The 41,533-nt window shown below is 69.4% G+C and carries 27 protein-coding genes and 2 pseudogenes; 19 read left to right on the forward strand and 10 right to left on the reverse strand.

Translation table 11 applies throughout. From position 1 onward, the window contains the following. Positions 1-132: 132 nt before the first annotated feature. Positions 133-1,503 (forward strand): annotated as a pseudogene (locus tag AC5P1C_RS39345) (ISAzo13 family transposase); the annotation flags it as partial. Positions 1,504-1,687: 184 nt separating this feature from the next. Here AC5P1C_RS39345 and AC5P1C_RS39350 read toward each other — a convergent pair. The 4 genes and pseudogenes from AC5P1C_RS39350 to AC5P1C_RS39365 all read right to left on the reverse strand — a co-directional run. Next, a pseudogene (locus AC5P1C_RS39350) lies at positions 1,688-2,178 on the reverse strand (transposase); the annotation flags it as partial. A gap of 552 nt (positions 2,179-2,730) precedes the next feature. After that, a complete protein-coding gene (locus AC5P1C_RS39355) occupies positions 2,731-3,237 on the reverse strand; it encodes a hypothetical protein (protein WP_493870788.1) in 507 nt (168 codons plus the stop codon). 486 nt (positions 3,238-3,723) lie between these two features. Continuing rightward, positions 3,724-3,882 carry a hypothetical protein gene (locus AC5P1C_RS39360; protein WP_493870789.1) on the reverse strand — a complete coding sequence of 53 codons (159 nt, stop codon included), beginning with the start codon at positions 3,880-3,882 and terminating at the stop codon, positions 3,724-3,726. A 685-nt stretch (positions 3,883-4,567) separates the two neighbouring features. Next, on the reverse strand, positions 4,568-5,383 hold the full coding sequence (locus tag AC5P1C_RS39365; RefSeq protein WP_493870790.1) for a hypothetical protein: 816 nt from the start codon (positions 5,381-5,383) through the stop codon (positions 4,568-4,570). 130 nt (positions 5,384-5,513) lie between these two features. Between AC5P1C_RS39365 and AC5P1C_RS39370 the strand changes: the two genes are divergently transcribed. Then, a complete protein-coding gene (locus AC5P1C_RS39370; RefSeq protein WP_493870791.1) occupies positions 5,514-6,260 on the forward strand; it encodes a hypothetical protein in 747 nt (248 codons plus the stop codon). Here AC5P1C_RS39370 and AC5P1C_RS39375 read toward each other — a convergent pair. Then, a complete protein-coding gene (locus AC5P1C_RS39375; protein WP_493870792.1) occupies positions 6,228-6,524 on the reverse strand; it encodes a hypothetical protein in 297 nt (98 codons plus the stop codon). The genes AC5P1C_RS39370 and AC5P1C_RS39375 overlap by 33 nt on opposite strands. Before the next feature lie 252 nt (positions 6,525-6,776). Here AC5P1C_RS39375 and AC5P1C_RS39380 point away from each other — a divergent pair, with 252 nt between their 5' ends. Further along, a complete protein-coding gene (locus AC5P1C_RS39380) occupies positions 6,777-8,855 on the forward strand; it encodes a trypsin-like serine peptidase (protein ID WP_493870793.1) in 2,079 nt (692 codons plus the stop codon). 60 nt (positions 8,856-8,915) lie between these two features. Next, positions 8,916-9,431, forward strand: coding sequence for a DUF6023 family protein (locus AC5P1C_RS39385; RefSeq protein WP_493870814.1), 516 nt, complete (start codon positions 8,916-8,918; stop codon positions 9,429-9,431). A gap of 514 nt (positions 9,432-9,945) precedes the next feature. On the opposite strand, the gene AC5P1C_RS39390 is transcribed toward AC5P1C_RS39385, so the two are convergent. Next, the gene (locus AC5P1C_RS39390; RefSeq protein ID WP_493870794.1) at positions 9,946-10,992 is read right to left on the reverse strand and encodes a transporter substrate-binding domain-containing protein; all 1,047 of its coding nucleotides are present in this window, start codon (positions 10,990-10,992) and stop codon (positions 9,946-9,948) included. 38 nt (positions 10,993-11,030) lie between these two features. Beyond that, positions 11,031-12,554: a GlnX family signal transduction membrane protein gene (locus AC5P1C_RS39395; protein WP_493870795.1), complete on the reverse strand. Its 1,524-nt coding sequence runs from the start codon at positions 12,552-12,554 to the stop codon at positions 11,031-11,033. Positions 12,555-12,578: 24 nt separating this feature from the next. Here AC5P1C_RS39395 and AC5P1C_RS39400 point away from each other — a divergent pair, with 24 nt between their 5' ends. Then, positions 12,579-13,523: a glycine betaine ABC transporter substrate-binding protein gene (locus AC5P1C_RS39400; RefSeq protein WP_493870796.1), complete on the forward strand. Its 945-nt coding sequence runs from the start codon at positions 12,579-12,581 to the stop codon at positions 13,521-13,523. A 137-nt stretch (positions 13,524-13,660) separates the two neighbouring features. Here the strand turns inward: AC5P1C_RS39400 and AC5P1C_RS39405 are convergent, their stop codons facing one another. Beyond that, positions 13,661-14,878: an alginate lyase family protein gene (locus AC5P1C_RS39405; RefSeq protein ID WP_493870797.1), complete on the reverse strand. Its 1,218-nt coding sequence runs from the start codon at positions 14,876-14,878 to the stop codon at positions 13,661-13,663. 328 nt (positions 14,879-15,206) lie between these two features. Further along, positions 15,207-16,199 (reverse strand): PI-PLC domain-containing protein, encoded by a 993-nt coding sequence (locus tag AC5P1C_RS39410; RefSeq protein WP_493870798.1) that lies wholly within the window; start codon positions 16,197-16,199, stop codon positions 15,207-15,209. 574 nt (positions 16,200-16,773) lie between these two features. Between AC5P1C_RS39410 and AC5P1C_RS39415 the strand changes: the two genes are divergently transcribed. Continuing rightward, complete coding sequence (locus AC5P1C_RS39415) at positions 16,774-19,758, forward strand: CARDB domain-containing protein (RefSeq protein WP_493870799.1); 2,985 nt, start codon at positions 16,774-16,776, stop codon at positions 19,756-19,758. Positions 19,759-19,883: 125 nt separating this feature from the next. Here AC5P1C_RS39415 and AC5P1C_RS39420 read toward each other — a convergent pair whose 3' ends face one another. Beyond that, positions 19,884-21,164 carry a YeeE/YedE family protein gene (locus AC5P1C_RS39420; RefSeq protein ID WP_493870800.1) on the reverse strand — a complete coding sequence of 427 codons (1,281 nt, stop codon included), beginning with the start codon at positions 21,162-21,164 and terminating at the stop codon, positions 19,884-19,886. A gap of 1,281 nt (positions 21,165-22,445) precedes the next feature. On the opposite strand from AC5P1C_RS39420, the gene AC5P1C_RS39425 reads away from it, so the two are divergent. The 13 genes from AC5P1C_RS39425 to AC5P1C_RS39485 all read left to right on the forward strand — a co-directional run. Then, positions 22,446-23,924, forward strand: coding sequence for a sugar transferase (locus AC5P1C_RS39425; RefSeq protein ID WP_493870801.1), 1,479 nt, complete (start codon positions 22,446-22,448; stop codon positions 23,922-23,924). Positions 23,925-23,997: 73 nt separating this feature from the next. Continuing rightward, complete coding sequence (locus tag AC5P1C_RS39430) at positions 23,998-25,314, forward strand: nucleotide sugar dehydrogenase (protein WP_493870802.1); 1,317 nt, start codon at positions 23,998-24,000, stop codon at positions 25,312-25,314. Further along, a complete protein-coding gene (locus AC5P1C_RS39435; RefSeq protein ID WP_493870803.1) occupies positions 25,304-26,590 on the forward strand; it encodes a glycosyltransferase family 4 protein in 1,287 nt (428 codons plus the stop codon). The genes AC5P1C_RS39430 and AC5P1C_RS39435 overlap by 11 nt, the downstream gene beginning before the upstream one ends. Continuing rightward, positions 26,580-27,941, forward strand: coding sequence for a Wzz/FepE/Etk N-terminal domain-containing protein (locus AC5P1C_RS39440; protein ID WP_493870804.1), 1,362 nt, complete (start codon positions 26,580-26,582; stop codon positions 27,939-27,941). The genes AC5P1C_RS39435 and AC5P1C_RS39440 overlap by 11 nt, the downstream gene beginning before the upstream one ends. After that, positions 27,938-29,476 (forward strand): Wzz/FepE/Etk N-terminal domain-containing protein, encoded by a 1,539-nt coding sequence (locus AC5P1C_RS39445; RefSeq protein WP_493870805.1) that lies wholly within the window; start codon positions 27,938-27,940, stop codon positions 29,474-29,476. The genes AC5P1C_RS39440 and AC5P1C_RS39445 overlap by 4 nt, the downstream gene beginning before the upstream one ends. 3 nt (positions 29,477-29,479) lie before the next feature. Continuing rightward, positions 29,480-31,414: an asparagine synthase (glutamine-hydrolyzing) gene (asnB, locus tag AC5P1C_RS39450; RefSeq protein WP_493870806.1), complete on the forward strand. Its 1,935-nt coding sequence runs from the start codon at positions 29,480-29,482 to the stop codon at positions 31,412-31,414. A 17-nt stretch (positions 31,415-31,431) separates the two neighbouring features. After that, on the forward strand, positions 31,432-33,624 hold the full coding sequence (locus AC5P1C_RS39455; RefSeq protein ID WP_493870807.1) for a bi-domain-containing oxidoreductase: 2,193 nt from the start codon (positions 31,432-31,434) through the stop codon (positions 33,622-33,624). Further along, entirely contained in the window at positions 33,621-35,606 is a 1,986-nt protein-coding gene (locus tag AC5P1C_RS39460) for an alginate lyase family protein (RefSeq protein WP_493870808.1), read from the forward strand. Before AC5P1C_RS39455 ends, AC5P1C_RS39460 begins: the two co-directional genes overlap by 4 nt. A gap of 13 nt (positions 35,607-35,619) precedes the next feature. Beyond that, positions 35,620-37,176 (forward strand): right-handed parallel beta-helix repeat-containing protein, encoded by a 1,557-nt coding sequence (locus AC5P1C_RS39465; protein ID WP_493870809.1) that lies wholly within the window; start codon positions 35,620-35,622, stop codon positions 37,174-37,176. 1 nt (position 37,177) lies between these two features. Then, on the forward strand, positions 37,178-38,413 hold the full coding sequence (locus AC5P1C_RS39470; protein ID WP_493870810.1) for an O-antigen ligase domain-containing protein: 1,236 nt from the start codon (positions 37,178-37,180) through the stop codon (positions 38,411-38,413). A gap of 2 nt (positions 38,414-38,415) precedes the next feature. Next, positions 38,416-39,654 carry a glycosyltransferase gene (locus tag AC5P1C_RS39475; protein ID WP_493870811.1) on the forward strand — a complete coding sequence of 413 codons (1,239 nt, stop codon included), beginning with the start codon at positions 38,416-38,418 and terminating at the stop codon, positions 39,652-39,654. After that, complete coding sequence (locus AC5P1C_RS39480; protein ID WP_493870812.1) at positions 39,651-40,886, forward strand: class I SAM-dependent methyltransferase; 1,236 nt, start codon at positions 39,651-39,653, stop codon at positions 40,884-40,886. The genes AC5P1C_RS39475 and AC5P1C_RS39480 overlap by 4 nt, the downstream gene beginning before the upstream one ends. Continuing rightward, positions 40,883-41,533 (forward strand): glycosyltransferase family protein (locus AC5P1C_RS39485; RefSeq protein WP_493870813.1); only part of this gene is annotated, 651 nt, incomplete at its 3' end. The genes AC5P1C_RS39480 and AC5P1C_RS39485, both read left to right, overlap by 4 nt.

The following is a 41,533-nucleotide window of genomic DNA, read 5'->3' on the forward strand; positions in this document are numbered from 1 at the left end:
GGTTCACTTCATGCGCGTCCACCCATCCAACATGCTCCTGATCAGGAACATCCGGAAGACGTAACGGAGTCCTACTAAGGGCTTGCAGATCATCAAGGTGTTGCTTTCCGTCCTGGGATTCGTTGGCTTGGTATGCGCATCCCGGACGAGACTCGTGCCCAACTCGCAGTGAAGTTAGCGGTGTTGTTCCCGCATCTGGACGAGCGGCAGCGGCGGCTGCTGATGGCCGCGGAGGCCCGGGGGCTGGGGCACGGAGGCGTCCGGGCTGTCGCGCGGGCGGCTGCGGCGAGCGAGACGACGATCCGTAAGGGGGTGTTCGAACTCGAGGCCGGAGAAGATCCGTTGAGGCGCGTTCGGTGACGGGGCGGAGGGCGTAAACGAGTCGCCGATATCGATCCTGGGCTGCGGCCTGCGCTGCTGGCTTTGGTCGAGCCTGACGAGCGGGGTGATCCGATGTCGCCGCTGCGGTGGACGGTGAAGTCCACTCGCACCCTCGCGCGGGAGCTGACCCGGGCCGGGCACCGCGTCAGCGCGGACACCGTCGCCGACCTGCTGCGGGAGGAAGGCTTCAGTCTGCAGGCCAACGCCAAGACCATCGAGGGCAGCCAGCATGTGGACCGCGACGCTCAGTTCCGCTACCTCAACGAGGAGGCCCGAACACACCGGGATACCGGCCAGCCGGTGATCAGCGTGGACACCAAGAAGAAGGAACTCGTCGGCGAGTTCAAGAACCACGGCCGCCAGTGGCGGCCGACCGGTGCCCCGGTGCCGGTGAGCGTCCATGACTTCGTCGACCGGCAGTTGGGCAAGGCCATCCCGTACGGAATCTACGATCTGGCAGCGAACACCGGCTGGGTCAACGTCGGCACCGATCACGACACCGCCGCGTTCGCTGTGGAATCCATCCGCCGCTGGTGGCACGGCCAGGGCCAGGACACCTACCCGCAGGCAACACGACTGCTGATCACCGCCGACGCGGGTGGCTCCAACGGGTACCGCCCCCGGGCCTGGAAACTCGAACTCGCCCGGCTCGCCGCAGAAACCGGGCTGATCATCACCGTGTGCCACCTGCCGCCCGGCACATCGAAGTGGAACAAGATCGAGCACCGGCTCTTCTCCCACCTCACCATGAACTGGCGGGGCCGCCCGCTGACCAGCCACGAAGTCATCCTGCAGACCATCGCGGCGACCACCACCCGCACCGGACTGCGCGTGGGTTCCGTGCTCGACACCAACACTTATCCGACCGGCGTCCGCATCGGCGACGCGGAAATGGCGGCCCTGCCGCTGACCCGACATGCCTTCCACGGCGACTGGAACTATGCCCTGCGCCCCGAGCCCCGCCCCGCAATCCCGGCGGCCCGAACCCCGCATGCGCCGACGCCGGAGTGGGACCAGACACTGCTGTCCGATCCGACACTGACCGGCATGTCCCGGCAACAATTGGACGACCTCACCTGGAGCTTGGCCGCCGACGGCGATACCCGGCGCGGCCGCCCGCCCCGTCTCTGCGCCTGCCGAAAACTCCATCCGTGCAGTTCAAGCGGCATGTTGGTACTCGTGCAGGATTCCGCCGAGGCGGTCTCTCCGGCGCACTTTCAGTTGGGTGATTTGTGCGTGGGGGGTGCCTCTATGTCTTTCGTCAAGGCACCGCTGTCGGGTTTGGGGTGGTTCGAGGTTGCTGGGGTTATGCGGCGAGTTCGACGTCCTTCGGTGTCCGGGTTTCGTAGAAGGTGCCGTCGCGGAGCATGGCGAACAGGACGCTGATGCGTTGGCGGGCGAGGCGGAGGAGGGCCTGGGTGTGGGTCTTGCCGCGGGCTCGCTGGCGGTCGTAGTAGGTGCGGGAGGCTGGGTCGGCGTTCATGCAGCGAAGGCGGAGAGGAACATCGCGCGTTTGAGCTGCCGGTTTCCGCCTCTGGGTGCGTGTTCGCCGTGGATCGAGGTCCCGGACGATTTCGTGGTCGGGGCGAGTCCGGCGTAGGAGGCCAGGTGGGCGGCGGTGGGGAAGCTGGTGCCGTCGCCGACGGTGACCAGCAGGACGGCGGCGGTCCTGACGCCGACGCCGGGCATCGAGGTCAGGACCGGGGAAAGAGGGTGGGCCTCCAGCAGGGTGTTGATCTGGGCTTCCATCGCCCGGCGCTGGGTGTGCACGGCGGTCAGCGACGCGGCCAGGGAAGGACGGTCTTTGCCTGGCTGACCCGCTACAACACCCGCCGCCGGCACTCCGCCATCGGCCACTTCAGCCCCAACGCATACGAACACCGACACCACACCGGTAAAATCACGCTCGCCGCGTGATCAATAACCGCGTACCCACCTTCACGGGGGAAGGCCCGTGACAGCGACGGATGGTTATTCGGCACCCTCAACGCGTTCGCCCGTGGGGCGCGAACCAGAGTGGGCAGCACTGGGAACAGTTCAACTACTGACGCCGCCGCCATCACTTTGAGTGGAGGAGAGCCCGAAGTTCTTGGCCCACGTTGCCACCACGAAGGCGGCGGCAACCGTGGCGACTGCGACGCCGAGCCCGGACGAAGACAGGGCGAGGGCGGCGACAATACCGCCAAGCACTAGCGTGAAGATCGTGAGCGCTAGGGTCTGACGCCGCCACGCCGTACGCGCACGATGCTCGCTGAGAAGGTTCTCATCGGCACCATCGAGCGATACGAGATCTCGGAGGTTCGGCCCCGCCAGGACTGTCAGCAGCCGTGCTACTTCACTGAGTGCCCGCTAGCGGCCATCGTCCGTCCGGTCGAGCGCAACTCCGTCACGCAGCGTGCGTACGTGCGTTGCGGCGGCCGCATAATGCCGCACGACCTGAGCCATGGGGTTCCTCCCGTCAGGAAGGGCCCGTTTGACGGCGTATTTCTCCAGGGCGCGAGCGAGGTCCTCGAGCGCATGTACTGCTGGAATGTGGGGGGAATGAAAGGGTTCCTTGCCCGACGGCTCCCGTCCAGACGCCTCGAACGGCACCAGTAGTGCCTCGTAGGACCGACGCCCGGCGGCGGTGACGACCTCGGTTGTCCAACGCTGCATCCCAGGGCCCATGGCCAGGAGGTTCAGTCCGATGGTGAGCAAGACTGGCACCAGCAGGGCCACGCCCGCTAGAGGCACATGCCACGAGGACCAAGCACTGGCCATAACGATGAGCGATAGCGCTCCGCCAGCGTTGAAGGACAGCACGGAAGTGCTGATGATCTTGACTGTGGAAGCCCTCGATGATGCCTGGAACAGCACGTCTTCACGCTGTATGTAGTTTAGGGCCGACGCCGACAACGTGCCCGATTACTTGAGCTGATCTTCGACTCGAGGTCGGTCCGCCGCTCGACTGCGCGCTTCAACGCCCAGTGCCACACCACACGTTCGAGTAGCGTCTTTTTGCCCCGCCGCTGAGACGTCGCAGTCATCATCAGCGCCCAAAGCGACATCGTCCAGGCAGTGATGGCGAGGGTCGCCATATCACCTCGGGTCATACGTCCCCCTTCACACGTTCGGCTTGCGGCGGCCTCTGCGCTGCTCGCTCGCTGGCCACCACCCGTTTACACAGGTGCGCCGTTGAGGCGCTCCGGTTCCAGGCGCACGCCCCAAACACCGATGCAAGAGTTCACCCTGCCCGAGCCTTGCTGATCATCACCCCTGCTCCCACCACGCCACCGCTCGCCTCCTGTCGGCTGGTGACGCGCGAAGGGGTGCTCCACCCGTGGGCGGAGCACCCCTTCGGCGTTACTTTCTACGCTTCCAGTAGTTCTCCCACCACTTCACGCGGTCTGCCGAGCTACTTGGCATCACGGCGCGGACCAGCAGGATGAACAACACCAGTGCCAACAGGCCGAACACGGCCCACCATGGCGTTTCGGGCGGCAGCAGGCCGACCACGGACATTATGAATCTCCAGGTATCCCCGTGCCCAACGCGCGGAGGTACTGCTCATAGCCCCTCCCGAGGACATGCGGTGCGCAACATCAGGCAGCTTGTGGGTGACGGGAGACTCAGACCTGGGGCGCTCGGGGGACGCGCATGCCGCGCAACCGAGCGACAGCGCGTGGCGCGGTAGGCATGTGAGACGGGGGCGGCCTGGGCAGTTGTAGTCGAACGGCGAGAAGTTGCTGCAGGAGCAACCGGGCAAGCGCCTCAAAGAAGAGATGATGAGGTCGTCTGGCCCCACCTCTGCGTGCTCGGCGATTCCGGCGAAAGAGTCGTTCAGCGACGGCCTGAAGAGCCTGCCCTGCCCGCTCCATCTGCGAGCGGAGGGCCTCTACGTAACGCGCGAAGTGTTGCAACGCACGAACCAGCCCGCCCAACTCCGACCAATCGAGCGTCGGCTCTACCGATGTCGGGAGCGAGTCGGGATCACGGCTGGGTGGATGCAACGCGGACACAGCGGCAGTTTAGGGCCGGTGGGGCAGGCTTGGCGCCTGAACTCGGAACAACGACTGTGCAGTTGTGGGCTGACTGACGGATCATGGAGGCGGCGCGTGGGCGCTTCCGGTCAGGTTCGCGCCGTGGCCCGCCCCACGAACGCACTGCCCGCGGCCATCGGCCTGCGCCACCGACATCGATCTCCGGATCAAGCCCGCAATCCGGTCTGCAAGTTGGCCTGGGTTACGGCACCCGATACCGACAGACACGTGGTCGTGACGGAGTACTTCATGCCCCTCCGTTCTTCAGTCCGCGGCTTCGGGGCCCGCATCAGATGCATTGAAGGGCAGGAACCAGGTGTCCGGGCGGAGGTTGACCATGCCGAGCTGCTGGTGGATGTCGTTGTGGCCTCGACGCCATCGAGATGTTTGTCGAAGAGCATGAGAACGTCGTGGTCCTCGAAGAGGAGATCGGTAGCGGTGTCCCAGTCCCAGTCGTATGGGCGGGCCGGCAGGTCGGCAATCGCGCGGGCGACGGTGTGCGGCTGTTCGGTACGTATGCGTGGGGCGTGGGCTAGAGCGAGGTGTAGGGCCATTTCCTCGCCGGTGCAGCGTGGGCGTGGTTCGTCGTTGTGGTCGATGGCGATGGCCAGGTCGCGGGACGCTTGGGCGAAGCGGGTGCGCCAAGCGGTGGACTTGGCGAAGGTGAGGCGGGGGAGCGAGTCCAGTACGTGAAGGGGCTCGTCGGCGGCGTCGACATGGCGGTTGGCGAGATGGGCCGCGTCGGCCTCGGTGAGTTCAGCCAGTTCGTTCAGAGCGAGGCGCAGCACAGCGGCGGTTCGAGGGGTCAGTTCCCACTCCGGTTCGTCCTCCCAGCGCTCGTCATCGACGTGGGTCAGTAGCCGTTCAGCGGCGTCCACGCCAGTGGTGGCGCGCTCGGCGATGGTGGACAGGAGCCCGGCGGCTCGGTCACCGAAGTGCCGCATGGTCATGTCCAGGACGCGAACGCTGTCGTGGGATCCCATCTCCAGGAGCGCACACACCTCGGGGAACAGGTCCTCCTGATCACACGGCTCCGAAATGTGTTCATGGCGGGAAGCATGGGGCAGAGCGACTGGCGGCGCTGCCGGACGCCGTAGAGCGCCCCTGGCGGGCGTGGCATCAAGCGAGCACGTCCGGGGTGGGCTCGCCGCATGCGCGATGTGCTGGAACGAGGCTGCCGACGGCGGTGAACGTCCGCGTACGGTGCCGAATGGTTGCGCAGCGCGCTCAACAGCGTCGAACCTGACCTTCCTCCAGGTCCCGCTCCTCGAGTCGTACCTGCAGTCCCCGCAGGTGCACGTCACCGCCAGCAACAACCCCGAACTGCGCGGCGGTTACTTCATCAACATCCCCGAGGAGCGTGCTGACGAGGTACGCGACCTGCTCGCCGTGATCAAGCGCGACCGTGCCGACATGCTCAAGTTCGCCGAGGCGGTCGCCGCGGGTCAGGAGATTCTGCGTGCCAACGCCACCGGCTTCGACCTGACCCCGCTCTACCCCAAGCTGCCGACCGAGCTCGGCGGCTTAGTGGAGCTCGCGTACGACACCGACAACCAGGCGCAGATGCGCTTCATGGAGCCGGTGGTCTACATGAGCAACGTCTACCAGGAGTCCCGCCAGTCGGTGCAGCTGTCCATGGAGACCGGCATCGAGCGCCCCTTCATCCTGAGCACCCCGCGCCTGCCGTCGCCGGACGTCCTGGAACTTCAGATTCCGTTCCGCCACGAGGGCCTTGCCGAGCTCTTCAGGAGTCGGGTGCATCCGACGAACCTGGCTCATCTGCGTGACGCCCTCGGCCTCGACGACACCCAGGCCAAGCAGCTGATGTCAGCGCAGCACGGTGTCAGGCCGGATCAGTAGGCGCAATCGGCGCAGGACCTTGCGGGGTAATGGCACCAGCAGAGCGGCAAGGAACACCCGGTCTTCCGGAGCAAGCTTCACCCGGTCCGCGCCGAGTTGTCGCTCAAGGACGGTGAGCTGGTGGCGCAGGGTGAGGATCTCGGAGGCCTTGGCTTGGTCACTCGTGCGCAGCAGGCGCAGGGAGGCGAAGAGGTGAGCAGCGGTCAGGCAGGTGAGACGGAGCAGCACGAGTGACCTCCTGCCGCGCCGTGCGATGGACCCCATGACTGAGGTCCTGCTCGGACGTAATTATCGGCACACACAAGGCTCGCGGACAGGGGCGAACTTGGCTGTTGTGCGTCGACCCACTCTCCGTTCGGGACGGAGCCGGTCGCGCTGCCGCCCGTCCAGACGTCCTGGCTCAGGCGAAATTCCGTTGCGATGTGCATTGGTATGTACCAATGGCATAAGGTCCTGGGCGTCGTGCGGTGCGTCGTCACTGTATGTCCTTTTTTGTGCTCCAGATGAAAGATCCACGTGAACCAACGAATACGTATCGTCGTGCGCACCACAGCGCTCGGCGTCGCGGCAAGTGCCCTGATGCTCACCTCGCCTGGCCTCGCGTCAGCGGCTCCCGTGAGCCCGGCGAGCCCCGCCCCGACGCTGTCGGCCTCCCCGAGCGCCACCGCCACTCCCGAGGTCAGCCCGCCTCCGCGATCCTCCGCCACGCAGGACCCGACCAAGGACCTTGAACCCACGGGCACGCCGGACGCCTCCCTCAAACACCCCGACAAGCACCCCGATCAGCGGGAGAAGGAGGCCGAGGAGAGCACGGCGCTCAAGGCCACGCCGGAGGAGATCGCCGAAGCCAAGGCGGCCGAGGCCTACTGGACTCCGGATCGCATCGCCAAAGCCGTACCTGCCAACCCCGACAAGGGAGTTGTCGACGGGGTGCCGAAGACGGCGGGTGACATGCTGCGCTCACCCTCAAATGTCAACAACAATGGTGTCGCCACCGCCGGTGTCTTCCTCATCAACCAGGATGACGAACCGCAGTCGGATCCGGGCAAGCGCGATCAGTTCTGCTCCGCCTCCTCCGTGGCTTCGCCCAACAAGTCGCTGGTGATCACGGCCGCGCACTGCCTCAACGACAACGACCGGTTCCGCAACCTCGCGTTCGCGCCGGGCTGGAAGGCCGATCCGCAGCACAAGGGCCGTGGCATCGCCCCCTACGGCGTCTTCCCGATCAAGAAGGGGAAGGTCTGGATCGATGGCCGCTACCTGTCCCTGGGCTCGCAGAAGGCCGACGACCTCGACTTCGCCTTCCTGCGGACCGGACCGAACTCCAAGGGAAAGTTCCTGGAGAACGCGACGGGGACGGGCAATGAGCTGACCACGCTCCCCGCCTCCGGCAACCTGAACCAGAGAAACGTCACCCTGATCGGTTTCCCCGGCAGCTCCAAGTCGCCGCGCGTGTGCCCCAAGACATCCACCAAGGCCTACGCCGGACGCTTCTTGGAGATCGCCTGTGACGGGTTCGCCCCGGGCGTCTCCGGCGGGCCGTTCCTCCGCAACTTCGACGGCAAGCGCGGAGATGTCATCGGCGTCATCGGCGGCTACAAGACCGGTGGCAAGTTCGACAACGTCTCTTACTCCTCACAGTTCGACGCCGACGTCGTACGCCTCTACAACCAGGCCGTGAACGACTACACGCCGGACAAGCCCTCCCAGAACCAGGGTATGGGCGACGCGGGACTCTGGCGCCACGCCACGGCCACGGCCACCGGCCAGTTCCACACGTCTTCGCAGAAGACGCAGGACGGCGACCTGGTCGTGAAATGGTCCGACGGGGAAATGACGCTCTACCCCGGCGACCAGTCGCAGGGTTTCTACACCGGCTGCGCCCAGGGCCAGCCATGTGAGACGCGCCTCGCCAAGCCGAACAAGATGTGGGCCGACTACGCCGAGGTGATCACAGCCGGCGACTACACCGGCTCCAACGCGTACGACCTGATGGTCAAGTGGATCGACGGCGAGGTCACGATCTACAAGGACATCGACGAGCACACTCAGCTGCCCACCTCCACCTCCGAACACCCGGCAAACGAGATCACTGTCGCCAAGGCCGGCTCGACGTGGAAGTACGCGAAGGGCATCGCGACAGGCAAGTACGGCGGTAACAAGTGGGCCGACGACCTGGTCGTCCGCTGGGTCGACGGGGAAGTCACCAAATACACCAACGTCGACGGCGGCGGCTTCCACGCCGAGCGGCAACTCCTGGCCCCCAACGCCCTGTGGAAACAGCATGCCTCGGTCATCGCCGGCGGAGACTTCGACGGGTCCACCAACTCCGACTTCGACCTCTTCGTGCGCTGGTCGGACGGTGAACTCACCATCTACGAAGACGTCGGCGCGCACGGCCTCGGCAAGGAGAACCAACTGAAGGGCCCGAATGGCACGTGGAAGCACGCCCGGGTGATCGCTCCGGGCGAGTTCGGCGGCAACCTCTGGGAGGACGACGTCTTCGTGCGCTGGTCCGACGGCGAGGTATCCGTGTACGGCAACACCCAGGCTGACGCGCTGGGCCGCGAGTACCAGCTTGTTCCTCCTGGATAGGGTTATTTCATGCGCATACGTCATACCCTCCCTCTGTCCGTCGCGGTTTTGGCCGTTCTGATGTCTGGCTGCGCGGATGATCAGGGCGGGAGCGGCTCCAAGGAGAGTGCCGCCGCCTCGACGCAGTCGTCGAAACCGTCGGCGTCTTCCGAAGGCACTGGGAGGCCATGGGAGCCGGACGACGCGTTGAGGCGTGCCGAGCAGGCACTCAAGGCCGCCGCTGACGACGGTACGGAAGCGGAGCTCGTCGATTCCAGCACCGCCTACCTGGGGTCGGGTCTGAAGAAGTCCTTCCGCGCGAGCGGCGACAAACCGTACCGATTCGAGATCACCTGTGACACGGACGGGACGGAGGAGCTCACTCTGACCTTGGCCCGAGGTTCGGACGAGCAGGCCTACGGGGTGGGATGCGGTGACCGCGATGCGGACCACTTCAACCTCCCGGCGGGCAAGCCGTTCACGGCGCACGTCGAAGCCGAGCGGGCCGGAACGGGACTCATCGCGTGGCGCCTGACCACGGTCGCCCCTGGCGATGTGGACGGATGCGACGACGATGTCGACGGGTGCGAGGACTGACTTCCTTTTCGCACCGTCTCCCGTGAGCGGGCCGGCCGCGGGGCCCACGGGCTCACGCGGTCGCCCCGCACACGAGAGACCATCACCATCGAGTTCGACCGATCTGAGGCACATTGTCGACACGGCAGGCCCGCCTTCGAGAGCGCCGACCTCTGTGTCTGGCGGCGGTGCTTCAACAGGTCGCGGTGCCGGCGCAGGGCCGCGCGGGGGAGCGGAGTGAGCAGCGCGGCGAGGAACGCGCGGTCCCGTTGTGCAGGCGGGGACGTTTGGCGTCGGGTTGCCTTTGTAGCCTGTCGTCCCGACGGAAACGTCGCAGGTAGGGGTCACCTTCGGGTGGCCCCTCCTTCGTGTTCGGGAGCGTTATCGGGAGCAGGGATGCGTCGGTTCCGTTAGAGACATGAGGATCCGCTCCCTGTGCTCCCAAGGGGCCTCACCCTCGCTCCCTTGTCCGCATATGCGCCAAGGGTCCTTGTGTGCGTCGAGGCGCAGCGGTTTCCGCCAGTGCCGCCATGGCTCAGCCGTACTGCGGAGCTGGGGGCTTGGCCGGGCCCAGCCAGTCCTTCAGCCACCGGTCATAGCTCTTCTGCCAGGCGCTCTCGCCGGCCTTCTCCAGGGTGCTGTTGACCACCCGCAGCAGATCGTCCGTCCCGTGCTTGACGGCGACGCCGTAGGAGTCCTCGCCGATCTGCGGCCCGACCAGCCGGGTGCCGTCCTCCTGGGCAGCCAGGCCCGCGGCGAGCCCGCTGTCGGTCAGGACCGCGTCCACGCGGGAGAGCTGAAGCAGCATCAGGCAGTCCAGGGCACCCGGCCGCCCCCGCATCCATGCGCCGTACTTCTCCTGGCCCTCGCCGCTCAACAGCTCGTAGCCGCTGGAGCCGTAGGCGGTGCACACCGTTTTGCCCTTCAGGGTGCGGTTGAAGCCAGTGATGTCGGAGTGCTCGGGGACCAGCACTCGCTGCCCGGTCTCGAAGTAGGGGCTGGAGAAGTCCACGGCCGGTTCCTCCGGGGTGCCCTCGAGCGCCCGACAGGTGATCGGCATGGCCTGCACCAGCACATCCACCTCGCCGTACTCCAGGGCCTGTTGGCGGCGGTCGACCGGGACGGTGCGGAACTCCACCGCCTCGCGGTCCCCGAGCAGGGAGTCGGCCAGCTGCTTGACCAGGTCGATGTCGAAGCCCGCCAGCTCGCCCTTGGCGTCGCGGTGGCTCCACAGGTTGCTGTTCTGCGCCACCCCGGCGATCAGTTTGCCCCGGTCCTTGATCTTCTTGACGGCCGCTCCGTTCTGGCTGCCGCTCTTCGGGTCGGGACTCACCTTGGTGTTGCAGTCCTCCCCGGCGGACGTCGGCTGCCGCGGGGCCTGATCCGGCGCCCCCGCCTGAGCCGCGGACCGCGCTCCCGCCGTCGGCGCCTGCTGCGGTGCGGCGCCGCTGACCGTGGGCACCGTCACCAGCGCGGCGGCGGCCAGCCACACCGCGGCCCACACCCCGGCCACGCGGCGCCGGTCACGCGGCGGCGTGGCGCCCCGTGCCGGACCGCCGGACCCCGCACCTACGTTCCCCACTGCCGTCTCCTCCCTCATACCGCCGTGGCCCCCGGCGGTCACCGGTACTCCGACAGCCGCTTGCCGACTCCCAGGACTACGCCGGCCACGCCGAGCAGGCACAGCACCGAGCCGCCGACGGGCAGTCCGGTGAGCGCGCCGCGCCCGCTCTCGGCCTGCTCCTGGAACTGCTTCTGCTCGTGGTCCACCGCCGCGGCCAACTTGCGGTCCATGGCGGCGAAGCTGCGCTCGGTGGTGTCCTCGATGGTCTTGCCGTCGGCCTTCCCGCCGATGGTGCGGGCCAGGGCGGCCTCGTAGTCGCCGCGGTCGTCCTGCTTCCGGGCCTGGTCGTGCAGCTTCTTCCAGTCCTTCAGCTCCGCCCAGGCATCCGCCACCAGCTCCTGCCCGACCTCGTCCTCGGCCTGCCGCTCGGAGCGCTGCATCAGCCGCTGCCCCTTGTCCTTGTCGTCCATCGCACCCGCCCAGTAATCGAACTCCTGGGAATAGGCGGCACCCTCCCCGCGCGCCACCAGGGCCATGTTCTCGTTCCCGCGGGCCTTCAGGCCGGCGATCCGGGACTGGGTCAGCAGCTGCACCGAGGCCGAGCCGTGGGTGTCGGAGTCCTCCAGCGAGGAGCGGGCCATGGCATGACCTGCCGTCAGCCAGACCAACGAGACGAGGACCGCCCCGGCTGCCGCCACCAGACCCAGGTTGAGCAGCCGGTTGGTGGCCAGGTAGAGCCGGTAGGAGTAGAAGCCGATCACGGCCAGAACGAGCAGCCCGGCGCCGTAGGCCGCCCAGGGCGGCTCGGTCGCGTCGGCGCGGATCGCGGCCATCCGCCGGGTCTCCGCGTGGTACATGTCCTCGGCCGCCGGGAGCATGGTGGAGCGCATCTGCTCCGAGGCGTACCGCAGATAGGAGTTGCCGACCGGCTTGTTCTCACGGTTGGCGGAGCGTGCCGCCTCCACCAGGCCGGTGTAGCCGGGCAGTTCCTTGTTCAGGATGGCGATCTGCCGCTGCGCGGCGTAGGAGTCCCCGGTGCGGGCCGCCGCTTTGGAGAGCAGCCGGGAGGCGGTACGGATATTCGCCTCGTAGGTGACGCGGTCCGCATGGGACTCCTTGATGCCCCGCAGGAAGCCCGCCCCCGCCGTGGCGTCCGCGTCCGCCAGCGAACGGTAGATCTCCGCCGCGTCCGCGCTCAGCGGCGCGGACTGCTCCGCCACATTCCTGGCCGCCGTCTGGCGCTCGTACACCGACGTGGCCAAGAGTGCTCCGAACAGCACAGTCAGCAGTGTCAGGATCAGCCCCGCCAGCCGCAACCGGGCCGGTGGGGAACCCGTCCCGACGATCCCAACGACCACGGAGGCCGCCACCCGCACCCTCCCGCGCCGCCGTTCCGGAACAGCCTGCGCCGCCGCCCCCATCGGTGCGGACACTTGCAAGGATGCACCCGGTCCGGACGCACTCCCCGTTCCCGTCGGCGTTTCCGTCGGCGTCACCACACCGGCCCTCCCCCTTGCCGTTCGGCAGTCCCCGTCAAATGCCCCGCCCCGTAACGCTGTTGGGAACACTAGTGCTTGCATCCCGCAGGGAACTAGGCTGACGGAATGTCCACCTGGGGAGACAGTGCACACGCGTTGGATCGACGCAGGCTCCTGGGAGTCCTGGCCGCGGGGGCGCTGGCGCCCGCCGCCCTGTCCGCCTGCGGCACCGACGGGGAACCGGGCCGGGCGAAGGCCGCGGCGAAGAAGGACCGGGGGACCATCACCATCGGCTATGTGGCCTGGGACGAGGACATCGCGGTCACCGAGCTGTGGAAGCAGCTGCTCGAGTCCAAGGGCTACCAGGTCAAAGCCGTGCGGAAGGACGCCGTTCCCGACCTGTTCCGCGGGGTGGCCGAGGGCCGGTTCGACGTCTTCATGGACGCCTGGCTGCCGAGCGTCCACACCGAGCAATGGGCGCAGTACGGCGGCTCGATGGTGGACATCGGCCCCTGGTATGAGCCCGGCGATCTGGGCCTGGCCGTGCCCGACTACGTGGATGAGGTCGAGTCCCTGGTCGATCTGCCGGAGTACGCCGACCTCTTCGACGGGACGATCATCGGCATCGAGCCGACCGCGGGTCTGACCAGAACCGTCGACAAATCAGTGATCCCGGAGTACGGCCTGACCGGCAGGTACCGCCAGAAGGCCAAGGACACCGGCACCATGCTGCAGGCCCTGGACACCGCCTACGCCGCGAAGCGCCCTGTCCTGGTGGGCATGTGGCGCCCCCACTGGGCGTTCTCCAAGTACGACATCCGCTACCTCGATGACCCCGCCGATGCCTTTGGCGACCCCGACAAGCTTCACACGATCGTCTCCCGAAAGTTCCACGGCCGACGCGACAACGAAGCCCTGGAGTGGCTGCGGAACTTCCGGGTGACGCCGGATCAGCTGCAGGGCCTGGAGGCCGCGATCCAGGAGGCCGGAGGCGCGGAGCGCAAATCCGCCGCGGTGGAGACCTGGATCGGCGACAACCAACCCCTCGTCAAACAATGGCTCCCGATCTGATCACGCGTGCCGCGTCGACTCGGTCGACCAGTCCGGGGTCCGGGCAACAGCGAGTGGGAGCGGGGCGGCCCCACGCGTACTCCGGAGGTACTCCGGAGGCCACCCCTCCCGAGCCGGAGTGCTTCGGGAGTCGACCACTAGGGATTCTCCGCGTGTGTCAGGGTCTCCCAGGCCACGAACAAGTCGTCCGTCCCTGCCGGTCGCATCCGTGCCGCCAGTTTGCGTGTCTGCGGCAGCGGCCCGCCCAGGCGGTTTCCCAAGTGGTTGACAGCCACCTCCAGGTCGGGGCCCATCGTCAGCTCCGGCTTTCCGCCGCACAGCCACTTCGGCATCTTCTCGCCGAGCTGGTAGCGGGAGTGCAACTCCATTGCCGCGGCCAGGCGTTCACGGACCGGCGCGTAGAGGTCCACCCCTTGGTGCCAGGCCGTCTCCGCGATGTGGGACGTCGCGGCGAGGGCGTACCCGACGTGCTCGAAGTTGCGGCAGGTCTCCTGCCCCAGACCGTTCACGAACCGTTTCTGTCCGAACCAGTACGTCCTGATCTGCTGCGGCGTCTTCACCGTGCCGCCCGGCGGCGGGACCGGCAGCTTTCCGTCCGAGCGGAGGTAGAAGTAGGCGGGCACCCGGGCCCGGAAGCGGCTCAGTGCCCGGTCGAAGGTCTTGCGGTCGTCGAGGAAGACGGCAATCCCGGCGGTCGCGTCGGTCATCGCGAGATCCCAATTGCCGTTGTAATCGGCGACTTTGCCGGAGAGCTCGGGCAGGTAGACCTGGCGCAGCATCCGTGAGAAGCGGTCCACGTCCTGCTGCGGCCACCCGGCATCCGTGTGCCGCACGATCTCCGCGGCCCTGGCCCAGGTCGACCCCGCCCAGGCGGTCTGCAGGCCCGCGTTGCCCTCTGTGTGGTCTTTGATGACGGCCGACCAGGAGTCCATGATCTGCCTCGCCTTGTCCGCGTGCGCCCGCTCCTCGGTGACGTACCAGAGCAGGGCGTGCGTGTACGCGGCGATGGCGTCCTCTCGCTCCGCCGTGCAGGCCCGGGGCTTGGCGTAGGGCTTGCAGGCAACGATCTTGTGCGGTCGCGGGCGGCGGTCCAGGGCCGCGTACCGGCTGCGGCGCATGGCGTCGTACGCCGCTCGCCACGGCTGTTGCCCGGAGCGCACGCGCTCGCGGACCGCGTCGAGCTGGGTGCGGTCGACGTGCACTCCGGGGTGTGCGAAAGGCTTCGGCTCGGTGGGGTGTGCGGCCGCGGTGAGCAGGGGCGCCAGGAGCGCGGCGGCGACCAGGGGAACGGTGCGCAGGGCGATGGCGCGGACGAGGGCGGTGGTGCGCGGTGCGGCGGCGTACGGTCTCGGCATAACGGAAGCCTCGCCTCTTCCCCGTCGGGGCGCAGGATCTGTTACTCCGCTCCCGGTGATCTGGGCCCCGGTGATCTGGCCCCGGTGATCTGGCGACGGCGAGTCTCCGAACCGGACGCCACAGCACCGCGGCGGCGGGATGTTTCGGGCAGGACCGAAGCTCGTTGTCCGCCCCTGAGCCCTCGGCAAAGCTGATCAGCACGCGACAGACGTCGTGAACAGCCGACAAATCGCGGACATGTCATGGCACTGACGAGTATCAGGCGGCGAGCAGCTGCGGTGTCCGTTGCCGGTGCGGCGGCCCAGGCCCGGCGCGCCTCGGTTTGCGTCAGCCGCCGAAGGGGATGTCTTCGGGTGTGGCCATGCGGCGCGTGTCCGGGTGGGCCTTCACGTAGTCCGTGATGTACGAGATTGATTCCCGCACCGCGGTGTCGTCGGTCCCGCAGCCCTTCGGGCCGCTGACGCCGTCCGGGTAGCACGTCATCCGGTTGCCGTAGATCAGGCTGTTCACGGCCGCGCTCCCGTCGGTCGCGTCGAGCAGGGTGGCGGCGCGCGCCCTGTCACCCTTCCCCACCGTCCAGCCGACGGTCTGCGCGAGGGCTCCGGTGTCCCGGGCCTTCCTGGCGGCCGTGAGCTCCTTCTGGATGCCGCCGAACTTCAGCGCCATGCTGAACAGGCCGTTGTCCATCACGCGCTGGTTGCCGGGGACATTCGGCCCGTGCTCGGCGAAGCCGTCCCGGACCTGCGCGTAGTCGCCGCTGAAACTGACCGCTTCCTTGGGGTTCAGGTCCCCGAGGGCGTTCTTCCAACCGCTGCCGCCCTCCTTGCCGTAGAAGCCGTAGAGCACCCGGATGCCTCTGCTCTCCAGCTTCTGGCGCGCCATGTCCCGCAGTGCGGCCACGGAGCAGTGGCGCCACTCTGGGTCGTCGGCGTCGCACCAGTCGGGGTTCTTCATGTCCAGCCAGACGAAGGAGACGCTGCGTCCGCCCTCGTGCTCCTTTGCCACCTGGTCGAACATGTCCGACATGGTGTCGCCGGAGCTGGTGAGGGTGCCGTCGTGGTCCGCCCACCAGCCCTTGCGCCAGGCTGTGGCGTCGATCTCCAGCGCGTTGGCCCCGTTCGAGAGCGCCTTGGTCACCCCGCCGGTCGTCAGCACCCGGTGGGCGATGGCCCAGGTGGGGACCTGCCCGGAGGTGCTTGGTGCGGGCTTGGAGGTCTCGTCCGCCGGTAGGGCCGTCGCGGCTCCGGTACCCAGGGTGGCCGCGGAGACGACCAGGGCCCGTGGAAGCAATGCCGCGCGAAACGGACGTGGGGCGGCCATGAAGGCGGGTCCTTTCTGTTGCCCGGGGCTGCGTGGGGCGGCAGCCCGTCCCACTGTACGTTAAGTTACCGGCGGGTATTTTTTGGCGGCGGCGGGCAAGGTCTCCCTGCCCATCAGCGAGTTGAGAGACTCTGACAGCTCCACGCGGTGCGCGGCCGACTGCTGATCAATACCCGCGCGTGAAGCCGCAGTTGCGCTGCCGCGGGCCACGCCGGAGGGCTGAAAGCCACGCCACGCACCTCGCAAGATCCTGATGAAAACGAGCAAGAACTTCGCGTAGTCGGGTGGGTGTAGCGGCGCCTGGAGAACCGGCGCGGCACCCCGTTGGCCTGCGCCGTGGCGTCCCTGGTGGCTGGTGAGGCCTGAACTTCCCTGGGGCGTCCCGGAGTTGAGTGGCCTGTGCGAAGCGTTGACATTCCTGGGGTGTGCGGCAAATCTGTGCCCGTGGGCGCAAGAAGTCGACTGGATTCGGCAAATTTCAAATACCCGCCCATGGACCCCCCCGCTCCTCCCCGTGCTGCGTCGGCTAGGCGCACCGCGGTACCGCAGCCCTCCCCGTGGAACAGAGGACGCCATGAGATGGAAGCAACGCAGCCGGCGGCTGATCACCGCCGCGCTCAGCGCCGGCCTGATAGCCCTCGGTCTGGTGCCCGTCAGTGCCGGCGGTGCCGCCGCCCGGCCCGCCGCCGAGCCCGCGAACCTCGCCCTGAACAAGCCGATCGAGGCGTCCTCGTCGACGCAGAACTACTTCGCCACGAACGCCAACGACAACAGCACCAGCACTTACTGGGAGTCGAGCGGCCATCCGTCGACCCTGACGGTGAAGCTCGGCGCCAACGCCGATCTCGAATCGGTCGTCGTCAAGCTCAACCCCGACACCGCCTGGTCCACGCGTACGCAGAGCATCGAGGTGCTCGGGCGTGAGCAGTCGGCGCAGGGCTTCAAGTCCCTGAAGGAGCGCGCCGACTACAGCTTCAACCCCTCCGGGAACCGGAACTCCGTGACCATCCCGGTCAGTGGCCGGTACGCCGACGTCCAGCTGAAGATCTTCAGCAACAGCTCCGGATACGGCGCTCAGGCGGCCGAGTTCCAGGTGATGGGAACCCCGGCACCCAACCCCGACCTGACCGTCTCGAACCTCACCTGGGATCCCGCGAAGCCCTCCGAGAGCGACGAGACCACCGTGAACGCCACGGTGCGCAACACCGGCAGTGCGGCAGCGGGCGCGACCACGGTGAACGTCAGCCTCGGCGGCACCGTCGCGGGCAGTGCTTCCGTGCCCGCGCTCGGTGCCGGTGAGTCGGCTGTCGTCAAGGTGGGCATCGGCAAGCGCGCGCAGGGGAGTTACACCGTGTCCGCGGTGGTCGACCCGAGCGACACGATCGATGAGCAGAACGACGACAACAACAGCCGCACCGCCGATGAGAAGCTGACGGTCGGTCAGAGTCCCGGTCCCGACCTCGAGGTCACCGGGATCACGTCCAACCCGGCGAACCCTGCCGTGGGCGCCAAGGTCACGTTCGCCGCGAAGGTACACAACCGCGGGACCAGTGCAGTGAGTTCGGGGTCGGTGACCCGGCTGACGGTGGGTGGTTCCACCCTCGACGGCACGACTCCGGCCGTCGCCGCGGGCGAGACGGCCACGGTGAACATCAGCGGCAGCTGGACCGCGGCCAGCGGCGGCGCCACGCTCACCGCGACCGCCGACGCCACGGACACGGTCACCGAGACCAACGAGAACAACAACGTCTTCGCGCGCTCCATCGTGGTCGGGCGCGGAGCGGCTGCTCCGTACGTCGAGTACGAGGCGGAGGACGGTCGGTACGAGGGCACGCTGCTCGAAGCGGACGCCGAGCGCACCTTCGGGCACACCAATTTCGCCACCGAGTCCTCTGGGCGCGAGTCGGTACGCCTCAACTCGACCGGCCAGTTCGTGGAGTTCAGCTCGACCAGCGCGGCCAACTCCATCGTCGTACGCAACTCGATTCCCGACGCGCCGAGCGGCGGCGGCCAGTCGAAGACCCTCAGCCTCTACGCGGACGGCAAGTTCGTGCAGAAGCTGAACCTGTCCTCCAAGCACAGCTGGCTGTACGGCAACACCGACCAGCCCGAGGGCCTGACCAACACCCCGGGCGGCGACGCGCGGCGGCTCTTCGACGAGTCGCACGCACTGCTCACGCAGACGTATCCGCCGGGCACCAAGTTCAAGCTGCAGCGCGACGCCGGTGACGACGCCGCGTTCTACATCGTCGACCTCATCGATTTGGAGCAGGTGGCGCCCGCGGCGAGCAAGCCCGCCGAGTGCACATCGATCACCACGTACGGAGCGATCCCGAACGACGGCATCGACGACACGACCGCGATCCAGCGGGCCGTGACCGCCGACCAGAACGGCGACATCGCGTGCGTGTGGATCCCGGCCGGACAGTGGCGCCAGGAGCAGAAGATCCTCACCGACGACCCCTTGAACCGGGGGCAGTTCAACCAGGTGGGCATCCGTGACGTGACGATCCGCGGCGCGGGCATGTGGCACTCCCAGCTCTACACGCTGACCCCGCCGCACGAGGCGGGCGGCATCAACCATCCGCACGAGGGCAACTTCGGCTTCGACATCGACGACAACACCAAGATCTCCGACATCGCCATCTTCGGCTCGGGCGCCATCCGCGGCGGCGACGGCAACGCGGAGGGCGGTGTCGGTCTCAACGGCCGCTTCGGCAAGAACACCAAGATCGACGACGTGTGGATCGAGCACGCCAACGTGGGCGCGTGGGTCGGCCGCGACTACAGCAACATCCCGGAGCTGTGGGGACCCGGCGACGGCCTGGAGTTCACCGGGATGCGCATCCGCAACACGTACGCGGACGGGGTCAACTTCACCAACGGCACCCGGAATTCCACCGTCTTCAACTCGTCCTTCCGCAACACCGGTGACGATGCCCTCGCCGTGTGGGCCAGCAAGTACGTCAAGGACACATCGGTGGACGTCGGCCACGACAATGCCTTCCGCAACAACACCGTGCAGCTGCCCTGGCGCGCCAACGGCATCGCTGTGTACGGCGGTTACGGCAACAAGATCGAGAACAACCTCGTGTACGACACGATGAACTACCCCGGCATCATGCTCGCGACCGACCATGACCCGATCCCCTTCACCGGGCAGACCCTGATCGCGAACAACGGGCTCTACCGCACCGGCGGCGCGTTCTGGAACGAGGACCAGGAGTTCGGCGCCATCACGCTGTTCGCGCAGGGTCCGGACATCCCCGGTGTCACGATCCGCGACACCGACATCCATGACTCGACGTACGACGGCATCCAGTTCAAGACGGGTGGCGGTGCCATGCCGGACGTGAAGATCTCCGACGTGACGATCTCCAAGTCCAACAACGGCTCGGGCATCCTCGCCATGAGCGGCGCACGCGGCAGCGCGACGCTCACGGACGTGACGATCAGCGACTCGCGCGACGGCGATATCTTCAAGGAACCCGGGTCGCAGTTCGTGATCAACGGAGGGGGTGCCAAGAAGTCTTCCGTGCGGGCGTTCACCGCCCGGTAGCGGGCCGGTTCCAGGATTGACGGTCGTCCTCCGTGGCAGCCTCGTCGCGAGGTGCCACGGAGGACGCGGCCTTCACGCAAGTGGCGTCGTTTGGCGCCGTTCGCGCAAGTGGCGGCGGTGGCAGGTCAGCAGACGCTGTCCGTCGGCTTCGGGTTGCCCAGGCCGAACAGCGGGCGCAGGCGCAGACCCGCCCAGGTGCCGAGGATGGCCACGGCTGCCCAGATCCAGCCGTGGAGGGAGCCGGAGGCGATACCGGCCAGGTAGGCGCCGATGTTGCAGCCGCCCGCGAGGCGGGCGCCGACTCCCATCAGGATGCCGCCGATGACGGCGGCGAGCGCTGTGCGGGCGGGGATGTTGCGGTGCAGCTGCCATACGCCGCCTGCCGCCGCCGCGACGGCCGCGCCGACCATGATGCCGATGTCGGTGAGGCTGTTCTTGTCGGCAAGGACCGGCCCCGAGAGCTGGGCCGCGCTGTCGGGCTGCTGCCAGAAGGCCCAGGTCTCCGGCGCGCCGCCGAGTGCGTCCACGACCTTCGAGCCCCACAGCGCGAACGCGCTGGTGACGCCCCAGGCGCCGCCCGACACGAGCAGTACGCCGGCGCCGAGCACCGAAAGGACCACGGCGCCCGCGGCCAGCGGCCAGGAACCCCGCACCGTACGGCGGAGGGCGCCGCGCGCGGACGGCGGGTTGCCGACCGGCGGGGGGTTGCGGCGGGCCTGCACGGTGCGGGCGACGAACCAGATCGCGGCGAGCGCGGCGATGGTCAGGGACCAGGAGCCGAACCAGCCGACGTGATCGGACAGCACGTACGGGTCGAGGGCCGGCAGATCGTTCCAGAGGCCGAACTGCCAGGCGGCGAGGGTGGAGCCGGTGATGAAGCCGAGCAGCGTGAGCACGATGGTGCCCTGGCCGGAACCAACGGCAAACAGGGTCCCGGAGGCGCAGGCACCGCCGAGCTGCATGCCGATGGCGAAGAGGAAGGCGCCGATGAGCAACGCCACTCCGATCGGCCCGGCGCTGGGCGCGGGCACCGAGCCGAACAGGCCGCTGCCGGTGCCGATGATCAGGGCGAAGAGCGTCGCGGTGGTGCCGAGTAGCAGGGTGTGGGCCCGCAGACCGGTGCCGTTGCCGACGGCCACCAGTTGCCGCCAGGCGGAGGTGAAGCCGAACCGGGAGTGGAACAGAGCGAACCCGAGTCCGATGCCGAGCAGCAGCAGGACTCCGGGCTTGGCCCCGTGCTCCGCGAAGACGTAGCCGGAGAGCGCGACACCGATGGCGCCGGCGACCGCGAGCGGCACTCGCCTGACCGGCGGCGATGCCTCGGCCGGAGGGGCTGAGGCGGAGGTGGGGGACGGGGTGGGCACGGCGATCCGGGGCGGCGCCCCGGCATCGGGAGCGGTGGTCAAGGGGGTCTCCGGGAGCGGGAGGAGGAGGTGGTCGGACGGGCGAGGCTCGCGTGAGCGCCGGCCGATGGCCGCGTGAGCGCCTGGGCTTCAGCGCTCGGTGAGGCCTCGCTGAGCGAGGCGTCAGCGGCGACAGAGCGCGTCGTCGACGCTCCACGGCGTGGCCGCGAAGAGCGCGAGAGCGAGCTGACGGGCGGGTCCGAACATGCGCTCCACCATAGGGACCCCGCGGAGATCCCGAAACGCCGTCTCACATAGAGAACAGATGAATGAGACGGCGGCGGGGTGAGCTGGGGGAATACGGGGTGAGCGGGGGAGCTGGGGGAACCGCGAGTGGGGTAACAGAGGTCACCGGGGCTCGGGTGAGAGCGACCGGGCTTCACCCGCCGCCGGTCGTCTCAAGCCCGGCGGGGGAGCTTCTCGTGCCCGAGGCTCCCGAACCGCCCGGTGATCCGGAGTGGCCGAAGCGGCTGGAGTAGCCGGAGCGGGAGGGGAACAGGACGTTGTGGCCGGTTCCCGCGGGTGCTCGGTGGGCGCTCCGCTTCTGGTACCGGCGGATCCGGTCCGCGCCCCCTGCCGTATTTCTGCGCCCCCTCCAACGGTGCCTAGATCCAGGGGAGTTGGCGACGGCCACGATGTGGCCGTCAGGGGGTGTTCAACTCGGCCCGGACGGCGTCCAGTTGCCCGGTTCTGGACGTCTCGAGGATCTCCGGTTCCGGGGGTCGGAGAGTGTAGTCATTGCAGGCCAGGAGGGGCGTATCCCTCGTTGAAGTGTCCGTCAGTAGTGACCGATCCGTGTATCCGGACACAAAGGTTGAGCACAACTTGCACACATCCCCTCTCCATACCGGCCTCGATGGTCTAGATTGACCGTGCTTCAGCTGTTTGAGCCCGAGGCGACCATTAATGATCAATAGGTCCGGCGCCATGGACAACCAGTTCCGCGTCCCCCGGCGTCAGGCTTGGGGGTGATCAATTCTGGGAGCCCGAGGGGGACTTGGGGTGCGGGGGCACCCCGGGGTTTCGGTGGGTTCCGAGCATCTCGAAAGTCTGGCAAGGCATGCGGATCCGCTGCCCGCCAGGGTGGGGTTTGAGGGGTTTCGAGCAGTGCCGAACAGCTGGAATGTCGTGCTCGGGAGGCGGGGGTCTCCCGTGGGGAGGGACAGCGCGGCGCGGGGGGCGGGGGTCTCCTGCGGGGAGTGACAGCGCGGGGGGAGGGGTCCTCCCGGGGGGAGGGGCAGTGTTGGGCGAACACGTCGAACCACTGGGGACCTGGGGGGTTCTGTGCAGAGGGGGGAATTAGTCAGCCCGTTTCCGTCGGCGCGCGGGCGTCTGGCGAACGGGGCGATGGACCGGCCCGCGACCGATTGGGAGCAGCGGTACCGACGTACCGTGATCACCGGCGACACTCTGGCCACCGCCTTCGTGGTGGGGGCCATCGGCAACTTCTTCGGGGCCCGCGACGCGGCCAACTGGCATGAGAAGTGGGTCATTCTCGCGTTCGGCACGGAACTCCTCGTGCTGGGCGCGCTCGCGGTGAGCCGGGCGTGGGCCCCGGCGGTGCTCGGCCAGGGTGCCGAGGAGTTCCGCAGGCTCGGACGCTCGCTGTTCACGGCGGCCGTTGTCCTGGCGCTCGGCGGGATCGCCCTCACCTCCCGCAACATCAAACTCTGGATCTTCGTCGCGATCCCCGCGATCGCGCTCGTCACGATGACCGCGCGGTATCTGCTGCGCCTATGGCTGCACAAACAGCGTAAAGAAGGACGATGCCTGCGACCGGTGCTCGCTGCCGGGAGCCTGACCACCGTGCTCGACCTGATCACCCGAGCCCGTAAGTCACCGCACCTCGGCTGGCGGGTGGAGGCGGTGTGCACGACGGACGGTCTCGGCCTCGACGGTGACCATGTGGACGGAGTGCCGGTCGTCGGGCCGCTGGCGGACGTCGCCAGTCACGTACACCGCGACGGCTATCGTGTCGTGGCGGTCACACCGGACCCGCACTGGTCGCCGGACCGGCTGCAGCGCCTTGCCTGGAACCTCGAGGGCAGCGACGCCGAGATGGTCGTCGCCCCCGTCCTCATGGAGGTGGCGGGGCCCCGGCTGCACGTCGACGCGGTGCTCGGGATCCCGCTGCTGCGGGTCAGCATGCCGGCCTTCACCGGTGGCCGCCGCGTGGTCAAAGAGGTCGTGGACCGGCTGGGCGCGGCCATCCTGCTGATGCTCTTCGCGCCGCTGATGGTGCTCGTCGGGCTGCTCGTCCTCGTGGACAGTCGCGGTGGGGCGGTCTACCGCCAGCGCAGGGTCGGCAAGGGCGGCCGCGAGTTCACCATCTTCAAGTTCCGCACCATGGTCGCAGGGGCCGACGTGGCACGCGCCGAGCTGGCCGATAGCAACGAAGGCGCAGGCCTGCTGTTCAAGCTGCGGAGGGATCCGCGGGTGACCCGGCTCGGCACGATGCTGCGCCGGTACTCGATCGACGAGCTCCCGCAGCTGTTCAACGTGCTCGCCGGATCGATGTCGCTCGTCGGCCCGCGGCCTCCTTTACCGGAGGAGTCCGCCGCGTACGGCCCGGACATCCGGCGGCGGCTCCTCGTCAAACCCGGGCTCACCGGGCTGTGGCAGATCAGCGGACGCAGCGACCTGCCGTGGGAGGAAGCGGTCCGGCTCGACCTTCGGTACGTGGAGGACTGGTCGCTCGCCCTGGATTCAGTGATCTTGTGGAAGACGCTGCGTGCGGTGCTTCAGGGGCAGGGGGCCTACTGATGCGCGCAGGGCGTCGTCCGGTCGGCGAGCGGACGGCAGGCCAACAGGGCCTGCCCAGGGGGAGGAACGCGTCATGAGAGTCAGCGTCTTAGGTCTTGGCTACGTCGGCTGCGTGTCGGCCGCGTGCCTGGCCAGCATGGGCCACGAGGTCATCGGTGTGGACGTGAACCAGGTGAAGGTCGACCTGGTCAACGACGGCAAGGCACCGGTGGTCGAGGAGCGGATCGGCGAGCTCATCGCCGAGGTCGTGCGGAGCGGAGCGCTGCGCGCCACCGCCGACGTCCGCGAAGCGATCATGGACAGCGAGGTGACGCTGGTGTGCGTGGGCACGCCGTCGGAGCCCAACGGCAGCCTGTGCACCACGTACTTGGAGCGGGTCACCGAACAGATCGGCACCGCGCTCGCCGAGCGCGGCGGGCGGCAGACCGTCGTGTTCCGCAGCACCATGCTTCCGGGCACCTGCCTCAACCTCCTTGTACCGATCCTGGAGAAGCACGTCGGCGGCACGGCCGGGGTGGACTTCGGGGTCGCGGTCAACCCGGAGTTCCTGCGCGAGGGCACGAGCGTGCGGGACTTCTTCGACCCGCCCAAGACCGTCGTCGGCGAGTTCGACCCGGCGAGCGGCGACGCGGTGGCGGCGCTGTACGAAGGCCTGCCCGGCGAGGTGTTCCGGGTGCCGATCCCGACGGCCGAGGCCATCAAGTACGCGGACAACGCGTTCCACGGCCTCAAGATCGGCTTCGCGAACGAACTGGGCGCGGTGTGTCAGGCGCTCGGGGTGGACTCGCACCAGGTGATGGACGTGTTCCTGTCCGACCGCAAGCTGAACATCAGCCCCGCCTATCTGCGTCCCGGCTTCGCCTTCGGCGGCTCCTGCCTGCCCAAGGACCTGCGCAGCCTGGTCCACGCGGCGCGACGGGCGGACGTCTCGGTGCCCATCCTCGCCCACGTACTGCCCTCCAACTCCGACCATCTGCAGCGCGCGGTGGAGCTGGTCGAGCGCACCGGCAAGCGCCGGGTGGGCCTCTTCGGCCTCTCCTTCAAGCCCGGCACCGACGACCTGCGCGAGAGCCCGCTCGTCGAGCTGGCGGAGAGACTCTTCGGCAAGGGCTACGACCTGAAGATCTACGACGCCAACGTGAGCCTGTCCCGGCTGATCGGCGCGAACCGCGAGTACATCGAGACCCGCCTTCCGCACCTCGCGCAGCTGCTCGCGGACTCCGTCGGCGAAGTACTCGAACACTCCGAGGTATGCCTGGTCGGTACCAGGGATCCTGCCGTCCTGTCCGCGCTGCCCCATGGCGAGGGACCGGTGCTCATCGACCTCATCCACCTTCCCGACGCCGAAGCGCGCCGGGCCGAACCCGGGTACGTGGGCCTTGCTTGGTGACACATCGTTCGACGACATGATCAGCGGCGACCGGCCTGGCCGACGCGCGCTGATCCTGGTGGAAAACCTGTCGGTGCCCTTCGACCGGCGGGTGTGGCAAGAGTGCACGACGCTGCGCGACGCCGGATGGACCGTGCACGTCATCTGCCCCCAGGGGAGCAAGCGCGACACGGAGCCGGAGGCCGAGATCGACGGGGTGCGGATCCACCGCTACCCGTTGCGCGCGGCCACCGGAGGTCCCGGCGGCTACCTGCGGGAGTACGGATCGGCCTTGTGGCACACGATGCGGCTCGCCCGGAAGGTCGGGCCGGTCGACGTGGTCCACGCCTGCAACCCGCCCGACCTGCTGTTCCTGCCCGCACTGTGGCTGAAGCGGCAGGGCGCGCGGTTCGTCTTCGACCAGCACGACCTGGTGCCCGAGCTGTACCTCTCCCGGTTCGACCGCGGCGAAGACCTGCTCTACCGCGCCGTGTGCGCGCTGGAACGCATGACCTACCGGGCCGCGGACGTCGTGCTCGCCACCAACGAGAGCTACCGCGACGTCGCGATGCGCCGTGGCGGCCGACGCGCCGCGGACGTCTTCGTGGTGCGTAGCGCGCCCGCGATCGAGCGGTTCCAACCGGTGCCGCCCGAGCCGGAGTTGAAGCGCGGCAAGCCCCATCTGCTGTGCTACCTCGGTGTCATGGGCCCGCAGGACGGCGTCGACTACGCCTTGCGTGCCCTCGCGAAGCTGCGGGACGAGCTCGGGCGGACCGACTGGCATGCGGTGTTCGTCGGCTCCGGCGACGCCTTCGACGCGATGGTGGAGTTGTCCGGGCGGCTCGGGCTCTCCGAACAGGTGCAGTTCACCGGGCGCATCCCGGACGCCGACCTGGTGCGCTACCTGTCCACCGCGGACGTGTGCCTGTCTCCCGACCCGCGCAATCCGCTCAACGACGTGTCGACCATGAACAAGGTCCTCGAGTACATGGCGATGGGGCGGCCGATCGTCTCGTTCGACCTCCGGGAGGCGCGCGTCTCCGCCGGAGAAGCAGCCGTGTACGCGCCCGCCAACGACGAGGCCGCCTTCGCCGCGCTCATCGAGCTGCTCCTCGACGACCCGGAGAAGCGGGCCCGGATGGGCAAGATCGGCCAAGAGCGGATCAGCGGCGACCTTTCCTGGCGGAACTCGCAGGCATCGCTGCTCGCCGCCTACGCCGTCGCCTGCCACGGCCGCACCCCGGTGTCGGCGGACGGCCGGGGCCTGGCGGGGAGGAGGCCGCGCCGTGGGCGATGACACGATACGGCTGGTCACGATCGGTCGGATCCTCCGCCGGCGTTGGCGGCTTCTCGTCGTCCTCGCCGTGGTGGGCGCGCTCGTCGGCTACGGCACCTCGGTGCTGTTCCCGCCGCGGTACACGACGTCGACGTCGGTCCTGCTCGCGGGGAAGTGGGAGGAGCGCGAGCTGCTGACCCAGGCGGAGATCGCCGCCAGTTCGGCGGTGACCGACCGCGCGGCCACCACGCTCGGCTGGAGCGGCGTCAGCGGCAGTGAGCTGCGGGAACGAGTGAGCGCCAAGGCCGCGGACGGGAACATCATCAAGATCTCGGGTACGGCAGAGACACCGGAGCGCGCGCAGCAGCTCTCCGACCGGGTGGCCAAGGAGTTCGTCGCGTTCACCGCCAGGATCGCGGGCGGCGACCCCGACGCGGCCACGGGGCCCGAGGCGCTGCGGAAGAAGGTCGTGGAGACCAACCGCCTCATCACCGAACTGGCCAAGTCGGCCGATCCGGGGCGGACCGTGGAGGGCGTACAGGTCCGTACCGAACTCGAGCAGCTGCGCACCGAGCTGCAGGAGGCCATGACGAAGCTGGACGAGGCCGACCCGGCGACCGACAAGGCGGGCATGGTCGTCATGGGCCCCGCCGTCCGGCCGACCGGTGAGGCACCGCCGACGAGGACGCAATTCATCGTCGCAGGGGCGCTGTTGTTCTTCCTGGTCGCGGTCATCGGTCATCTCGCCGCCGTGCGGGGGAGCCGCCGACTGCGTACCGAACCTGAGATCGCAGCGGCGCTCGGCTCGGCGCTCATCGGCACCGTCGACGTGCCCGGTGAACGGTCCGCGCTCCGGCCCGAAGCCCACGGCGCGCGGGCCCGCTTGCGCCGGTTCCTGGACATCGACACCCGGTGGGACATACCGGCCCCGCAGACGTCCGTCGACGAAGCGGGCACGCGGATCCGCTACCGGCGGGTGTGGGCCCGCCTGAGGGTCCAACTACCGGGCGCACGGCGGCTGCTGGTCGTCGTGCCGGACGGCGACGAGATCGCCCGCCGGGCCGCCGCGCAGCTCGCGGCCGAGGCCACGAACGATCTGATGCCGCGGGTGGTGGAGGTCTCGGTGTCCCAGCCGATGGTGCCGGACCGCGACGCCGAGTCCGGCGCCCTGGTCGTGCTCAGCGCGGGCAACTGGACCGCCGGGGAGCTCTCCGGCATCGCCGGGGCGTGTGCGGACGGCCGACACGAGGTCGTTGGCATCGTCGTCGCCTGCACGGTCCGGGACCGCCCGACACGGCCCGACGGCCATACCCCGGACAACCCCACTCCGGCGCTCGCCGCTCGCGGCGGCGCGACGGGAGGTTCAGTGTGACGACGAGTACGACTTCGGATGCGTCGGCAGCCACACCGCTGCTCGACCTGCAGGCGCTGGTCGTGTCGGTGCGCAGGCGCCGGCGCCTCTGGAGCTCCCTCGCGCTGATCGGGCTGCTGATCGGTGCGGCGTTGGCGGTCCTGCGGCCGCCGCCGCCGGCCGCGGTGGCCAAGCTGCTGGTCGCGCATCAGGAGGACCAGCCGAACGACACCGGCACGTTGATCCGCACCGACGTGGAAGTGCTGCAGACCACGCGGATCGCCGACAAGGCCCTGCGGTCCCTCAAGTCCTCTGAACGCCCGGCGGACTTCATGCAGGACTACCGCGGCACCGGCCTGACCAACAACCTGCTGCAGATCGATGTGACGGCCGACAGCGACGCGGAAGCGGTCGCCCGTGCCAAGGCATTGGCGGACGCGTTCGTCGCCGACCACGTACGGCGGATGCAGGAAGCCGCGAAGGCCGAGGCCAAGGCCCTGGGCGACCAGCGTGACCGCATGCGGACCGAACTCGCCAAGGTCAACGAGACGATCGGGGACAGGTCGCCGGAGACCGACCCGGAGGCCGACCCGGAGGCGGCGGCGGGCATCGAGTCGCTCTACGCCCGCCGGGCCGAACTCACCTCGCGCATCGCCGACTTCGACCTGCGCGCCGAGGAGGCGCGCATGGGCACGCCCAAGGTCGTGGCCGGCACGCAGATCGTGGACGCCCCGCGCGCCGTGGAGCACTCCCTGCCCAAGGCCCTCGTCACCAACGCCGCGATCGGGCTCGTCATCGGGCTCGTCATCGGGCTCGCGGTGGCCGCGGTCGGCACGGTGGTGGCGAACCGCCCCGTGCTGCGCCGGGAGATCGCGGCGAACCTGGGCGCCTCGGTCATCGCGGAGCTGCGCGGCGTGCCCCGCCTGCGATTCGGGCTCTGGCAGAGCAGACGGACCCGGGCGGCGCATGAACGGCTCACCGCGACCCTGTCCCGCACCGTGCGTAGTTCGGCGGAACCGGTGTCGCTCCTCGAACTGGGCTGTGCGCGCACCACGAGCGTGATCGCCATGGACCTCGCCAGGGCACTGGCGGCGGAGGGGCCGGTGGTCGTCGTCGACGGCCTGCCGGGCCCGCAGCTCGCCAACTACCGCCAGAAGCCGGGAGATCCGGCCGTCGTCAGCGGCGAGCGTGCCGCGGCCGTGCCGCGTGAGGAGCGCCGGATCGGGGTCGGTTCGATCGCGCCGGGCACGGCGTGGACCGGCCTCCCGGACCTCGGATCCCAGACCGTGCTCGTCGTACGAGCCGGGCACGGGAACACCGCGTGGCTGCACACCGTGGCGCGCCAGCTCGCGGACCTGCTCATCCCGGTGACCGGTGTCGTGCTGATCGACCCCGATCCACGGGACCGGACCGACGGCACCCTGTGGGACGGGCTGCACACCGCGCTGCGCGGCCAGAGCGAACGCCTCGCCCGGCAGAACGGGGCGGGCCGGCCGTCGACGGAGCAGCCCTCACGGGCCGTACGAGTCCCGGACACCGACCAGGAGGCGCGGTAAGACGTGTGTGGCATAGCAGGTACCTACCGATGGCCGGACGGGAAGGTCGTGACCGACCGGCTCACCGATACCCTCGCTCACCGCGGCCCGGACGGGGCCGGACGGTACGACCACACCACCGGTGACGGCGAGGTGCACCTCGGGCACCGCCGACTCGCCATCATCGACCTGTCCGAGACCGGCGCCCAGCCGATGGTCTCGGACGGCCTCGCCCTGACGTACAACGGCGAGCTGTACAACGCGCCCGAGCTGCGGGCCGAACTGGCCGCCGCCGGGGTGCGCTTCCGCGGCACCTCCGACACCGAGGTGCTCCTGGAGGCCTGGCGGCGCTGGGGCACGGACTGCCTGCCCCGGCTGCGCGGCATGTTCGCGTTCGGGATCTTCGACGAGCGGACCGGTGAACTGGTGCTCGCCCGCGACCAGTTGGGCATCAAGCCGCTGTTCCTGCTCCGGCGCGGTACGGGACTGGCGTTCGCCTCCGAGCTCAAGGCGCTCGCCGCCGCCACCGGCGGGTCGCTGCAGGTGGACGAGGCGGCGCTGGTGGCCTCGCTCCTCTATTACTGGGTGCCGGATTCGCGCTGCGCGTTCCGCGAGGCGGAGAAGCTGCCGCCGGGGAGCTGGCTGCGGTGCAGGCCCGACGGCCGTATGGAGCGCGGCAGTTACTGGAACCTGCGGGACGTCGCCGCCGAGGGCAGGGAGCGGGCCCGGAACGGCGAGCAGCCGGACCTGGCCGCCGTCGTCGAGGAGTCGACCCGACGTCACCTGCTCTCCGACGTCCCCGTGGCGACCTTCCTCTCCGGCGGCCTCGACTCCAGTTACCTGACCGCGCTCGCGGCCCGCGACCGGCCCGGGATCTCCGCCTACACGATCGGATTCCGCGCCGAGGACGCCAAGTTCGAGGCGATGCCCGACGACCTGCGCCATGCCCGGCAGGTGGCCGAGCGGTTCGGCGTCGACCTGCACGAGATCGAGATCGCTCCGAACGTGCTCGACCTGCTGCCGCGGATGACATACCACCTGGACGAGCCGATCGGCGACCCCGCCGCGATCAACACGTTCCTGATCTGCCAGGCAGCCCGGGAGGCCGGGGTCAAGGTGATGCTCTCGGGGATGGGCGCCGACGAACTGTTCGCCGGTTACCGCAAGCACCTGGCCAACCTGATCGCGCTGCGCTACCAGCGCGTCCCACGGCCCCTGCGGCGCGGGGTTTCAAGGGCCGTGGACCGGCTGCCGGTCGCCACCGCCCGCCGTGGCTACCGGTCGGTGCGCTTCGCCAAGCGGTTCCTCTCCTTCGCCGACCTGCCGGAGGAGACCGCGTTCCGGCGCAGCTACACCATGTACGACCAGGCGGAGCTGCTCGCCCTGATCAACCCGGACTTGGCCGGGACGGTCGACGACGTACTGACCGAGCACGCGGAGATCTACGAGGACAACGACCTCGACGACTTCGTCAACCGCATGTGCCTGGCCGACGCGCGGATGTTCCTGCCGGGCCTGAACCTCGCGTACACGGACCGCTCCAGCATGGCCGCGTCGACCGAGGTACGGGTGCCGTACGTGGACGTCGAGGTGGTCAGGGCGGCGTTCGCCGTGCCCGGCGACCGCAAGATCGCCGGACGGCAGGGCAAGGCCGTCCTCAAGGAGGCGGCCACCTCGATCCTGCCCCGGGAGATCGTCTACCGGCCCAAGGGCCTGTTCAGCGCCCCGTTGCGGGCCTGGATGAGCCGGGATCTCGCGCCGCTGGTGCGCGAGGTGGTCAACGACGGCGTGCTCGTCAACTCCGGGTTCCTGCGCCGCGACGCGCTGGCGCGGATGGTCGCCGAGGACGCCGCGGGGCAGCGGGACTTCTCCAAGCATCTGTGGCATGTGCTGACCCTCGAGTACTGGTACCGCGACGCGACCGCTGGGTCCGGCCAGAGCACTCGGTTAACGGCTTAGGAATCAGAGGAGTTCGGGTGAAGCAGGTTGTTCAGAACTACAAGAGCGGCGAGCTGGCGGTGCTCGACGTGCCGGTGCCGGGATGCAAGCCGGGCGGTGTCCTCGTCCGCACCGCCTACTCGCTGATATCCACCGGGACCGAGCTCATGAAGGTGTCCGAGGCCGGGATGTCGATGCTCGGCAAGGCCCGCTCCCGGCCGGACCAGGTGGCCAAGGTCGTGCAGAGCGTGGCCACCAACGGGGTGCCCGCCACCTACCGCAAGGTGATGGGAAAGCTGGACTCCTACACCCCCCTCGGCTATTCGCTGTGCGGGGTGGTCGAGCAGGTCGGCGCGGGGATCGACGACGTGAAGGTCGGCGACCTCGTGGCCTGCGCGGGCAACGAGCACGCGCTGCACGCCGAGCTGAACTGGGTGCCCAAGAACCTCTACGCCCCGGTGCCGGGCGGCCTCGCGTCGCGGCACGCGGCCTTCGGCACCGTCGGGTCGATCGCGTTGCAGGGCGTCCGGCGCGGCGAGCCACAGCTCGGCGACGTGGCCCTCGTCATCGGCCTCGGCCTGATCGGGCAGCTGGTGGTGCAGCTCCTCGCCGCCTCCGGGGCCCGCGTCGTCGGCGTCGACCCCGACCCGGTGCGCTGCGAGCTCGCCGAGCGCCTGGGCGCGGCGGCCTGCGGCGATCCCGGGTCCGCGGCCGTCGAGGCCGCCGTCGCCGAACTCACCGGCGGTCACGGCGCGGACCAGGTGTATCTGGCCGCCGGCGGAGCCAGCAACCAACCCGTCGAGCTGGCCGCCCGGCTCTGCCGGGACCGCGGCCGGGTCGTCGACATCGGCAAGTGCCGCCTCGACCTGCCGTGGAACGCGTACTACGAGAAGGAACTCGACGTCCGGTTCTCCCGCTCGTACGGCCCCGGACGCTACGACCCGGAGTACGAGCTCGAGGGTCGCGACTACCCCATCGGCTACGTGCGCTGGACCGAGCGCCGCAACCTGGCGTGCTTCCTCGACCTCGTGGCCCGAGGACGCGTCGACGTGGAGCCCTTGGTCTCCCACGTCGCCGACTTCGATGACGCGGTCGAGACGTACCAGCGCCTGAAGGAAGGTGACTTGAAGGCCGTGGCGGTGCTGTTCCGCTACCCCGACCGGACGGGCCGAGAGGAGGCCGCGGCCCCGGTCGTGACCGTGCCCGCGGTGAACGTGAGACGGAGTCCGGCCTTGTCCACCACGACGCCCGTGCGCCTGGCCTTCGTCGGCGCCGGGAACTACGCGACGTCGATGCTGCTGCCGCACCTCACGCGGCGCGACGGCGTCGAGCTGTCCACGGTCGTCACCACCACGGCACTGTCCGGGGCCAACGCGAAGCGGAAGTTCGGCTTCGCCGAGGCGACCACCGATCTGGACGCCGTGCTCGGCGACCCGTCCATCGACGCCGTGTTCGTGGTCACCCGGCACAGCTCGCACGCCGAACTGACCCGCAGGGCACTCCTCGCCGGCAAGGCCGTGTTCGTCGAGAAGCCCCTGGCCCTCAGCGAGGACGAGCTCGCCGGTGTGCTGGCCGCGGTGGAGGAGTCCGGCAACGACCGGCTGCAGGTGGGCTTCAACCGCCGGTTCGCGCCGCTGCTGCAGGAGGCCAGGAAGCGGTTCGGCGCCCGGACCGGCCCCGCGAGCCTCCGCTATCTGGTCAACGCGGGCCAGTTGCAGCACGGCAGCTGGTACCTCCAACAGGGCACCGAGGGCTCGCGGTTCGCCGGTGAGGGCGGGCACTTCATCGACACGGCCGGCTGGCTCCTCGAGGCCGACCCGGTCTCGGTGTACGCGGTCGCCACGTCCGGCGGCGACGACCTCCAGGTCGTGCTGCGCTACCCGGACGGGTCCACCGCCACCATCAGCTACGTCACCAGCGGCGCGGCAGCATTCCCCAAGGAGACGCTGGACCTCATCGCCGACGGCAAGGTGCTCCGGCTCGACGACTTCGTCCGTGCCTCGGTCTTCGCGGACGGGGGAGTGGGCCGCAAGCGCTGGGTCAGCTCGCGGCTGCCCAAGGCCCGCGACAAGGGCCAGAACGCCGAGCTGGCCGCGTTCATCAGGGCGGTGCGGTCCGGCGGACCGATGCCGGTGCCGCTGGAGTCGCTCGTCGCGACCACCGCGGCCACCCTCGCCGTGCGGGCCGGACTTGCCGGCGGCGCGCCGGTGACGTTGGCGAGGGCGCGATGACGGTGAGTTCGGGGAGTCCGGGCTGGTACCTGCGGCGCCTGTCCCGGATGGGACCGCGGGAGATCGGCGGTCGGGTGGGCGACGCCGTGCGCAGGCGGCGGTGGCGGTCGACTCCGCCGGACTGCCCGAGCGTGACCGGCGCGCGGTTCACCGCCGTACTGCCCGCCGGGACGATCGCCGCGGTGCCACCGGACGCCGCGAAACGCCTCGTCGACGAGGCGGACCGGCTGATGGCCGGGCACGCCGAGTTCTTCGGCGTGGTCCGCGACGACCTGATCGACCCGGACTGGTGGTACGACCCGAAGACCGGGCGCCGGGCTCCCTGGGGCTACGCCTTCGACGTGCCGTACCGCGACGAGGACGCGGTCGGGGACATCAAGCAGATCTGGGAGCCCTCCCGGCACCAGTACCTCACCGTGCTCGCCGCCGCCTACACGCTCACCGGGAACGAGCGGTACGCCGAGCGCGTGGCCGAGCATCTGCGCTTGTGGTGGGCGGCCAACGCACCGCTGCGCGGCGTGCACTGGATCAGCGGCATCGAGCTGGGGATCCGGCTGCTGTCCTGGGTGTGGATCCGCAGGCTGCTCGACGGCTGGCCGGGCGCGGCCGGTCTCTTCGAGGACAACCCGGTGGCGCTGAACCAGATCTGGCACCACCAGCGCTGGCTCGCCGCCTTCCCCAGCCGGGGATCCTCGGCCAACAACCACGTCATCGCCGAGGCCGCCGGGCAGTTGGCCGCGGCCTGCGCCTTCGGGTGGTTCCCCTCGTCGGAGCAGTGGCGAGCGGGTGCGCTGCGGTCCCTCGATCGGCATCTGCGGAGCAACACCTTCGAGTCGGGCCTCAACCGCGAGTCGGCCACCGAGTACCACGGACTCGTCCTTGAGCTGGGCCTGGCCGCGGTGGCCGAGGCGGACGCCGCCGACGTGCCGGTCCCCGCGTCGGTCCGGCTCGTGCTGCTGCGGATGACCGACGCGCTCGCGGCCATCGTGGACGGCCGGCTGCGGCCGCCGCGCCAAGGGGACGCGGACGACGGGCACGGTCTGATCGTGGACGGCGCGGGCACCGACCGCTGGGCCTCGCTCCTGGCCACCGGTGACGCCGTGTTCGGCCGCCTCCACTGGTGGCCGGAGGCGACTGGCACCGATGTGCGCACCCCGCTCCTCACCGCGCTCATCCGGCCGTACGCGAAGGACGGGACCGCACCGGCCGCGGCCCGCCCGGCAGGCAGGCCGGACCACTTCGCAGACGCGGGCATGACCATCCTGCGCGGCCCGGACGAGATCTGGTGCCGCTGCGACGGCGGTCCGCACGGGTTCCTGGCCATCGCCGCGCACGCCCACGCGGACGCGCTGTCCGTGGAGGTCCGGCACGACGGGGTCGACGTGCTCGCCGACCCGGGGACGTTCTGCTACCACGGGCAGCCCGAGTGGCGGCAGTACTTCCGGTCCACCATCGGCCACAACACCCTGCAGCTGGACGGCGCCGACCAGTCCGTCTCCGGCGGCCCGTTCCTGTGGACCCGGCATGCCCGCAGCCGCGTCCTGGCCGTGCGGACGTCCGGCGCGTCCGGCGCGTCCGACGGGGGGACGGCCAGCTGGTGCGCCGAGCACGACGGCTATCAGCGCTCCGTGCACCGCCGTCGGGTGGAACTGACCGCAGCGACCCAGGAGTTGCGGGTGGTCGACGAGGTGCGCGGCCCGCGCCGGGCGGCCGTGCGCCTGGCGTTCCACCTCGGTCCGGCGATCGCGGCGGACCTGGTGGGGAACTGGGCGGTGCTCACCTGGACGCGGGACGGCGAGGACCGCTCCGCGGTGCTCGACCTGCCAGGACAGCTGTCCTGGCAGGCGCACCGCGGCGAGAGCGACCCGCCGCTCGGCTGGTACTCCGCGGGCTTCGGGCGCAAGGAACCCGCCACCACGCTGGTCGGCACCGGCTTCGCCGCTCCGGAGGGGTTCACGACCGTACTCAGGTTCTGCGGCTAGGGGGATGGGACACGTGGGGGTCAAGAAGCGGCACTGGGCGTTGCCGGTGGCACCGCTGGTGCTGGTCCTGCTGGCGGTGACCGGCTGCGAGAGCGCGCCCGGCGACCGGGCGGAGCCGACCGGTGCGCCGTCCGAGTCCGGTGCGCCATCGACGTCCGGTGCGCCGACCGGCGCCGTGGCCCGGGTGTGCGCCAAGCCCGCGGCCGGCCCCGCGAAGGCGCCGGCGGGCGCGGTGACGGTCGACCCCTCGGTGGTCGGTGACCTGGCCGCCAAGACCAAGAGCAGCCCCGCGAACACCACGTTCTGGCTCCGTCCCGGCAACCACAGGCTCGATCCGGACCGCTACGCCCAGGTCATCCCCAAGAAGGGGAACCGCTACCTCGGCGCACCAGGAGCGGTGCTCGACGGGCACAAGACCAACCAGTACGCGTTCGGCGGCAGCGCCCGCGACGTCACCATCCGCCACCTGACCGTGCGGCGCTTCGTCGCGCCGCAGGACCAAGGCGTGGTCAACCACGACTCGGCCGACGGCTGGGTGATCGAGCACGCGACGATCGAGCACAACTCCGGCGCCGGTCTCATGGCCGGGGCCCGCCAGAAGGTCCGCGCCAACTGCCTGCGCGAGAACGGTCAGTACGGAATCAACGCGTACAAGCCCGGCGACGCCATCCGCGACCTGGTGATCGAGGGCAACGAGATCGTGGGCAACAACACCGACGACTGGGAGCGGCGGCGCAAGGGCTGCGGCTGCACGGGCGGCATCAAGTTCTGGGCCGTCAACGGCGCCGACGTCCGCGGCAATTGGGTGCACGACAACCGGGGAACGGGGTTGTGGGCGGACACGAACAACAACGACTTCCGCATCGAGGGCAACGTCCTTGAAGCCAACGACGGTGCCGCGCTGATCTACGAGACCAGCTACAACGCGGTCATCCGGAAGAACACGATCCGGCGGAACAACTGGGTCGAGGGCCGCAGGTACGCCGACCGCGGCGACGACTTCCCGTTCGCGACCATCTACCTGTCCGAGTCCGGCGGCGAACCACGGGTCAAGGCCCGCACGGACAAGGTCGAGGTCTACAAGAACGTCCTCGAGGACAACTGGTCCGGGATCACCCTGTGGGAGAACGCCGACCGGTTCTGCAACAGCCCGGCCAACACCTCGTCCGGTGACTGCACGTTGCTGGTGAAGGACACCGACCGCTGTGAGCGGCCGGGCATCACCACGGCACCGCTCTACGCCGACTGCCGGTGGAAGACCCAGCGGGTCGACATCCACGACAACCGCTTCGACCTCGACGCGTCCGTCGTCAAGTGCAAGGCGCAGTGCGGCCTGATGGCGGTCCTCGCCAACTACGGCACCTATCCGGACTGGTCGCCGTACAAGGGCACGCGGGTGGCCGACGCCATCACCCGGAAACAGGACAACCGCTGGCACGACAACGTCTACATCGGACCGTGGAGCTTCGTCGCCCACGACCCGAGCGGAAAGCTCGACTTCGGACAGTGGCAGGGCGCTCCGCACGAGCAGGACGCGGGCAGCACCTTCCGTCCACGGAGCGGTGGTTGAGATGGGCACGGACCACACGCCGAAGATCGTCGGCACGGTCTGGGGGCTGCTGATCCTCAACACGCTCGGCTCCGCGGGTGCCGAGACCATCATCCCGCTGCCCCGCTCCCTCATCCAGATGGTCACCATGGGGGCCCTGGTCGCCGCGTTCGCACTGGCGCTCGCGGTCAATCTCCGGCCGACCATCCGGCCCAGCGCCTTCGTGTTCCTGCTCACCCTGCTCCTCGTGCCGAGCGTGATCTCCAGCGTGGACCTGGAGTCCGGGTTCGGCGCGCTGTTCCGCTGCGCCAGGTTCGCTCTCTTCGTCGCCACCCTGTGGCTGCTCAGCCGCTGGTGGGACGGCGGCCTGACGTTCGTACGGCACCACATCCGGATCTACTTCGCGGTGCTCGGTTCGGTGGCCGCGGGCGCGCTCATCTCACCGGGCGCGGCCATGCCCGACGTCTACGGCGGCCGGCTGGTCGGCGCGTTGTGGCCGCTCACCCCGCCCCAGATCGGCCAGTACGCCGCGGTGATCATCGGGCTCACCGTGCTGCTGCTCATGGGCCGCAGGACCGACAAGGTCAGCGCGGCGGTGGTCATCGTGCCGTCCTTCGCCCTGCTCGCGCTGACCCATACCCGGACGGCCACGCTCGGACTGCTCATCGGCCTCGTCCTCGCGATCGGTTCGCTCGTCCTGACCAGCGCCGCAGCGCGCCGGTTCTTCGCCTGGGCGGTGGTGTGCGCCGTGGTGGCCGTGGTGGGGTTCAGCTCCGCGCTGCAGGCGTGGTTCCTGCGCGGTCAGACCCAGGAGTACTTCTCCAGCCTCAACGGCCGGGCCAAGGTCTGGGACGCCCTGCTCGCGGCGCCCCGGTCGACCTCGGAGCAGCTGTTCGGCGCGGGCCTCGGAGACAAGTCGTTCGGCGGCCTTCCGATCGACAACAGCTGGCTGGCCGTCTACCACGAGCAGGGTCTGATCGGCGGCGCCATCGTGGCGATGATCATCGCCGTGCTCGGCGGTGTCGCGTTGCTGCGGCCGCCGTCGCTGTCGAGGGCCTGCGCGCTCTTCCTGATCAGCTACTGCGCGATCGCGTCGTACACCGAGGCAGGTCTTGGCGACGCATCGCCGTATCTGCTCCATCTGGCCCTGGCCGCCTCGCTGTTGGCGGCTCCCGCCGAGGCCACCCCCCTGCCGAAGCCCGTGGTCTCCCGACCACGGCGCATCCCGCGCTGGGCCAAGAGATCGGAGGTGACTTGAGCATGCACGTCCTCGTGGTGCACAACCGCTACGCCTCGGCGCAGCCGAGCGGGGAGAACAAGGTCGTCGACCAGGAGGTGGAGCTGCTGCGCGCGGCCGGCCACCGGGTCGAGCTGTTCGAGCGGCGCAGCGACGACATCGCCGCGCTGTCGCTGCCGAGCAAGGCCGCTCTGCCGCTCCTCGTGCCGTGGAACCCGGCGGTCCGCTCGGAGCTCGCCGCCCGGCTGCGCACCTCACGCCCTGACGTGGTGCACGTCCACAACGTCTTCCCGCTCCTGTCGCCCGCGGTCATCGCCGCCTGCGCCGACGCCGACGTGCCCGCCGTCGCCACGCTGCACAACTACACCCAGATCTGCCCGCCCGGCACGCTGCAGCGGGACGGCAGGCCATGCACCGAGTGCGTCGGGAGGGCGCCGCTGCCCGCCGTCCGGCACGGCTGCTACCGCGGATCGCGCCTCGCGACGGTGCCGCTCGCGGTCAGCCTGTCGGTCAACCGGCGGCGGTGGTGGTCCGGCGTGGAGCGGTTCTTCTGCATCTCCGCGGCGCAGCGCGACGTCCTCGTGGCGGCAGGCATGCCGGCCGAACGCCTTGCGGTGAAGCACAACTTCGTGCCAGACCCGGACGCCCGCCGGTCGGACGACGGCGAGCACCTGCTCTACCTCGGCCGGCTCGCGGAGGCCAAGGGCGTGCGGCTGCTCATGGCCGCGTGGGACGAGATCGCGGCGGACGGCGGTGTGGGCGTACCGCTCGTGATCGCCGGGACGGGGCCGCTGGAACCGGAGGTGACCGCCTGGGCCGCGGGCCGGGACGACGTGCGGTACGTCGGCCTGTACGACACGGCGGAGTGCCGGAAGGCCATCGCCCGGTCGGTGGCCGTGGTGGCTCCCTCGACGTGGCTGGAGGCCTTCGGCCTGGTGGTCGTCGAGGCGATGGCGGCCGGGGTCCCGGCCGTCGCCGCCGGTCACGGCGCCTTCGTCGAACTCGTCGACGACGGGGTGACCGGACTGCTGCACCGGCCGGGAGAGGCGGCATCGCTCGCGTCCCGCATACGCCGGGTCGCGGCCGATCCCGTCCGCAACCGGGAGATGGGCCGGGCGGCCCGACGCCGATACGAGCAGGGGTTCAGCCCTGCCGTCGGTCTCGACCGTCTGGTGGAGGGGTACCGCACCGCGATCGCGGGTCGGTCAGCACTGGGCTCGCGGCGGGGCACCCGCGCGGGCAGGGATGGGGGCAGTAGATGACACGATGCCGACTCTGCGGCTCGGCGGCGATGGGGAGCGTCGTCGATCTGGGGGCGACACCGCCGTGCGAGAGCTTTCTCTCCGCGGACCAACTGGACGAGCCGGAGCCCGCGTTCCCGCTGCATCTGCGGGTCTGCACCGACTGCTGGCTCGCGCAGATCCCGCCGCTGATCACACCGGAGGAGACGTTCAAGGAGTACGCGTACTTCTCCTCCTTCTCGACCTCCTGGGTGGAGCACGCGCGTACGTTCGTCGCCGATGCCGTACAGCGACTTGACCTGGGCGATGACGCCTTCGTGGTCGAGGTCGCCAGCAACGACGGCTACCTCCTGAAGCACCTGGTGGACCGGGGGATCCGCTGCCTCGGCATCGAGCCGTCGGTGAACGTCGGTGCCGCGGCGCGGGAAGCGGGTGTGCCCACGCTCACGGAGTTCCTGAGCCCGGACACCGGCGCCGCCGCCCGCGCCGAGCACGGCCCGGCGGACCTGGTCGTGGCGAACAACGTGTACGCGCACATCCCCGACGTGGTCGGGTTCACCCAGGGGCTGCGCGCCCTGGTCGCCGACGACGGCTGGGTCTCCATCGAGGTGCAGCACCTGCTGACCCTGATCGAGGAGAACCAGTACGACACGATCTACCACGAGCACTTCCAGTACTACACGGTCGCGTCCGCGATCCGAGCCCTCGCCAGCGGTGGACTCGCCCTCGTGGACGTCGAGTTGCTGCCCACGCACGGCGGCTCCATCCGGCTGTGGGCCCGGCCGGTCGGGGTGGCCGGCGAGGTGTCCCCACGGGTCGCCGATGTGCTGGCCCGGGAGAAGGCCGCAGGGCTCCAGGAGCTGTCGGGGTACACCGAGTTCTCCGCCCGCGTGGCCAAGGTGCGCAGGGACCTGCTGCGGTTCCTCATCGACGCGACCGAGCGCGGCGAGCGGGTCGTCGGCTACGGAGCACCGGGCAAGGGCAACACCCTGCTCAACCACTGCGGAATCCGGCCCGACCTGCTGGCGTACACGGTCGACCGCAACCCCTACAAGCACGGCAGGTTCACCCCGGGCACCCGCATCCCGATCCTGCCGCCCGAGCAGATAGCCGCCGACCGCCCGGACTACGTCCTGGTCCTTCCGTGGAACCTGCGGGACGAGCTGGTCGAGCAGCTGTCCTTCGTGCACGCCTGGGGCGGCCGTCTCGTCTTTCCCGTCCCGGAACTGAGCATTGTCGAGGTCAAGCCATGAAGGTCGTCCTGTTCTGCGGCGGTTATGGACTGCGCATGCGCAGCGGAGCCGCCGACGACATGCCCAAGCCGATGGCGATGGTCGGCCCCCGGCCGCTGATCTGGCACGTCATGCGCTACTACGCGTACTTCGGGCACACGGAGTTCATCCTGTGCCTCGGGTACGGGGCGCACCACATCAAGGACTTCTTCCTCAATTACGAGGAGACGACGTCCAACGACTTCGTACTGCGGGGCGGGCAGACCGAGTTGCTCTCCACCGACATCGCCGACTGGACGATCACGTTCGCGCAGACCGGGATCGAGTCACCGATCGGGGAGCGGCTGCGTCGGGTGCGGCACCACCTGGACGGCGACGAGATGTTCCTCGCCAACTACGCCGACGTGCTCACCGACGCCCCGCTGCCCCAGATGATCGACCGGTTCGCCCGGCGCGACGCCGGGGCGTCGATGATGGTGGTGCCGCCGCAGTCCTCGTTCCACTGCGTGGAGCTGGGCGAGGACGGCCTGGTGGGGGGCATCACCGCGGTGAGCGAACTGCCGCTGTGGGAGAACGGCGGCTACTTCGTGCTCCGCCAGGAGATCTTCGACCACATCCCGGAGGACGGGGACCTGGTCGCCGACGGATGTTCCCGCCTCGCCAAGCAG

The sequence above is a fragment of the Streptomyces sp. A18 genome (genome assembly GCF_059026065.1).

Coding starts and splice junctions, on each gene's coding strand:
- AC5P1C_RS39405 (WP_493870797.1), bottom strand. CDS start 14,878: ATGCCGAGACCGTACGCCGCCGCACCGCGCACCACCGCCCTCGTCCGC.
- AC5P1C_RS39480 (WP_493870812.1), top strand. CDS start 39,651: ATGACACGATGCCGACTCTGCGGCTCGGCGGCGATGGGGAGCGTCGTC.
- AC5P1C_RS39400 (WP_493870796.1), top strand. CDS start 12,579: ATGTCCACCTGGGGAGACAGTGCACACGCGTTGGATCGACGCAGGCTC.
- AC5P1C_RS39385 (WP_493870814.1), top strand. CDS start 8,916: ATGTCTGGCTGCGCGGATGATCAGGGCGGGAGCGGCTCCAAGGAGAGT.
- AC5P1C_RS39410 (WP_493870798.1), bottom strand. CDS start 16,199: ATGGCCGCCCCACGTCCGTTTCGCGCGGCATTGCTTCCACGGGCCCTG.
- AC5P1C_RS39365 (WP_493870790.1), bottom strand. CDS start 5,383: ATGGGATCCCACGACAGCGTTCGCGTCCTGGACATGACCATGCGGCAC.
- AC5P1C_RS39375 (WP_493870792.1), bottom strand. CDS start 6,524: ATGGGGTCCATCGCACGGCGCGGCAGGAGGTCACTCGTGCTGCTCCGT.
- AC5P1C_RS39470 (WP_493870810.1), top strand. CDS start 37,178: ATGGGCACGGACCACACGCCGAAGATCGTCGGCACGGTCTGGGGGCTG.
- AC5P1C_RS39475 (WP_493870811.1), top strand. CDS start 38,416: ATGCACGTCCTCGTGGTGCACAACCGCTACGCCTCGGCGCAGCCGAGC.
- AC5P1C_RS39360 (WP_493870789.1), bottom strand. CDS start 3,882: ATGTCCGTGGTCGGCCTGCTGCCGCCCGAAACGCCATGGTGGGCCGTG.
- AC5P1C_RS39395 (WP_493870795.1), bottom strand. CDS start 12,554: ATGCAAGCACTAGTGTTCCCAACAGCGTTACGGGGCGGGGCATTTGAC.
- AC5P1C_RS39460 (WP_493870808.1), top strand. CDS start 33,621: ATGACGGTGAGTTCGGGGAGTCCGGGCTGGTACCTGCGGCGCCTGTCC.
- AC5P1C_RS39430 (WP_493870802.1), top strand. CDS start 23,998: ATGAGAGTCAGCGTCTTAGGTCTTGGCTACGTCGGCTGCGTGTCGGCC.
- AC5P1C_RS39415 (WP_493870799.1), top strand. CDS start 16,774: ATGAGATGGAAGCAACGCAGCCGGCGGCTGATCACCGCCGCGCTCAGC.